The 57,671-nt window shown below is 43.3% G+C and carries 55 protein-coding genes (2 of these 55 cut by a window edge); 22 read left to right on the top strand and 33 right to left on the bottom strand.

Features of this window, described 5'->3' with window-relative positions:
* From D2V05_RS01770 to D2V05_RS01750, 5 genes are all read left to right on the top strand, one after another.
* Positions 1 to 557, top strand: the 3' portion of a protein-coding gene (locus D2V05_RS01770) for an alpha/beta hydrolase (RefSeq protein WP_119645874.1). It extends 358 nt beyond the left edge of the window; the window shows 557 of its 915 coding nt (coding positions 359-915); the start codon falls outside the window, past its left edge; its stop codon occupies positions 555 to 557.
* Between the two features lie 76 nt (positions 558 to 633).
* On the top strand, positions 634 to 3,519 hold the full coding sequence (locus tag D2V05_RS01765) for a TonB-dependent receptor (protein WP_119645873.1): 2,886 nt from the start codon (positions 634 to 636) through the stop codon (positions 3,517 to 3,519).
* Between the two features lie 37 nt (positions 3,520 to 3,556).
* Positions 3,557 to 4,750 (top strand): pectin acetylesterase-family hydrolase, encoded by a 1,194-nt coding sequence (locus tag D2V05_RS01760; RefSeq protein ID WP_119645872.1) that lies wholly within the window; start codon positions 3,557 to 3,559, stop codon positions 4,748 to 4,750.
* A complete protein-coding gene (locus D2V05_RS01755) occupies positions 4,750 to 5,922 on the top strand; it encodes an alpha/beta hydrolase fold domain-containing protein (RefSeq protein ID WP_119645871.1) in 1,173 nt (390 codons plus the stop codon). The genes D2V05_RS01760 and D2V05_RS01755 overlap by 1 nt, the downstream gene beginning before the upstream one ends.
* A 157-nt stretch (positions 5,923 to 6,079) precedes the next feature.
* Entirely contained in the window at positions 6,080 to 6,985 is a 906-nt protein-coding gene (locus D2V05_RS01750; RefSeq protein WP_119645870.1) for a helix-turn-helix domain-containing protein, read from the top strand.
* 515 nt (positions 6,986 to 7,500) lie between these two features.
* Here the strand turns inward: D2V05_RS01750 and D2V05_RS19760 are convergent.
* The gene (locus D2V05_RS19760) at positions 7,501 to 7,860 is read right to left on the bottom strand and encodes a M20/M25/M40 family metallo-hydrolase (RefSeq protein ID WP_220473528.1); all 360 of its coding nucleotides are present in this window, start codon (positions 7,858 to 7,860) and stop codon (positions 7,501 to 7,503) included.
* On the bottom strand, positions 7,857 to 8,615 hold the full coding sequence (locus tag D2V05_RS01745; protein ID WP_220473527.1) for an amidohydrolase: 759 nt from the start codon (positions 8,613 to 8,615) through the stop codon (positions 7,857 to 7,859). Before D2V05_RS01745 ends, D2V05_RS19760 begins: the two co-directional genes overlap by 4 nt.
* Before the next feature lie 188 nt (positions 8,616 to 8,803).
* On the opposite strand from D2V05_RS01745, the gene D2V05_RS01740 reads away from it, so the two are divergent.
* A complete protein-coding gene (locus tag D2V05_RS01740; protein WP_119645869.1) occupies positions 8,804 to 9,508 on the top strand; it encodes an urease accessory protein UreH domain-containing protein in 705 nt (234 codons plus the stop codon).
* On the opposite strand, the gene hypE is transcribed toward D2V05_RS01740, so the two are convergent.
* Genes hypE through D2V05_RS01705 form a run of 7 tightly spaced genes read right to left on the bottom strand, consistent with a single transcriptional unit; the run spans position 9,505 to position 18,086 of the window.
* A complete protein-coding gene (gene hypE, locus D2V05_RS01735) occupies positions 9,505 to 10,530 on the bottom strand; it encodes a hydrogenase expression/formation protein HypE (protein ID WP_119645868.1) in 1,026 nt (341 codons plus the stop codon). The genes D2V05_RS01740 and hypE overlap by 4 nt on opposite strands.
* A 7-nt stretch (positions 10,531 to 10,537) precedes the next feature.
* A complete protein-coding gene (hypD, locus tag D2V05_RS01730; RefSeq protein ID WP_119645867.1) occupies positions 10,538 to 11,626 on the bottom strand; it encodes a hydrogenase formation protein HypD in 1,089 nt (362 codons plus the stop codon).
* A gap of 3 nt (positions 11,627 to 11,629) precedes the next feature.
* Positions 11,630 to 13,885, bottom strand: a complete 2,256-nt coding sequence (hypF, locus tag D2V05_RS01725; RefSeq protein WP_119645866.1) for a carbamoyltransferase HypF — start codon at positions 13,883 to 13,885, stop codon at positions 11,630 to 11,632.
* A gap of 1 nt (position 13,886) precedes the next feature.
* Positions 13,887 to 14,441 (bottom strand): hydrogenase maturation protease, encoded by a 555-nt coding sequence (locus D2V05_RS01720; protein WP_119645888.1) that lies wholly within the window; start codon positions 14,439 to 14,441, stop codon positions 13,887 to 13,889.
* Positions 14,442 to 14,451: 10 nt separating this feature from the next.
* Entirely contained in the window at positions 14,452 to 15,204 is a 753-nt protein-coding gene (gene cybH, locus D2V05_RS01715; protein WP_119645865.1) for a Ni/Fe-hydrogenase, b-type cytochrome subunit, read from the bottom strand.
* A gap of 13 nt (positions 15,205 to 15,217) precedes the next feature.
* The gene (locus tag D2V05_RS01710) at positions 15,218 to 16,951 is read right to left on the bottom strand and encodes a nickel-dependent hydrogenase large subunit (protein ID WP_119645864.1); all 1,734 of its coding nucleotides are present in this window, start codon (positions 16,949 to 16,951) and stop codon (positions 15,218 to 15,220) included.
* A gap of 10 nt (positions 16,952 to 16,961) precedes the next feature.
* Complete coding sequence (locus D2V05_RS01705) at positions 16,962 to 18,086, bottom strand: hydrogenase small subunit (RefSeq protein ID WP_119645863.1); 1,125 nt, start codon at positions 18,084 to 18,086, stop codon at positions 16,962 to 16,964.
* A 160-nt stretch (positions 18,087 to 18,246) separates the two neighbouring features.
* Between D2V05_RS01705 and hypA the strand changes: the two genes are divergently transcribed.
* Genes hypA through D2V05_RS01680 form a run of 5 tightly spaced genes read left to right on the top strand, consistent with a single transcriptional unit; the run spans position 18,247 to position 22,188 of the window.
* On the top strand, positions 18,247 to 18,588 hold the full coding sequence (gene hypA / locus D2V05_RS01700; protein WP_119645862.1) for a hydrogenase maturation nickel metallochaperone HypA: 342 nt from the start codon (positions 18,247 to 18,249) through the stop codon (positions 18,586 to 18,588).
* 18 nt (positions 18,589 to 18,606) lie between these two features.
* A complete protein-coding gene (gene hypB, locus D2V05_RS01695; RefSeq protein WP_119645861.1) occupies positions 18,607 to 19,452 on the top strand; it encodes a hydrogenase nickel incorporation protein HypB in 846 nt (281 codons plus the stop codon).
* Positions 19,453 to 19,462: 10 nt separating this feature from the next.
* On the top strand, positions 19,463 to 19,729 hold the full coding sequence (locus D2V05_RS01690) for a HypC/HybG/HupF family hydrogenase formation chaperone (RefSeq protein ID WP_119641914.1): 267 nt from the start codon (positions 19,463 to 19,465) through the stop codon (positions 19,727 to 19,729).
* A gap of 10 nt (positions 19,730 to 19,739) precedes the next feature.
* Positions 19,740 to 20,423, top strand: a complete 684-nt coding sequence (locus tag D2V05_RS01685; RefSeq protein ID WP_220473526.1) for a leucyl/phenylalanyl-tRNA--protein transferase — start codon at positions 19,740 to 19,742, stop codon at positions 20,421 to 20,423.
* A 22-nt stretch (positions 20,424 to 20,445) separates the two neighbouring features.
* Positions 20,446 to 22,188 carry a tetratricopeptide repeat protein gene (locus tag D2V05_RS01680; RefSeq protein WP_183114766.1) on the top strand — a complete coding sequence of 581 codons (1,743 nt, stop codon included), beginning with the start codon at positions 20,446 to 20,448 and terminating at the stop codon, positions 22,186 to 22,188.
* A 121-nt stretch (positions 22,189 to 22,309) separates the two neighbouring features.
* On the opposite strand, the gene D2V05_RS01675 is transcribed toward D2V05_RS01680, so the two are convergent.
* The 3 genes from D2V05_RS01675 to sqr are packed head-to-tail and all read right to left on the bottom strand — an operon-like array spanning position 22,310 to position 24,399.
* Positions 22,310 to 22,786 (bottom strand): DsrE/DsrF/DrsH-like family protein, encoded by a 477-nt coding sequence (locus D2V05_RS01675; RefSeq protein WP_119641917.1) that lies wholly within the window; start codon positions 22,784 to 22,786, stop codon positions 22,310 to 22,312.
* A gap of 32 nt (positions 22,787 to 22,818) precedes the next feature.
* Positions 22,819 to 23,127 carry a TusE/DsrC/DsvC family sulfur relay protein gene (locus tag D2V05_RS01670; RefSeq protein ID WP_119641918.1) on the bottom strand — a complete coding sequence of 103 codons (309 nt, stop codon included), beginning with the start codon at positions 23,125 to 23,127 and terminating at the stop codon, positions 22,819 to 22,821.
* 24 nt (positions 23,128 to 23,151) lie between these two features.
* Positions 23,152 to 24,399, bottom strand: a complete 1,248-nt coding sequence (sqr, locus tag D2V05_RS01665) for a type III sulfide quinone reductase, selenoprotein subtype (protein ID WP_119641919.1) — start codon at positions 24,397 to 24,399, stop codon at positions 23,152 to 23,154.
* A gap of 292 nt (positions 24,400 to 24,691) precedes the next feature.
* On the opposite strand from sqr, the gene D2V05_RS01660 reads away from it, so the two are divergent.
* The 5 genes from D2V05_RS01660 to D2V05_RS01640 are packed head-to-tail and all read left to right on the top strand — an operon-like array spanning position 24,692 to position 28,127.
* A complete protein-coding gene (locus D2V05_RS01660) occupies positions 24,692 to 25,144 on the top strand; it encodes a YHS domain-containing (seleno)protein (RefSeq protein WP_119645858.1) in 453 nt (150 codons plus the stop codon).
* Between the two features lie 7 nt (positions 25,145 to 25,151).
* On the top strand, positions 25,152 to 25,886 hold the full coding sequence (locus tag D2V05_RS01655) for a LysE family transporter (protein WP_147378203.1): 735 nt from the start codon (positions 25,152 to 25,154) through the stop codon (positions 25,884 to 25,886).
* Between the two features lie 2 nt (positions 25,887 to 25,888).
* Positions 25,889 to 26,374 carry a DinB family protein gene (locus tag D2V05_RS01650; protein WP_119645856.1) on the top strand — a complete coding sequence of 162 codons (486 nt, stop codon included), beginning with the start codon at positions 25,889 to 25,891 and terminating at the stop codon, positions 26,372 to 26,374.
* Positions 26,362 to 27,078 carry an NRDE family protein gene (locus D2V05_RS01645; RefSeq protein WP_119645855.1) on the top strand — a complete coding sequence of 239 codons (717 nt, stop codon included), beginning with the start codon at positions 26,362 to 26,364 and terminating at the stop codon, positions 27,076 to 27,078. The genes D2V05_RS01650 and D2V05_RS01645 overlap by 13 nt, the downstream gene beginning before the upstream one ends.
* A gap of 5 nt (positions 27,079 to 27,083) precedes the next feature.
* Positions 27,084 to 28,127 (top strand): ATP-grasp domain-containing protein, encoded by a 1,044-nt coding sequence (locus D2V05_RS01640; RefSeq protein ID WP_119645854.1) that lies wholly within the window; start codon positions 27,084 to 27,086, stop codon positions 28,125 to 28,127.
* A gap of 12 nt (positions 28,128 to 28,139) precedes the next feature.
* Here the strand turns inward: D2V05_RS01640 and D2V05_RS01635 are convergent, their stop codons facing one another.
* The 5 genes from D2V05_RS01635 to D2V05_RS01615 all read right to left on the bottom strand — a co-directional run bounded on the left by D2V05_RS01635 (position 28,140) and on the right by D2V05_RS01615 (position 32,554).
* Complete coding sequence (locus tag D2V05_RS01635) at positions 28,140 to 28,613, bottom strand: glutathione peroxidase (protein WP_119645887.1); 474 nt, start codon at positions 28,611 to 28,613, stop codon at positions 28,140 to 28,142.
* Positions 28,614 to 28,624: 11 nt separating this feature from the next.
* Positions 28,625 to 29,404 (bottom strand): TlpA family protein disulfide reductase, encoded by a 780-nt coding sequence (locus tag D2V05_RS01630; RefSeq protein ID WP_183114765.1) that lies wholly within the window; start codon positions 29,402 to 29,404, stop codon positions 28,625 to 28,627.
* A 182-nt stretch (positions 29,405 to 29,586) separates the two neighbouring features.
* Positions 29,587 to 30,552 carry a YpdA family putative bacillithiol disulfide reductase gene (locus D2V05_RS01625; RefSeq protein WP_119645852.1) on the bottom strand — a complete coding sequence of 322 codons (966 nt, stop codon included), beginning with the start codon at positions 30,550 to 30,552 and terminating at the stop codon, positions 29,587 to 29,589.
* Positions 30,552 to 31,211 (bottom strand): ribulose-phosphate 3-epimerase, encoded by a 660-nt coding sequence (gene rpe / locus D2V05_RS01620; protein WP_119645851.1) that lies wholly within the window; start codon positions 31,209 to 31,211, stop codon positions 30,552 to 30,554. Before rpe ends, D2V05_RS01625 begins: the two co-directional genes overlap by 1 nt.
* A 74-nt stretch (positions 31,212 to 31,285) precedes the next feature.
* Positions 31,286 to 32,554 carry a serine hydrolase domain-containing protein gene (locus D2V05_RS01615; RefSeq protein WP_119645850.1) on the bottom strand — a complete coding sequence of 423 codons (1,269 nt, stop codon included), beginning with the start codon at positions 32,552 to 32,554 and terminating at the stop codon, positions 31,286 to 31,288.
* Between the two features lie 393 nt (positions 32,555 to 32,947).
* Between D2V05_RS01615 and D2V05_RS01610 the strand changes: the two genes are divergently transcribed.
* Positions 32,948 to 33,499, top strand: a complete 552-nt coding sequence (locus tag D2V05_RS01610; protein ID WP_119645849.1) for a conjugal transfer protein TraO — start codon at positions 32,948 to 32,950, stop codon at positions 33,497 to 33,499.
* 287 nt (positions 33,500 to 33,786) lie between these two features.
* Here the strand turns inward: D2V05_RS01610 and D2V05_RS01605 are convergent, their stop codons facing one another.
* The 3 genes from D2V05_RS01605 to rpsO form a co-directional block, all read right to left on the bottom strand.
* Entirely contained in the window at positions 33,787 to 34,650 is an 864-nt protein-coding gene (locus D2V05_RS01605; protein ID WP_119641932.1) for a sigma-70 family RNA polymerase sigma factor, read from the bottom strand.
* Positions 34,651 to 34,797: 147 nt separating this feature from the next.
* Positions 34,798 to 37,035, bottom strand: a complete 2,238-nt coding sequence (locus D2V05_RS01600; protein ID WP_119645848.1) for a polyribonucleotide nucleotidyltransferase — start codon at positions 37,033 to 37,035, stop codon at positions 34,798 to 34,800.
* Positions 37,036 to 37,248: 213 nt separating this feature from the next.
* Entirely contained in the window at positions 37,249 to 37,518 is a 270-nt protein-coding gene (rpsO, locus tag D2V05_RS01590) for a 30S ribosomal protein S15 (protein WP_119641935.1), read from the bottom strand.
* 151 nt (positions 37,519 to 37,669) lie between these two features.
* Between rpsO and D2V05_RS01585 the strand changes: the two genes are divergently transcribed.
* Positions 37,670 to 38,548, top strand: a complete 879-nt coding sequence (locus tag D2V05_RS01585; protein WP_119645846.1) for a hypothetical protein — start codon at positions 37,670 to 37,672, stop codon at positions 38,546 to 38,548.
* A gap of 36 nt (positions 38,549 to 38,584) precedes the next feature.
* Here the strand turns inward: D2V05_RS01585 and accD are convergent, their stop codons facing one another.
* From accD to tamL, 3 genes are read right to left on the bottom strand one after another with little or no spacing between them, the layout of a single operon-like run.
* On the bottom strand, positions 38,585 to 39,445 hold the full coding sequence (gene accD, locus D2V05_RS01580; RefSeq protein WP_119641937.1) for an acetyl-CoA carboxylase, carboxyltransferase subunit beta: 861 nt from the start codon (positions 39,443 to 39,445) through the stop codon (positions 38,585 to 38,587).
* 28 nt (positions 39,446 to 39,473) lie between these two features.
* On the bottom strand, positions 39,474 to 40,541 hold the full coding sequence (gene fbaA, locus D2V05_RS01575) for a class II fructose-bisphosphate aldolase (RefSeq protein WP_119645845.1): 1,068 nt from the start codon (positions 40,539 to 40,541) through the stop codon (positions 39,474 to 39,476).
* 54 nt (positions 40,542 to 40,595) lie between these two features.
* Positions 40,596 to 43,184 (bottom strand): translocation and assembly module lipoprotein TamL, encoded by a 2,589-nt coding sequence (gene tamL / locus D2V05_RS01570; protein WP_119645844.1) that lies wholly within the window; start codon positions 43,182 to 43,184, stop codon positions 40,596 to 40,598.
* 24 nt (positions 43,185 to 43,208) lie between these two features.
* On the opposite strand from tamL, the gene D2V05_RS01565 reads away from it, so the two are divergent.
* Positions 43,209 to 43,925 carry a TrmH family RNA methyltransferase gene (locus tag D2V05_RS01565; protein ID WP_119645843.1) on the top strand — a complete coding sequence of 239 codons (717 nt, stop codon included), beginning with the start codon at positions 43,209 to 43,211 and terminating at the stop codon, positions 43,923 to 43,925.
* Positions 43,926 to 44,001: 76 nt separating this feature from the next.
* On the opposite strand, the gene porT is transcribed toward D2V05_RS01565, so the two are convergent.
* Positions 44,002 to 44,700, bottom strand: a complete 699-nt coding sequence (gene porT, locus D2V05_RS01560) for a type IX secretion/gliding motility protein PorT/SprT (RefSeq protein WP_119645886.1) — start codon at positions 44,698 to 44,700, stop codon at positions 44,002 to 44,004.
* Between the two features lie 4 nt (positions 44,701 to 44,704).
* Positions 44,705 to 45,433 carry a bifunctional demethylmenaquinone methyltransferase/2-methoxy-6-polyprenyl-1,4-benzoquinol methylase UbiE gene (gene ubiE, locus D2V05_RS01555; RefSeq protein WP_119645885.1) on the bottom strand — a complete coding sequence of 243 codons (729 nt, stop codon included), beginning with the start codon at positions 45,431 to 45,433 and terminating at the stop codon, positions 44,705 to 44,707.
* Between the two features lie 196 nt (positions 45,434 to 45,629).
* Here ubiE and trkA point away from each other — a divergent pair, with 196 nt between their 5' ends.
* Both trkA and D2V05_RS01545 read left to right on the top strand, forming a co-directional pair.
* Positions 45,630 to 46,979 (top strand): Trk system potassium transporter TrkA, encoded by a 1,350-nt coding sequence (trkA, locus tag D2V05_RS01550; RefSeq protein WP_119641941.1) that lies wholly within the window; start codon positions 45,630 to 45,632, stop codon positions 46,977 to 46,979.
* Entirely contained in the window at positions 46,979 to 48,469 is a 1,491-nt protein-coding gene (locus D2V05_RS01545; RefSeq protein ID WP_119645842.1) for a TrkH family potassium uptake protein, read from the top strand. Before trkA ends, D2V05_RS01545 begins: the two co-directional genes overlap by 1 nt.
* A gap of 60 nt (positions 48,470 to 48,529) precedes the next feature.
* Here D2V05_RS01545 and D2V05_RS01540 read toward each other — a convergent pair whose 3' ends face one another.
* Both D2V05_RS01540 and D2V05_RS01535 read right to left on the bottom strand, forming a co-directional pair.
* On the bottom strand, positions 48,530 to 49,714 hold the full coding sequence (locus tag D2V05_RS01540) for a pyridoxal phosphate-dependent aminotransferase (protein WP_119645841.1): 1,185 nt from the start codon (positions 49,712 to 49,714) through the stop codon (positions 48,530 to 48,532).
* A gap of 13 nt (positions 49,715 to 49,727) precedes the next feature.
* Complete coding sequence (locus D2V05_RS01535; protein ID WP_119641944.1) at positions 49,728 to 50,831, bottom strand: fatty acid desaturase family protein; 1,104 nt, start codon at positions 50,829 to 50,831, stop codon at positions 49,728 to 49,730.
* Between the two features lie 117 nt (positions 50,832 to 50,948).
* On the opposite strand from D2V05_RS01535, the gene rsmG reads away from it, so the two are divergent.
* Positions 50,949 to 51,590 (top strand): 16S rRNA (guanine(527)-N(7))-methyltransferase RsmG, encoded by a 642-nt coding sequence (gene rsmG, locus D2V05_RS01530; protein WP_119645840.1) that lies wholly within the window; start codon positions 50,949 to 50,951, stop codon positions 51,588 to 51,590.
* A gap of 320 nt (positions 51,591 to 51,910) precedes the next feature.
* Here the strand turns inward: rsmG and D2V05_RS01525 are convergent, their stop codons facing one another.
* From D2V05_RS01525 to D2V05_RS01500, 6 genes are all read right to left on the bottom strand, one after another.
* Positions 51,911 to 52,948 carry a DJ-1/PfpI family protein gene (locus D2V05_RS01525; protein WP_220473525.1) on the bottom strand — a complete coding sequence of 346 codons (1,038 nt, stop codon included), beginning with the start codon at positions 52,946 to 52,948 and terminating at the stop codon, positions 51,911 to 51,913.
* A 74-nt stretch (positions 52,949 to 53,022) separates the two neighbouring features.
* Complete coding sequence (locus D2V05_RS01520; RefSeq protein ID WP_119645838.1) at positions 53,023 to 53,991, bottom strand: GlxA family transcriptional regulator; 969 nt, start codon at positions 53,989 to 53,991, stop codon at positions 53,023 to 53,025.
* Positions 53,992 to 53,993: 2 nt separating this feature from the next.
* Positions 53,994 to 54,758, bottom strand: coding sequence for a creatininase family protein (locus tag D2V05_RS01515; protein ID WP_119645837.1), 765 nt, complete (start codon positions 54,756 to 54,758; stop codon positions 53,994 to 53,996).
* A gap of 70 nt (positions 54,759 to 54,828) precedes the next feature.
* On the bottom strand, positions 54,829 to 56,457 hold the full coding sequence (pruA, locus tag D2V05_RS01510) for an L-glutamate gamma-semialdehyde dehydrogenase (protein ID WP_119645836.1): 1,629 nt from the start codon (positions 56,455 to 56,457) through the stop codon (positions 54,829 to 54,831).
* A 71-nt stretch (positions 56,458 to 56,528) separates the two neighbouring features.
* Complete coding sequence (apaG, locus tag D2V05_RS01505; RefSeq protein WP_119645835.1) at positions 56,529 to 56,915, bottom strand: Co2+/Mg2+ efflux protein ApaG; 387 nt, start codon at positions 56,913 to 56,915, stop codon at positions 56,529 to 56,531.
* A 3-nt stretch (positions 56,916 to 56,918) separates the two neighbouring features.
* Positions 56,919 to 57,671, bottom strand: the 3' portion of a protein-coding gene (locus tag D2V05_RS01500) for a DUF3667 domain-containing protein (protein WP_119645834.1). 498 nt of this gene lie beyond the right edge of the window; the window shows 753 of its 1,251 coding nt (coding positions 499-1,251); its start codon lies beyond the right edge, outside the window; its stop codon occupies positions 56,919 to 56,921.

Genomic DNA, 57,671 nt, shown 5'->3' with positions numbered 1-57,671 from the left:
ATACCCATTATAAGCAAATGTTGCAAGATGTTGACCATGCCTTGGCCTATTGCAGCGAACACGCCGAAGAATGGGGCACACGGGATGAAGGATTTACCATGGTCGGTGCCAGTTCCGGGGCGCACCTCGCCATGTTATCTTCCTATACCACATCAAAGTCCATAAAAGCGATTGTCGATTTTTCGGGCCCCACGTATTTTGATGATACTGATTTATTGGACTATGCAGTAGAGGCTGGATTGATAGAAATGGTTCAGATGATGACGGGCAAATCATATGACAAAGAAAAACCACTGGATTCAGCATTCACCGATTCAAGTCCATTGGCACATGTCAAGGATATTCCTGTATTGATCATACATGGTACCTATGATGAAGTAGTACCCTTTTCCCAATCACAGATATTGGACAAAAAGCTCACATCGATGGGCTTTGAACATAAATTCCTAAAGATACCGAACGCCGGACACGATCTTGACCTTGATGATTCCGAAACCAAAAAGCTTGTCTATGGTGCAATGGTAGATTGGGTCCTAAAACATGGATATGGCAAATAGAGCCCATGGACGGACATAGAAGCCTTATGAACCGATATGAATGTAAAAATAAACTGAAACTCTAAACTAAACAAACATGAAAAATCTATTAAAAAAAGGTTGGTTGCCGTTGATTGTTTTTCAATTATCGATCTTAGCAATGTTTTCACAAACCAGAAAAATTATCGGTACCGTAGAAGGAACGGATGGTGGTGTCCTGCCCCTTGCCACGATCATAATAAAAAACACCAACAACTATGCGGTGGCAGACGAGAATGGGACATTCATCCTTGAAGACGCACCAGAAGGAAACGTGGTCTTGGTGGCATCATTTATCGGTTATGTCCAAAAAGAAGTTGAGGTCGGCGGACTGACAAACACTATTACTATTGTGCTTTCCGAGGCCAATACGCTAAACGAGGTGGTCGTTACAGGTGTTTTCGATAAACGAAAAAGGATGGATGCATCGGTGGCCATTACCACACTGGGCGCAGAGATACTTGAGAACCAGGTGCCTAAAAGTGCTTCGGATCTTTTGAAGAATGTTCCCGGCGTATACGTGAACTCATCTGTGGGCGAAATCAGGAACAGTGTTTCCTCACGGGGCATTACGGTAGGATCGACCGATGGCAGCTTTGGATACGAATACGTATCCATGCAAGAAGACGGTCTTCCGATTACAAATACCACCTATTTTAGTTACGGTCCTGACTTTTTTCTCCGTTCAGACGTAACACTGGCCAGAGTAGATGCCGTCCGCGGGGGGCCTGCTTCGGTTACAGCGGCAAACGCCCCTGGGGGGGTATTCAATTATATTTCCAAAACTGGAGGAAGCAAATTTGAAGGGGAAGTAAGAATGAAGTATGGCCTTTTGGGCAATGGCAAGAACAGCCAGGAAAGGGTCGACATTGGTTTTGGGGGACCTTTGGGAAATCGCTGGTTCTATAGTATTGGTGGATTTTATAGATACGACGAAGGGGCGCGATACCCTGGTTATCCCATGAACAATGGGGGGCAGATTAAAGGCAATTTGATGAAGTCCTATGACAAGGGTAATGTAAAAATTTTCTTGAAATACCTTGATGACAAGAATGGTTTTGCCCAGCCCATGCTCACCGTTGGCTATAGTGATCCAGAATTAGCATCTAGTTTCGATAGTGGCAGTGCCACTAATTTTCCCGAAGGATTCCAATATTCAGGTGAAGACTTAGTAAACGGGGGTACCTATGACTTTAATTCAGAAAACCAAGTCAAAAATAGATACCAATCCATTGCGTTGGGCTGGGACCATGATTTAGGAAATAATTGGAGTTTGAGCAATGCCACAAAATTCTCGCACAACACGGTACTTTACAATACTTTGGGGTCGATGATACCTTCATCGATAACTGATTTGGTTCCATATTTCTTTCTGGGTGGTTTTGGTGCCGGCTATCCTGGGGCCTTCACTTTCCGCGATGCCAACACAGGTGAAAACTTGGCCCAAGTCGATGTCACTGGTGGAGTGCCCACGGTCACCTCCAGTTCATTACCGGGTCAGGATGTACTCTCCAACTCCATCCTATTGCTTCCCTTGAGCTATTATGACAATACGGTCACCGAATTCATGGAACGTTTTTCGGTTAATAAAAAAATGGACAATATGAACTTTAACTTCGGTGGTTTCTATGGTTATACCAATGCAGAGCGCTTTTCAGGAGGGGACATAGCCTTGGGAACCATAGAAAACCATCCCAAGCTTTTGACTCTGAACTTTTCTGGCACTCCTCTTTATGGGGTCGATGATACTGGAACTCCCATAACCGGACCCTCTGGCGAATATCAATTTACAAACTCTACCGGAGTGGGACAGGGAACCGGAAACTTGGGAGCCTATATCTCTTTTAAAGCAAAGCAAAAACAGGGAGCCTTGTTTTTTGGCCATGCTTGGAACATCAACGAAAAAATGACTTTTGATTGGGGCCTGCGTTATGAAAACGTCAATATTGATGGGGAGAATATTAGGCCCTATCTTATAGGATCCCCCTTTTCTACAGGGGGTACTGATGGTAACCCTTTTACCACCTACAACAATAATGAGTTGGACTCATTGGCCACATTTAAGTTCAATTACAAGATCAACACGTTCTCGTATTCTGCCGCACTAAATTACAAGTTCAACGAAAAACTTGCTGTTTATGGACGATATTCACAAGGTAAAAAAGCACCGGATCTTGACTTCTATTTTACCCTAAACACCCCAGAAAACCTCGCATTGTACCGACCAAAAGTGCGAAGTACAGAACAGATTGAGTTTGGTCTAAAGGCAGGGTTCGGTAAATCAAACTTATTTGTTACGCCATTTTTCAGTGTTTTGAGTGGGGTGCCAGTTGGCCAAATTTTTCAAGATTCTGATGGTACTTATTACTTTCCACCAAGAACCTATGCAAAATACAATACCCCGGGTATAGAGATTGAGACCAATATTTTTATAAACGACAATTTGAGTTTGAGGGGAGTGGCCACGTTTCAAAAATCAAAATTGGATGAATACAATATTTGGGTGGCCAATGCAAATGGCTCCGATGATGATACACAAATATCGTATTCAGGCAATGAGGCGGAGAACAGTCCACGGGTAATGGCGAACATTGCTCCTACCTATTCCAAAGGTAATTTCTTTGGTTCTGTCGTGTGGTCCTATATGGGCAGCAGACAGGCCAATGCCGCAAATGTTTTCAAGTTACCGGCTTTTTCAGAGTTCAATCTTAATATGGGCTATAATTTTTCCAAGCGTTTCCAGTTAAGTTTGAACGTGAACAATCTATTTGACACCTATGGTGTAATGACCTTTCAACGCCCTGGAAGCCTAGGGCAAGTGTTGGGTGGTAATGCCAGTTTTTCAAAAGCCGAATACGATGCGGCCGTTACCGCAAATACCCCGTATTCTACCGTAGCCATACAGCCTAGGGCTTATTACTTGACCGCAACTTACAAATTTTGAAGATATTTCCAATCAGATATTAAAACAGATACATCCAATGAAAAGATTGAAAAAAATATTGAAATGGACGTCCCTGACCCTATTGATGGTTCTAGTAATCGGATTTTTATACTCTTACTTTATATGGTTGGCCCGACCGGGTAGTGTTTCCTATTTTTCCGACATTGAAGACAGTCATTGGCACACCGTTGACATGGGCAACGAATCCATGTGCAGCGATGGGTCGGAGTATTTCATCTTTGTTCGGAAAGGTAAATCCGATAATGTCATTGTCCATTTTTCAGGGGGAGGTGCCTGCTGGGACGATAATACGTGTACCAGGCCCATCACCCTATACAAGGCCTTGACCGAAGGAGACTCCAAAGATCTTAAGGCCTTTTATTTTCCCATCGAACTCGACTTTCAGTATAAATTTTTGAGCGGCATCTTTAACAACAAGGAACAGGAGAACCCGTTCAAGGATTGGAACATCGTCTATATCCCCTACTGTACGGGCGATTTCCATATCGGGAACACCACCACTGTTTATGAAGCGGATGGTAGTGAAATGGAAGTGCACCATAATGGTAGGAACAATGTTTTGACCGCTTTGGATTGGGTGTATACCAACTTTAAGGCCCCAAAGAAAATATTGGTGTCAGGTGAAAGCGCCGGTGGCTTTGCCTCGGCCTATTGGGCACCCGCGGTGGCAGAACATTACAAAGACCTTCAGAGCATCTATCAATTGTCGGATGGATCGCAGCTCACATCCGACCGATGGCTCACTATCTTGAACTCGGTCTGGAAAAGCGACAGTCGGTCGTTGCTTAAATTTGACATCGGCAATGATGCCTATGCAGATGCGCTGCTCAACCGTTATGATTCGATCAATGAAAGGATCAAGCACTTGAATAGCCATACCTTGTACGATGTTATCTTACCAAGGTTCTATGCATCCCTGAACCATCGCCAGACCAATGATACGGGGTATATTTATGAATGGTCGGAACACATGAAGGCATCAATCCAGCGACTCGATAGTTCGGATATCGATTATCAGTATTTTTTGACCAATTGTAGGTACGATTCGGAAAAAGTGGCTACCCCACATACTTTGCTGGGGTCCGATTCCAGCTTATATCACTGTAGGTCGAACGATTTGAGATACATTGATTGGCTGCGAAAAAATATATTGGATGATGAGCACATATCGGCGGGTAGCGATTTATTGTATGCCAAAAATAAATATTGATGAAGAAATTCTTATATATACCCTATGCTATTTTAATGGTGCCTGCTGTTTTGGTATTTGCACTGATGTTATTCGGCACATTTGCCAATTGGCCCATGTATCTTGGTGGTTATACCGGTCTGTTGCAATCGCATTATTCTGCGCAGATTCTAGTTGTGATTTTCGTTTTTTTGGGTCTGGCATTCCTAGTTTTCAGGAAAAAATCCGCTAAATTGACAAAATATTTGTTCTATGGAACAGGTGTCTTGTTCGTGGCACAGGTTTTTGTCATTGCCACACTCTACCGCACCGCTTTTAAACACCAACTTCCCTTATCGTTCACCCAGGCATTGTCAACCAACTTTGGGGTGCAGGGACCGCATGAGACCTTTTCTTATCTGGAATTGGATGGGAAAAAATATTTATTGGATGTTTATAGGCCTTTCGAAGGTGCAAAAAGGTCCATTCCCGTCATACAGGTACATGGTGGGGGCTATGTGGCTGGATCTCGTACTGATGACCGGCACCATGAATGGTTCACCAAAAAAGGTTTTACAGTTTTTGATGTTGACTATCCATTGGCAACCGATGATATGCACACCTGGGAAACCGCTGCAAATGCCATAGCTACAGCTGTAAGCTACGTGGTCGAGAACGCCCAAAAATTCAATGTGGACACGTCGAAACTTATTCTCTACGGAGGATCTGCAGGTGGCGGTCTAGTCATTCAGGCAGGTTACGGCCTAGTCAATGGTAATATTACACCCTATTCTCAAATAGAGCCTGTGTCGCCAAAAGCCATCATTGCGATTTTCCCCCCTGTCGATTTCACGGTGATGTGGAAGATGGCAGGTCAGGGGGTGTTGGACATGCGCTCCAATGCCATACAGTTTGTCGGGGGTTCCCCTGATGAATTTCCCGAGCGTTATAAAAGGTTGGATATCGTCAATTCCTTGCACAAGGGTCTACCAGAAACACTTATCATCACAGGTTCCCGTGATCATGTTGTACCAATTGAAGGAGCCCGAAAACTGCTCCGAAAGGCAGAACGGCTTCAAGTTCCCATCTCATATCAGGAGGTGCCATTCGGTGAGCATAGTTTTGAAGCAAACGCAAACAGTCTGAGCGGGCAGATAAAATGGCAGGCGATGGAAAAATTCCTAACAAAAAACAAGCTCATGGATTCCCATTGACTCAACCCGACCATGAACGCCTATTAAAAAACCTTTTCTGCTTTCAGACATCTTCCAGTTATCAATACTTGTTATTTAATATAATTTAATAATACAGATGAATATCTACCTTATTTTTAGTATATTAAGTTTTTTTACCAAATAGACAACAAATGTCATGGATTTGATATTGCCTTACATTAATCCCGTAAAGTTTAGAAATGCCCTGATTGCCAATTATGGGTTCTCCAATCAAGAGGCATGGAATTCAAATCTTTTGTCCATGCCGAAGGAGCTGGGGAAAGGCTCCCTACATCTATTCATAAGAAATGATATCCACTTCTTTAGGGGAAAATGGAGTTTTAAGGAAGAAACCCTCTTCTATTCTGATGATCCAGTCGGCAAAAAAGGATTTGTCGATTTTAGGATAGGGGCCAATGGTGAGATACAATCATGTGCCATCGAAAATAGGGAAAAGTTCGAATTCGAGACAACCAAAGTAGATGGTATGAGGATTTTTATCCCAGAAAAATTTTTACCCGCCGCCAAAAACAAGGTCCATTCCCAATTTGAAAAATACTGTCTCGACAGCAACATCATAAAACTACTTGAAAACGTATTCTCCATCGACCATGAAGATACCCGTAACATCATGCTCCTCGAAAGCAAAATACTTGAATTTGTCCATTTTTGGAGTGAGTTCCTATGCAGAAAGGAAATCGACCAGCACTTCGAAGGAGTCAACGACCATCAATTGAATTGTGTAAAAATAGCACTTCATATACTCAATGAAGATTTATCAAAAACAATGACTATTAAGGAATTGAGTCGTAAATCCGGCATCAATGAATGTGATCTTAAGAAATGTTTCCGCACGGTCACAGGCTTACCTGTCAGGAAATTCATTATCAAGAGACGAATGGAAAAGGCCAAACAGATGATTGATAGTACCGACTTGCCCATATATGAAATCTGTCAGGAAATCGGATACTCCAATCGCCACTACTTCGCCTCGCTCTATAAAAAATTCCATGGCATGAACCCTAGCGAAGACAGAGTATGTAAAGGCCTATTTGGTTCCTAGAGGAGCTGTATGATAGTTAGATTTTTATATTTAATGTTCTTGGGCCAAAATGGAAACGCTGGACATAATATACCACCTCCACAGGTTAAAATTGAGCATGACAAAAGAATTATTAAACAACTGAATAACGATATTTAAATTAAACAAAAGATTAGTTTTAAGTGGACCTTTGTATCTATGTTATAATGTAATTTGTTGAATTGTTGCTAAGATGTATAAAATTTTACAGGGTCATTAACAAAGCGAAGGTATTTAACCCGTTTCAGATAATGCGACCATGGGGAATCAAGGTGTTTATGCTATTAAAATCAAGCACTTCTAATATGAATTGATTCGTTGATAATAATTTCAATATCCTCCTTCAAAAAGTTTGAATTCTGTCCTGTCGAGTTCACATAAAAATTAAAAGCTTCACGTCAAATCAAGGTTACTTGAATTTGTAAGTGGGGCTTTTTGATTTTCTGGTATTTTAAAGACTTACAGCAATCCGAAAATGACAGACGGAATAGATAAGTCTATTTCAAGATATTCTGGATAATAGATGTGAACATTCGGATTCCGGTGTCTATGATCTTATCAGGGAAATCATAATCGGCATGGTGCAAGGCAGGGGAATCAATTCCAGAGCCTAGCCCGAACATGGCTGTTTTGTATTTTTTGGAGTACCACCCAAAGTCTTCACCAAATCTAAACGGATGGTCTTTATCAATGATTTCCAAGCTGTTTTCAAAGGCAGCTTCATGGATTCGATCATTACATTCAACATCATTGATGCTTGCTGGGAAATATTCAAGCCATTCCAGGTTAAAGTCCAGTTTGTGCATTCGGCAGATTTGTTCCACCAAGGTTTCAATTTTGGTGGTGAGATTGGTCATTTGCGCACTGTCCCAAGTGCGAATGGTATAATGTAATCGGCACTTGAAGGGGAAATGCCATAAGCTTTTTCGCCCATCAACAGGTGAACAGGGGTCAACACCGCAAAGTCATCAAGATGAGGGTCTACATGATTTAGGAGAGCCATTTCCCCAATGATTTTTGATATCGCCAAGGCTGGATTGATACCGTTTTCTGGTTCGGCCGCGTGGGCTTCTTTTCCCTTGGTTTTTATGATAACACTTTGTACTTCGGCAGAAAACCCTCTTGGGGTAATAATGATGCTGTTGATAGGTTCCTTTGGGATGTTATGGAGCGCGAAAACGTAATCGATGCCCAGGGCTTCAAATTTTTTATCATGCACCAACATTTGTGCTCCTTTGCCTGTCTCTTCGGCAGGTTGAAAGAGCAGGATGATCTTCCCTTTTTGGATGGGTTGTGCTTCCAGCCAGAAAATCAACCCGGAAACCATGGCCATATGGCCGTCATGACCACATTTATGGGAAACCCCAGTATTGACCGATTTATGCTGAAATTCGTTTTCTTCTACAATGGGCAAGGCATCCAATTCACATCGGATGGCAATGGTTTCCCCTTTTTTTGAAAACTCATAAATGATAGCTATGGCAGTTTTCCCAAAAGTTTCAATTCGAGCTGTATGGGCATGCTTTTCCGCAAACTGCCGTATCCTTTTTGCGGTTTCATATTCTTGACCGGACAATTCAGGATAGGTGTGCAGTTCCTTTCTCAGTTTCATAATTTCTGGATGGACCAAAGGAATGTTTGGTTGCATATCGATGTGGAATTGACCAATTTTTGACTCAATAAAGATAGCCAAAATGATATTCTGAAAATGACGTTGGAGAAGGTCGTGTGGAGTAGTTTTTTGATATTTAACCATATAAAATTTCGTAAATTTATAGGTATAAATTCCATTAAAATTACATGGATACAACCTTTCCGTTGACCGCTGGTTTAATAGCCTCCATGCTACATGTCATTGCTGGTCCCGATCATTTGGCGGCGGTCGCTCCCTTTGCCATCGAATCCAAACGAAAGGCTTGGAAAATAGGGCTGTTCTGGGGTATTGGGCACTTGGTGGGCATGATTGCCATTGGGTTATTGTTTGCCATTTTCAAGGAAATCATTCCTGTGGATACGATTTCCCAATACAGTGAGCAATTGGTGGGTGTGGTGTTGGTAGGCATAGGTTGTTGGTCTTTATATCGGATTTTCAAAAAGAGAAGGCACCATAAACATTTACATGTGCATACGGAGAATGCCCCGGTCATCCACTCACATGAGCACAAACACGAACATAATCCTACACACCATCACCAACATTCAGAAGCATTAAAGCAAAACAATTTTGCTTCATTTTCCATTGGAATTTTGCACGGATTGGCCGGGATTTCCCATTTTTTGCTGTTCCTGCCTGTTTTGGGCTTTGAAACACAGTCCGATTCCATTGCCTATATCATCGGCTTTGCCATTGGAATATTGGTGGCCATGATCACTTTTGCCTTTGTCATCGGGAAAGTATCTTCAGTGGTAAAGAATGGTCACAACGAGATTTTTTTCAATGGAATCCGTTTTGCGGGCGGACTTTTTGCCCTGGTCATTGGTATTTACTGGATTTTCAGTACCTAACAAATCCTTGGCAATTGCTCCCCGATCATTGGGGTTACCATACGCTTGCCCCCAATGACACTGTGCATGACCACTTTATTTGGATGTTCTTCGGTAATTTCTCCAATACAAATGGCTCTTTGTCCCTTGTCATCCTTTTGCATCAATTCAATCATTTCAGATGCTATTTCCGGGTCGACAATGGACACAAAAATACCTTCGTTGGCCACAAATAGGGGGTCAAGTCCTAGCATCTCGCAGGCAGCGGCCACTTGATCATCTATGGGTAATGCACTCTCGGTGATGTTCACTCCCATATGGATGTCACTGGCAATTTCAGAAAGGACACTGGCCAAACCTCCTCTGGTGGGATCTCGGAACAAGTGGATTTTGTCGCCGAAGGAATCCAAAAGTTTACTTACCAAGAAGTTCAGGTTGGTGGTGTCACTCTCTATGCTCGATTCAAATTCCAAACCATCCCTTTGCGACATGATGGCCATGCCGTGTTGCGCAATGGGACCACTGATGATGATCTTGTCACCCGGTTTAATTTTTTTGGCTGAGATGTCCGCCTTGGGATGCACCTTGCCAAATCCCGTGGTGTTGATGAAAATCTTATCGCCCTTGCCACGTTCCACCACTTTGGTGTCCCCAGTAATGATCTTGACCCCACTCCGGTCGGCGTTTTTTTTAATGGTCTCCACAATCTTGATGAAATCGTCAATGGCCAATCCTTCCTCTACAATGAAGGCCAACGATAAAAATTCAGGGATGGCCCCACACATGGCCACGTCGTTCACCGTACCATTGACCGCCAAGTCCCCGATATTACCTCCTTTAAAAAAGATGGGGGAAACCACAAAACTGTCGGTGGAGATGGCCATTTTTCCATCCATTTTAATAATGGAACCATCGTGTTTTTGGTCGAGGTAAGGATTACTGAACGTTTCAAAAATAATCTTATCCAAAAGGTCACGGGTCATTAAACCCCCACTACCATGGCCGAGGTTAATGGAGTCGTATCCTAAATCTATCTTGTTCATGGCGTTGTTAGTTTAAGTGGTTCGAAAAATGATAATAGGCGGCACAGGCACCTTCTGATGAAACCATGGGTGCACCCAACGGGTTGGAAGGATTGCAGGCCTTACCAAATTGTGGACATTCATGGGGTTTTTTGATACCTTTTAGAATCTGTCCGGCAATACATTCGGAGTTTTCTGGTGTGGTAATGGAGCTTACCCCAAACTTGGATTCCGCGTCATAGTCCCGGAATTGAGGTTTCAGTACATAACCGCTGTCGGGGATGGTTCCAATGCCGCGCCATTCACGGTCACCTACCTCAAAAACCGATGCAATGATTTTGAGGGCCTCCAAGTTTCCCTCTTCCCGTACAACCCGTGCATACTGATTTTCCAACTTGTGTTCTCCTTTCTCCAATTGGACCAAAGCCATATAAATACCTTGAACCAGATCTAAAGGTTCAAATCCGGTCACCACAATGGGGATTTTGTATTTTTCTACAAGAGGATAATATTCTTTCATTCCCATGATGGCACACACATGCCCCGCCCCCAAAAAGGCATCGATGGTACAGAACTCATCGCCCAAAATACCTTCCATGGCAGGAGGCACCAATACGTGGGACACCAATATGGAATAGTTTTTCACCTGCTCTTTTTTGGCGTGCAAAACAGAAAGGGCGTTGGCAGGTGCCGTGGTTTCAAATCCCACAGCGAAAAACACGACCTCTTTATCTGGATTTTGCTTGGCAATATTGACGGCTTCCATTGGCGAATAGAGGATGCGAAGGTCACCACCGTTGGCCTTGGCCTCCAAAAGGCTCTTTTTGCTACCAGGTACCCGGACCATATCCCCAAAAGAGCAAACTATGACCCCGTTTTCCAGAAGTTCCACCGCTTTGTCAATTAGGTTGAGGGGCGTTACACAAACAGGGCAACCAGGGCCATGGATCATCCGGACGTTTTCCGGAAGTAGGTTGATGATACCGTTCTTCACCAATCCATGGGTCTGCCCTCCGCAGATTTCCATGATGTTCCAAGTTTTGATGGCCGTTTTTTCAATGAGTTCCAAATAGCGTTTGGTAGCCTCCAGATTTCTATACTCGCTCAAATACTTCATCTTTCAATGCTTTATATATTGATGGTATGCCACTTGTCCAAAAGAGATATTTTCATCATTTGGACTTAAGTTACGATTAAAATAGAGTTTGTATTCACTTCCCGCCAGTTCCTTGATCATATCAACCAAAACCGTATTTTGAAAGACGCCGCCGCTCATGGCAATTTCCTTGATGTTCTGTTGTTCTGCCATTTTAATGACCATGGTGGTCAAGGTGAAGAGAAAGTCAACTATGATTTCTTGTTTGTCCCTTCCACTTCTGTAGTCATGATGGATTTTTGCAAAAAGGAGATGGGTGGGCACGATTCCGTCGTTTATTTCACTGATATAGGAAGTGCAATTTTCCAATAGGTATTGATGGACTTGGTTTTCGAGCAGGATGGCAGCTTCCCCCTCATAGGTATTCAAGTCGCAAATATTCAAAAGGGATGCCACGGCATCAAAGAGTCGCCCCACGGAAGAGGTTTTGAGTAATTCTTTTTTCTTTAAATGACGATAAATGGAAATTTCTTCTTTGGAAAATTTTTGTTGGATTTCTTCATTCATTGCTGCATCTGCCAAAGAGAAAAAGGATATCCGAGGTTCCTTGGCCATTTTGTCGCTGGCCAGCCAATCAAAATATTCAAAATGCCCGACACGTTCCATGGCTTGGTGATGATATGTGAAAAATTCCCCTCCCCAAATCTGGCTATCATCCCCATAGCCTGTGCCATCCCAAACCACACCTAAAATGGGAGTGTTTCGATCAAAGAGCCCATGTTCTCCCAAAACCGAAGCAAAATGGGCCTTGTGATGTTGAACTGAGGCTACTGGGATGTTCCATTTTTTTCCCAGTTCCATGCCGTGAAGGGTGCTATTGTAGGCAGGATGTTTATCGACAAGGATAGTTTCGGGAAGTACCTCAAACAATTTTGTGTATTTGGCCGCGGTATTCATGTAACGGTCATACACATCAAAATGATCCAAGTTTCCCAAGTATTGACTAATGTATAGGTAGTCGTTGGGGATAAAGGCCAATGTACTTTTCAGGTGACCGCCCATGGCCAATATTTTTTTATCGGTTTTTACCTCGGCATCAAAATTTGGACTGAGCCCCCTAGATCGTCTAAAAATGACTTTTTCATGGAGTCGATTGCTATACTTGACCACGGAGTCGTCCTGTGGATTGGTGATTTCCAAATTGTGGTTCAAAAAATAATCGGCCACTTCCGCCAATTCATGGTGGGCCATATCCGCATCACTAATAATCGGCGATGCATGAATATTGCCACTGGTGGCCACAATCGGGATTCCAAGCTCGGTGGCCAATAAGTGCAAAATGCCAGAGTAGGGGAGCATAATGCCCAGTTGGTTCAAATGGGGCGCCAGCTCCTCCACGGCCAAGTTTCCGTCCAAATCGGTTTTTGGAATGATTACGATGGGACTTTCCGGAGAGGTCAAGATTTCTTCCTGTATTTTGGAGACCTTCAAATGCTGTTTCAATAACGAAAGGGAAGGATATAGAATCGCAAAAGGTTTGGTAGGTCTTCGTTTTCGTTCACGTAGCTTTTGGATGGCAAGAGGATTCGTCGCATCACAACACAAAAGGTATCCACTGGTATTTTTGATGGCCACAATGTTTCCATCCTTGATGAAGCTTGCGGTTTTTTGGATAGCATCTTCCCCTGAAATAGTATCTCCTTTGGCATCGGTCAATTTTAGTTCAATACCACAATGTGAACAGGAATTGGTCTGGGAATGGAACCTACGGTTCGAAGAATCTTGGTACTCCGTCACACACGAATCACACATTTCAAAAACAGCCATATTGGTATGGTCCCTTTCAAACGGGAACTTGTTGGTAATGGCCCAGCGGGGTCCGCAGTTCACGCAGGTGGCAAAGGGGTAGTGGTAGCGTCTGTTGTTCGGGTCGGTTATCTCTTCCTTGCAGGTATCACAAATGGCAAAATCCGGGGTGAGCTGTAAATTCAATTTTCCTTCCGTTTGGGACGGAACTATTGAAAATCCATCAAATGTTCTGTGTGTGATTTCAGATAGATAATGGTCCCTTATTTTGGCCAATTTTGGAGGTTGCTGTATGAGCGTTTTATAAAATTGCTGGATTTTCTCGAATTCACCAGAAAGATAAATGATTACACCTTCTTCATTATTGGATACGGAACCCTTCAAACCAAATTTTTGGGCCAAGTTGAACACATGGGGTCTAAAACCAACTCCTTGCACGCGACCGGTCATTATGATCTTGAAAGATTTGGACACCTTATGAAATTTGATGGTGCAGGGTATCCACCAAGTCCATAATTTGTTCGATTGCCTCGGGAATAACCTTTTCAACTTTTGGCGCCAATTCCGTGGTCATGGGTTCCACTTTTTCTATGGATATGGTGAATAGATACAAATCTGGTTGGGTTTCCATGAGGTATACCGCTTCAATCATATCCTTGAGCCCCACGTCATGAACACTCAATGCAGAAGGAAAGTCGCTGGCGAACTTGGGCCGGATGAGGGAAATGGTCCCTTCTGGTTGACCATCCATGGTGGCATCCACAAAGATGATCTTGTTGTAACTCTCAAAACAGTTCAACAATAGAAATCCACCCGTTCCACCATCCAAAATGTCCAAATAGTTCGGTAGTTCCATCATATCCATGTGTTGTATCAAATGGACGCCGACCCCTTCATCGCCCATCAAGTAATTGCCAACACCCAATACCAAAATGGACCTGGACTTATCTTTTTCAAAATAAAAGGCATCACTGCTTATGGCAATAGGCTTTTTTGCCAAATCCGATTTGGTATTTGTTGATTGCTCCATGTTGTGGGTATTACTCAATAATTTCCATGGCTTCCTCATCTACGGGAGCCTCTATTTCTTCATCTTCAGCCAATTGTTTGAGTCGTTCGTCGCAGACAAATTTATAGCCTCCGAACATGGATGAAACTTCGCCTCTTCCTTCAAGCCAGTCATGGTAGAACACCAAATACACATGGATCAAAGTGAACAATATGAAGAGCCACGTGGTGGTGTGGTGAATGGTCCTGACAATAAAATCACCTCCCAAGAAAGGAACTACCCAAGCAAACATTTTGGGCAGCCACCAACTTGCGGTGGAAGAATACAGGCCGAAACCGGTAAATACCTGTACCAATGCCAAAAGGAACAAAATCACATAGGATATGGCCGCCACACTGTTATGCCCAATGCTAATATCCTTAATATCCGGTTTTTTCTCATTGGCCAAAAAGACATCAACCTTAATGACATGTAGAAAGTTATGCCACATCTTTTTGTTGAAAGGCCAAAAGGCACGCCAGCTGGAAAATCTATTACCCACGAACGACCAGTAAATTCTCATGACCATATTGAAAAAGAATACATAGGCCGTAGCAAAGTGGATGAAACGGACTGTACCGAACCAATAAATATCACTTGCTTCCCTATTGGACAATATGGCCGGTGGATTGGCAATGATGAATCCTGTTATGGCCAATATGATGATGGAGAGCGCGTTGATCCAATGGAAAAACCGAACCGGAAGCTCCCAAACATATACCCGTCTAAATTTTCGTGTTTGCATGATCCATGATTTACTAGATTTCGCAGCTCGAAACGTTTTGTACTTGTGAAATATGCTTTCCGTGCTCATCATATAGATGCACTGCACAGGCTATACAGGGGTCGAATGAATGGATGGTCCTGATGATTTCCAATGGTAATTCAGGGTCTGCCACTGGGGTGTCCAACAGTGTGGATTCATAGGCCGAACGCTGTCCTTTGGGATCTCTGGGTGAGGCATTCCAAGTAGAAGGAACCACCAATTGATAATTTTCGGTCTTACCTTCTTTGATTTTGATCCAGTGGGCCAAGGCACCCCTTGGTGCTTCTGAAAAACCTACTCCTTTGCATTCTGTTGGCCATGACTCGGGTTCCCATTTAGCCATATTGGCCATTCGGGTATCCCCGTTCTTGATGTTCAGTAGCAAGGTATCATAAAACTCCATGGTCCAATTGGCCACCAATTGGGTTTCTATACCCCTGGCCGCTGTTCTTCCCAAAGTGGAGAAAAGGGCATCGACAGGCAAGTCCAAATGGCTCAAAGCACCATTCACCGCTTCCTGAATTTCCTTGTTGCCTCTTGCATACCCTACCAAGAGTCTGGCCAATGGTCCTACCTCCATAGGTTTGCCCTGCCAACGAGGTGTTTTGATAAAGCTGTATTTCTGGCTGACATCCAATTCTTCATAGGGTGGTTTTGGACCTGAATAGTTGATGTTGGTCTCACCATCCCATGGGTGCCTGCCTTGGTCTTTACCTTCAGCATAGTCATCATACCAAGAATTGTTTATGAATTCAGCGATATCATTATTTCTGTGGTTTACGTCATATACCTTGGAGAGGTCCCTATCCAAAATAACACCTTGCTGAAATTTAAAACTGGAAATATCACTATAGCCATTGGTTGGGAAGTCACCATAAGCCATGTAATTGCCAAATCCTTTGCCAATAGCTCCCCAATCTTTGTAGAAGGAGGCAATGGCCAATAAATCTGGGATATAGACCTGCTCAATGAACTGCTTTCCTTCTTTGAGCAATCTTCCCACATAGGCCAATCGCTCAGCGTTGATACCTCCAGGGCTTTCCGTATTGATGGCACAGGCCATACCACCTACCAGATAGTTGGGGTGGGGGTTTTTACCACCAAAAATGGTGTGGACCTTTACGATTTCTTTCTGCCACTCCAAGGCTTCCAGATAGTGGGCAACTGCCAAAAGGTTGACTTCAGGGGGCAATTTCATTTGGGGATGGCCCCAGTAACCGTTTGCAAATATGCCCAGTTGCCCACTTTCCACAAATCTGGTAATCCTTTTTTTGATATCGGAAAAATAACCAGGAGAACTCTTGGGCCAACTGGAGATGCTCTGTGCCAGTTTGGAAGTTTCAGCGGGATCTGCCTTTAGTGCGTTTACCACATCTACCCAATCCAGGGCATGAAGATGGTAAAAGTGTACGGTATGGTCGTGCATGTACAGGGCACCTTCCATAATGTTCCGTACCATTTCTGCATTTGGTGGAATCTCTATGCCCAAGGCATCTTCAACCGACCTTACGGAAGCCAAGGCGTGTACCGTGGTGCATACGCCACATGCGCGTTGCACAAATGCCCAAACATCCCTGGGATCTCTTCCTTTTACAATATTTTCCAGACCCCGAACCATGGGACTTGAACTATAGGCGTCGGTTATTTTACCATCCTTCACCTCTACTTCTATTCGCAAGTGCCCTTCAATCCTGGTAATAGGGTCAACAACAATTCTATTTGCCATGATGATCTTATTAAGACTCTAGTTTCTTTTCATTCTGAATGCCACGGGAAGTCCTGCTTTTCAGTTCTTTCCTTTTGGAAATATTGGCGGCAACGGCATGCACCGCTAAACCACCTGCTACCACTCCGGCGGCTACTTTACCAATAGTGTCGGCAGAACTTTCAATACCAAATCCGGCCAAACCGGTCAATCTTTCGTAGAAAGGTCCGTTGTCCCAAAAATTCTCTTCACTACAGCCAATACATCCGTGTCCTGATTGGATTGGATAGCTAACGCCATTGTTCCATTTGATAGTACCGCAAGAGTTATAGGTCATTGGACCACGGCATCCCACTTTGTACAAACAATAGCCGTCTTTGGCATTTTGATCGTCAAAGGTTTCGGCAAAAAGACCGGCGTCATAGTAGGGTCTTCTGTAGCAGGAGTCGTGTACCCTTTTAGAGTAGAATGCTTTTGGTCTACCTAGGCCATCCAACTCTGGCAATCGGCCAAAAGTGATCATGTGAACAATGATTCCTGCCATGACCTCACCAATGGGAGGACAGCCGGGAACCCGGATAATGGGTTTGTTCTTGATGATTTTGTGTATCGGGGTGGCCTGTGTTGGGTTGGGGTAAGCGGCTTGCACACATCCGTTGGAAGCACAACTACCCCAAGCTATGATTGCTTTCGCCCCTTCGGCGGCCTCGATCAGAAGTTCTTTTGCGGACCTACCCGCAATGCAGCAATAGTTGCCATCATCGCCCAGAGGCACGGAACCTTCTACGCAGAGGATGTATTCCCCTTTGTATTTTTCCATGGTGGCCTGTTTGGCGGCTTCAGCCTGATGTCCAGATGCGGCCATCAAGGTCAATGTATAGTCCAGTGAAATTTTATCCAGAATGATATCCGAAACAATCGGGTGGTCGGACCGGATGAACGATTCACTACAACAAGTACATTCTTGGTAATGTTCCCAAATCACGGGGATTCGGAACGTGTTTTCCAGGGATTTGGCTACCTGACCGATCATGGAAGTCTCCAAACCCATATATGCTGCGATATAGGTGGCGAACTTCATGAAATCACGTCTGCTGTAACCCTGCTTGATGATGCTTTCGTAATAGGTTTCCTTTACTGATTTTTCTAGTGCCATGACCCAAAATTTTAAACCTAAATATTGATTTTTCAGGGATTTAGCACTAAATGTAGATATTACAATCAGGGATTCATATGACAAAAGTCATGTTGCTGGAATTATATTTTGGATAATATTGTGTCTTATGTTCCTCTTATTCAGGACTTAAATAAATGTCATGCATGAACTGTCGGTAGCCATGGGTATTGTAAAGATTGCCGAGGATGAGACCAAAAAGGCCAAGGCCAAAAAGGTCACCTTAATTGAGTTGGAAATCGGCAAATTAGCAGGTGTGGAGTTTGAATCCTTGGATTTTGTATGGCCGGCGGCAGTGAAGAATACGGTACTCGAAAGCGCAGAAAGAAAAATCGACGTGAAAGAGGGACTGGGCCAATGTGCGGATTGCGATACGGTTTTTGAAATTGAACATTTTTACGATTCCTGCCCAAATTGTGGCAGTAGTTTTAAAGGTATAATACAAGGCAAAGAGTTGAGAGTTAAAGCCCTGGAGGTAGTATAAATCAAAAAAACTTGAAATATGTGCGGTACTTGCGGATGCGGAAGCGAAGAGAATGGAGCCAAAATTTTGGCACCGGCCATTGGTAAGGAAACCCATGGCCATGACCATGGTCATCACCATCACGACCATGAGCACTCCCATGACCATCATCATGGACATCATCACCATCACCACGATCATGATCATGACCATCATCATAAAACGGTATTGGAGGTGGAGCGTGACATTCTACAGCAGAATGAGATTATGGCGGCCAGAAACCGGGGCTATTTTGATGCCAAAGGCATCTTTGCCCTTAATCTGGTAAGTTCGCCAGGCTCTGGTAAAACGTCGCTATTGGAGCGTACCTTAAAGGATATGAAGGATAAAATTTCTTTCTATGTGATAGAGGGCGATCAACAAACCTTAAACGATGCCAACCGAATTGCAGCTTTGGATGTTCCCGTATTGCAGATCAATACAGGGAAAGGGTGCCATTTGGAAAGTGATATGGTCCATGACGCGGTCAAACAATTGAATATTGCCAATGACTCCGTATTGATGATCGAAAATGTGGGCAACTTGGTGTGTCCCTCCATGTTCAATTTAGGCGAACACAAAAGGGTGGTCATCGTGAGCACCACTGAGGGTGATGACAAACCCATCAAATATCCGGACATGTTCCATACTTCGGATATTTGCATCATCAATAAAATTGATCTTGCACCTTATTTGGATACCAATATTGAAGAGCTTAAGAAAAACGCACGTCAAGTGAACCCTAGTTTGGTCTTCTTTGAAGTATCGGCCACCAAAGGCACTGGTATGGAGCAATGGTATGAATGGTTGGAGACCAATGCGAAGTTGGTTCCCGAAGACCACTAAAACAACGGTTATGTGTTTAGCGATACCTGGAAAATTATTGGAAATCACTTCGGAACTTGATGAAACCTTCCGTATGGGGAAAGTCTCCTTCGGGGGAATCAAAAAAGAAGTGAGCCTAGCTTTGGTCCCTGAGGCCAAGGTCGATGACTATGTCATGGTCCATGTGGGGGCGGCCATCAGTATTGTGGATGAGGAAGAGGCGAAAAAAACCTTTGAGGTACTTTCACAATTGGGAGAATTGGACGATTTGGACCATCCACCAGAAAGCAATCCATAATTTTGATACCGTGCCCTATTTTGAGCTCAAAAATGATGAAATTTCTTTTCCACCAGCATACTTTGCGGATATTGATGGGCTGTTGGCCGTTGGGGGCACCATGTCCATAGAGCGATTGTTGTTGGCCTATAACAGTGGTATTTATTATTGGCATTATCCTTTAAAACATATCAAATGGTGGTCACCAGACCCAAGGATTGTATTGAGACCCAATGCTTTTGAAATACCCCAATCCCGACTGGATTCCCTTTTGAAAGATTTTGATATACGGGTCGACTCCCATTTTGAAGAAGTACTTCGCAGTTGTCAAAGTGTCTACAATATAGATGGTCAAATGGACAATCGATGGTTAGCAGAACGGATGGTCCGTATGTTCATGGAATTGCACCAAAAAGGATACGCTCATTCCATCGAGGCGTGGAAGGATGGAAAATTGGTAGGTGGGTTGTTCGGCGTCGCCATTGGAAAACTGTTCTTTGTTGAATATGTGTTCTCCACCATGGAACATGCCGATGAAGCCGTCCTGCTATACTTGATCAAAAAACTGAAAGATCAAAATTTTGAATTGATGGATATGCAAAAGGCAACTTTTTTTCTTTCAGGTATCGAATACGATGAAATGCCCAGGCTGGAATATGTGGGCCTATGCAAGGAAAACGCGAATACCTTTCGCGATGTTCCCACTGAGTTTTAGGAAATACAAAAAAAGTAAGAAGATGAGCCTCTCATTTGAAGAACAGATACAACACGCCAACGTGCTTTTACAGGAAAATGAATGGGAAAAATCCATTGACAACTACCAAGAAGCATTGAAACTGGCCACCAATGACCAACAAAAAATCCACCTGAACAGCGTGCTGGGCAGATTATACCAAAAAATGAAAAAACCTCAGGATGCCTTGACCGCATTTGAAGAGGCCCTAGCATTGTACGATAATGGACCCGAAGCAGAAAATCAAGTAGAAAGGGCGTCTTTGTTGAACAATTTGGCAGCCATTTATACCCAATTGGATATGGCAAAGGCCATCGAAAATTATAAAGCCGCCTTGGATATATTTACCGTTCTAATGGATAATGGACAAACAACCGTTGCGCCACATCTGGCCAATACCCAGTTTGCATTGGCTGAGGTGTATAACAAGAAGAGCGATTTCTACTTTGCCAAAAAATACTACAAGGAAGCCATCAAACTTTATGAGCGATTGCCCGAGGACATGTACCATTCGTTGAGGGCCAGTGCCCATTATCAGTTGGGCAATATTTATACGGAAGAATTCTATGAGTTCGATGCCAAGATGCAATATCTGAAAGCTTTATCGCTGTTTGAAGGATTGATCAGTGAAGGGGGGGAGTCTTTTCAACCGTATTTGGCTGCGGTGCTCAATAATTTGGGGGTTACTTTCAATGCGATGGGCGAGCCTGAAAAGGCATTGGAACATTATGACAGGGCTCTGCAGGTGTACCAAGAGCTGTCCGGTAAAGCTTACGATATTTTCCAACCCTATGTGGCGGCTACCTTGAGCAGTATGGGCATTGTACATGCCGAGATGAAGGATTTTGAAAAGGCGATCGCCTATATCAGGCAAGCTGTTGCACTCTACAACGGCCTTGCTGATTCCAGACCACAGGAATACACCCATTATCTGGCCACAGGACTCCATAATCTGGGGCTTTTCCACTTTGAGATAAAGCAATTTCAACCAGCAATGGATTATTTTGGTCAGGCACTGGAAATACGTAGGCGATTAGCATCTGAACAACCCATAAATTTTGATCCGGATTTTTGTGCCACAGCATTGAATTTGGTGGAACTGTATCAGGCTGAATTGGAAACCAAAGTGGATTTTGATTATAAAACAAAGGCATTGGAATTGTTGAACGATGTTGAAATGCGTTTACGGTCATACAACGACGATCGTCCCGTCATTAAAAACATGAAAAACGATTGTAATCACTATACGGAATATTTCAACACTGTTGATGAAGAAGCGTTGACCATGCATTTGGTTTTTGGAAAAATCAAGGAACTGAATGAAGAAATAGACAGCACCATTGTTCCCGGGGAAAAATTGGTTTTTCAACAACAGATCATGGAACTCCTGACTGAAAAATTCAAATTATACCCTGGTAACATCCGATTAAGGAACGAACTTGCACTGGCCCATGCCAATCTGGGTTGGCTCTTGTTAAGATCAAAACGGTTCGATGAATCGGCACTAACCATTAAAAATGTACCAAATCTTCAAAACCCTCCAAAATCCCTGCAATGTAATTTGGCCCACAGCTATCTTTTGCAAAACCAATTGGATTTGGCCTTGCCACTTTATGAGGGATTAAAGGATCAAACCAATGATGAAGGTAAGACGTACCAAGAAATCATCCTGAAGGATTTTGACATTCTGGAGAGGGACGGAATCCATCATGAAGACTTTGAAAAAGTGAGGCAATTATTGTCGTAAGGCTTCGAAAATCCAAAACATAAAAAACTGACCAAAAAGTGTATTCTGATTTTTATTTCAGAAGGGTCACTTTTTGGCCAGTTCCCGTTAAATATGAAAAAGGTATCTTTTTTCTGTTTGATCAGATGAACAACAAGTGAGTTCCTTCTTGATCGGCCCTACTATAGAAATCGCCAATAGTAAGGATACCATCCAATTCATCAATAAGATCTTCTTTTTCCAAATGGAACATTTCCACCGCCAATTTACAGGCCCAAAGCTTGCATCCCGAATCCGATAGGATTTCCAAAAACTCGCCTACAGGTGGCATATCCAATTTTTCCATTTCTTTTTTCATCATGTTGGAAGCGAATGCTTCAACACCTGGCAATCCGCCCAACATGGTGGGCATGTGCATGGCAGGGTTGCCTACCGTGGCCACATGGAGATGTTCCAGTTTTTTCTTTTGAATGGCTTCCAATCCAAAGAAAGTAAAGAATATCTCAGATTCAATGCCTTCCATTCGAGCCCCGTTGGCCATCACAAATGCCGCGTAGACATTTTCGAGGGTGGCCTTGGAGAGGATAAAGAGCATTTTTTTGACTTTTGTTTCACTCATGACCTTGCGTTTAAATTTTTATTTTTAAAGCCTTATATACAGCTCTTTGGTTTCGGAATACCGGCAATCATTGTTGCTTTTTTCAAGGGCCCGCCTGGGAACAGGGCATAGAATTCCTTGATATCTATGACACCACTTTTTTTAATGCCCCTGATGGACAATGGTTCTTCTTCTTTGAACTTCTGTTGGATATAATCGATTATCGCCCAATGCTTATCGGTCATTTCAATGCCTTGTTCTTTGGCTATCTCTGTGCCAATTTCTTTGTTCCATTGGGAAAAATCGGTTAGATATCCTTCTTGGTCCACGGAAACTGTTGCTTGTGCTATTGTCTTGTCCATTTTTTTAGTATTTAGGTTTACAATTTATGCTTCTGTTTCTTCAAAATGTTTTCCTTTTTCGCTCATGGTTGCAGATACGAAGGGGATATGGATGCCCTTTATCAACATGTTCCAATAAATCCATCTAAAGGCCAGTTTTCCCATATGGTTCATCCTACTTTCTTTCAATAGGTTCAAGGGGCCGACGCCTGGGAATGGGAACGTACCTTCAACGGGCTCATGTGTGTAGTTGAAATCGATCAACAGGGCTTTTCCATCACCTGTTTCGATAAAGCAGTTGGCATGTCCGTCAAACTCTTCTTTTAAAGGTTCCCCTTTGATATACCTTAAGATGTTCTCGGTCAATATCTCCGCTTCAAAGTGGGCCACGGAACCGGCTTTGGAAGCTGGTAGATTGGTGGCATCACCAAGGGCAAAAATATTTTCATGGGCCTCTGTCTGTAATGTCGCCTTGTTGGTAGGCACATAGTTGAGGTCATCCCCCAAACCGGAACGTTCGATCAGTGCATCGCCCATGTTGGTGGGAACGGTGACCAAAATATCGTAGGGTACTTCGGTTTCTGCATAATCAATGATTTTATTGTTCTCATAATCCACACGCTCAATGTTGAAGTCCGTAACTTCTTTGATGCCCTTATCGGTCAACAAGTGGTGAAGTGCCTGTGTTGCTTTAGGCTTGGTGAAGGCACCTCCCAAAGGGGTTACGAAAGTGATGTCCACTTTATCCCGCATGCCTTTGTTTTTGAAATAGGAATCGGCCAAGAAAGCAAATTCCAATGGGGCAACAGGACATTTGATAGGCATTTCGGTGATATGGACCACCAGTTTGCCACCTTTCCACTCTCTAAATTTATCACGTAGGGCCTTTGCACCTTCATAGGTATAAAAATCGAAGACGCTTTTGTGCCATTCAGGGCCTTTCATTCCCTCTACTTCCTCGGGAGCAATTTTGGTTCCGGTGGCAATGATGAGAATGTCATAGGGAAGTTCTTCACCTTTTTCCAGTTGGACCTTATTCTCCTCAGGAACGATCAATTCAATTTTTTCCTGAATGTAACGAGCATCCTTAGGAATGAACTTGGATCCTTTTTTCTTGACCTGATCGGTCGTATAAATATCAAAGGGGAGAAAAAGGAAACCCGGTTGATAATAGTGCGTTTTATATTGATCTACAATGGTAATTTTCCATTCATCTTTTGGAAGCTTTCCTATCAGATGGTTTGCCATCATCGTTCCGGCTGTTCCAGCGCCCAGTATGACCAAATTTTTCATGATATCTAGATTGTGTGATTTACTTTGGTAAAAGTACTCAAAGGGCAGATCGGCGAATATGACAATTGTCAGTTTCGGGCACAAACTTGTGTAACTTAAGTTACATAAGGTATTGTTAATCAATCTGATGTGGTTGTTTTTGAAGGTTTTGGCATTTATGGGAAGCTATTTTGAGAAATAGGGGAGATGGGGGAAATTTGCATGTTTTCATGAATTTTTTCAATCTTATTGAAAGGAATACTTTCCTCTTGGGACTAAATTTTCCATATCCACTCAATTTAATTACGGGACAATGGAAAAAACGAAAAAAACGATTTTAGCTCTTTTCTTGGCGATAGGAGCCCTGACCCATGCACAAAGCATCGACTACAATACCAAAAAGGGCTACGCGGCCAATGGGTATGATGTGGTTTCCTATTTTGACGGCAAGGCCTTGGAAGGCCAAAAAGAGTTTACTGCCGAGTATGATGGTGTGAAGTACAAGTTTTCCAACGCAACTAATTTGAAGAAATTCAAAGCTGCACCCAAAATGTATTTGCCCGAATATGGCGGATACTGTGCTTATGCCGTGGCCGTTTCTGGAAAGAAGGTCAATGTGAATCCCAAAACCTTCGAGATCAGGGATGGCAAGTTGTACCTGTTCTATAATTCAGGGAACACCAATACACTGAACCTTTGGCTAAAGGAATCTCCTGATGACCTGCAAGCCAAAGCAGATGTAAACTGGGAAAAAATCAAGAATTAGTAACTTTTTGGAAGATTTTACGTCAAAAAAGCATGTGACCTTCAACTCATTACTGGTCTTGAAGGGACATTTCATGGAAAATTCCGGTATGGTTCAACTCGCAAAGGTCTTTTTATCTGGGTTATTGATAAGTTTCTTGGGGGCATTGCCTTTTGGAACCTTGAACCTAACCGCCTTTGATATCTCGGCCGCACAAGGAGCAATGCCGGCTTTTTGGTTTGCACTGGCGGTGGTTCTTGTGGAACTCATTATGGTTAGGCTTACCCTTTATGGCCATGAAAGGTTGCAATTTGGGGACCAACTTGTACGTCTTTTACTGCCTTTGGGCATTCTTTTGCTGTTGTACCTTTCCATATCCAGTTTTTTGGACTCATCAAGTATTACTGGGGCAAGCTCCAAAGCTTCGATTTTACCCCAGATCAAATCCACCTTTGTTTTAGGGCTCTTGTTGAGTGCTCTGAATCCCCTGCAGCTTCCATTTTGGTTTTCTTGGAACAAAATACTGGACAATAGGGGTGTCTTACAATCCACAGGTGCCCATCATACCTTTTATTTAATGGGAATTGGTTTGGGTACTTGGTCGGCACTGGGTGTTTTTATCACCGCGGGAAAATATATTTTCAACAATTATGGACAATACAATAGGATGACGAATCTTTTAATGGGGTGCATGTACCTTGGATTTTCTTTCTATCTTTTGTTCCTATTCATCAAAAAGCGAACTAAATACAAAATCCAATAACCATGTTCAAATCTTCCTTGGATACCTTAGAGCAATTCAAAGAGGTCCTGCTGGGACTTCCAAAGGATTGTTATTCACAGTCATGTAGTGTACTTTCCAACTCTACCATTGGGCAACATACACGCCATATTATTGAACTGTACCTCTGTTTGTTGAACGGTTACGAAACGGCCGATGTCTCTTACGACCGAAGGGAGCGTGACCTGAAAATTGAACAGGACCTTTCCTTTGCCATTGAGCAATTGGAATACATACAGGCACAATTGGACCGTCCCAATAAAACCATCAAGATCAGCTATGACCTGGCGGGTTCCGAAACCTGTTTGGATTCCAATTATTTTAGGGAAGTGATGTATAACTTGGAGCATACCATTCATCATCATGCTCTTATCAAAGTGGGCATTGAACATTTTACCAGTCTACAACTTCCAGATTCTTTTGGAGTGGCCCCGTCCACCATGCAATACAGGGAAACATGTGCACAGTAAGCTTCATACCAAAGGGTGATACTTATTTGATCACCTCCAATAGGGATGAACATATATCCCGCCCGAGGTCCCTTGAACCCAAGGAAGAGACCATCGGTTCTATGAAGGTCTTGTTCCCGAAAGATCTCAAGGCAGGGGGTACGTGGTTTGCGGTGAACGAAGTAGGGGTAGTGGCCGTTTTGCTGAACGGTGCTTTTGTTGGGCACTTGCCGAATGGAAACTATGCCAAAAGCCGTGGACTCATTGTTTTGGATGTCATCAGTTCCAAAAACCCGGAAAGGGTGCTGGAGCAGATGGATCTCTGTCAGATAGAGCCTTTTACTTTGGTGTTGTTCAACTCTAGATTGTTGGAGTTCAGGTGGGATGGCAACCAAAAATATTTCAGACCATTGGACAAGTCCCAAAACCATATTTGGTCCTCTGCCACCCTTTATCAGGATGCTGTAATCGAACATCGGGCTGGGTTATTTCATGGATTTACGAAGGAGAATACCTTGATCAAACCACAGGATGTATTGAATTTTCATTCCAACAACCATGATGATTTTGAGAACGGTTTCATCATTGATCGGGAAACTGGCCTGAAAACATTCAGTGTTACCCAAGTGGTTCTGGATGAGGAAGAAACCTTGATGCGCCATGTGGATCTGTTGAACGATAAGATCTATGAGGTTCCTTTTTCTTCCCGTCAACTAATACTGTAGACCCCATGGATTCCCTAAAATTGATATGGCATAGGATTACGAATTGGGAATATTGGCCCTTCTGGATGGTGTATTACCCATTATTTCCTGTTTGGTTATATTATTCCTTCAAGGCCCGTTCCCTTTTCTTTTTCAATGCGGCCAATCCGGCCATGAAGAATGGCGGCATGGCCATGGAATCCAAAATGGAAATCTATAAGATGATTCCTCCACAATTTATTCCCAAAACCGTTTTTATTCCCAAGGACCAATCTCCGGAAAAGGCTTTGGAAAGGGTATTGGCATCGGATATTGGGTTTCCTTTTATCGCAAAACCCGATATCGGCATGAAAGCTTTCGGTGTGGAAAAAATCCACAACAAGGATGAGTTCCGAAACTATGTTTCATGGAGCCCCTCCAACTTTTTGGTGCAGGAACTCATTCCCTACAGGAAAGAAGTAGGTGTTTTCTATGTGCGCAAACCGGATGAAGAGCAGGGGAAGATTACAGGAGTGGTCTCCAAGGAGTTTCTATCGGTTGTTGGAGATGGGTCAAGCACACTGTTGGAACTCATCAAAAGCAATCCGAGAAGCCATTTGCAATTAAAGACCCTAAAAAGAAAGTTTGGGGTTGGGTTGAACAAGGTAATCGCCAATGGCGAGGAGTTTATTTTGGTTCCCTACGGAAGTCACACCCGTGGTGCTAAATTTGTGGATATCAGCCATCTCATCAATGAAGGTTTGGTCAAGACCATCAACGGCATTTGTGGCCCGATGAAAGATTTTCATTATGGTCGGTTGGATGTGCTTTACAATACCTTTGAAGAATTGTGTGAGGGAAAAAATTTCAGTGTGATCGAAATCAATGGGGCAGGGGGGGAAGCTACCCACATTTATGACCCTGAGCATTCGCTTTTTTGGGCTTGGCGAGAAGTTACGCGACACTGGGGTATGATGAACGAAGTGAGCATCCTCAACCACCAAAAAGGACATTCGTACCTCAGTTTTAAGGATGGTAGGGCAATGCTGAAAGCAAATGGAATGCTTCAGGCACAGTTAAGGGTAACCTGATGAAAATATCTGTTACAAAATCTCCTTAATATAATCTTCCATGGATTCTGGGGTGCTGATAGGGGCAAAGCGTTTTACGGGAGTACCCTTTTTATCCACCACGAATTTGGTAAAGTTCCATTGGATATTACTGCCCAAAAGCCCGCTCAACTCTGATTTAAGGTATTTGAAAATAGGATGTGTATTCTTCCCATTCACTTCTATTTTGGCAAACATGGGAAAGCTCACACCATAATTCAACTGGCAAAATTCCTGTATTTCATCTGTGGTGCCGGGTTCCTGGCCTCCAAATTGGTTACACGGAAACCCCAAGATCACCAATCCTTGGTCTTTATAGGTTTCATACAGTTTTTCCAATCCCTCATATTGTGGGGTCAATCCACATTTGCTGGCGGTGTTCACCACAATTACGGTCTTACCCTTGTAGATGGCCATGGATTCCATGTTGCCGTCCAATCGTTCTGCTTCAAAGTCGTAAAAGGTCATGGTTTTCATTTTTATCTAGTCATTGATATTTTGTTTCCTTCCAAGTACGAAATCATTTCTGATGCCTTGTTGGTAATTTTCTCTATTTCTCCATTTTTATTGATGATGAAATGAGTAGGGTATGAGTTGGATTTCAATTCATTTAAAATAAACGATTTCTGATCAGGGATGACCTTATATTTAAATTCTTTACGTGCCAAGAACTTTTGAAGCTCTTCTTTTGAGTCTGTAGCAAGGCTTAGAAAAATGAAATCTTGGCTGTTTTCGTTCTTTTCCACAAATGCATTCAGTTCTGGGAACTCTGCCACACAGGCAACACAATTAATGAACCAGGTTTTGATGATTAATGTTTTGCCCGCGGTATTTCCGTTCGTAAAATGGGTTCCCTTTATATCTATGAAATCGAATTCAGGGAATAAGGTTTTTACTAAACGTTGTTTTTTAAGTAAATCTTGAGCTTCATTTTTGATGGTTTTACCAATATCTTGATTTGCATTCATCGAAAGTTCTCGCAATTGATACCAGTCCGTTCCATCTACAGATTTTATTTTTAAGGGGATGAACTTACCTGTTGCCAGTTTATCCAGAAATTGGTTTGAATCAATTTCTGTTGAGTCTTGGTCAATTCCAATAAAATTGGTGTTAAGAGAAATGTTGTCGGCATGGTAGTTCCACCATTTCATAAAACTGGATTCAAGTTCACCTAAATCAATTTGGGAGGAAAGAATTACGTTTGGTTCCGTTGATGGTTGGGATATTAAAGAAGGATTTTCCGATTCTACTGCATCCATTTCTTCCTTTTGTCCATTTTTACAAGAAAGAATGTTCAGGGAAATAAGAACAAGAAAAGTCCCTAGGAACCTGTTACTGGTAATTGACCTAAGATGGCATCTCATTATAAATCCTGCTTTAATTCTTTTAAAGATAAGGATTTAAGAAATGAAATGTAAGTGCCTTAACTTATCGATTCTGATTAATTTTTGTTCAGAATTGCCTGCATGATTATTGGTGCATGTATCCGGGAGTTTTCAATGAACCATTTATGGGTTTCCATCCCGCCGCAGATCACGCCAGCCAAGAAAAGCCCCTGAATATTGGTCTCCATGGTTTCAGGATCATAGGAGGGAAGACGTTTCTCATCTTTTGAGAGTTCAATGCCCAGTTTTTCCAAAAATTCAAAATTGGGCATATAGCCGGTAAGGGCCAGAACAAAGTCGTTTTCCAAGGTCACTTCACCCTCTGGGGTGTTGATGATGATTTCGGATGGCGTGATTTCCTTGACTGTTGCATGGTAATAGGCTTTGATACTGCCTTCCTCAATCCGGTTGATGATATCGGGCCGTACCCAATATTTTACACGTTGGCCCACTTCTGGACCGCGGATGATCAAAGTGACCTCGGCACCTTTGCGCCAACATTCCAAAGCGGCATCAATGGCAGAATTGCTCGCACCGATAACGGCCAACTTTTGACTGGCATAAAAATGGGGGTCATTATAATAATGTGATACCTTGGGCAAATCTTCACCCGGTACGTTCATTTTATTGGGTAGATCATAGAATCCGGTGGCCACCACCACATTTTTGGCGCGGTATTGGTCTTTGTTGGAGTCCACGAAAAAGAAATCCCCTTGCTTCTCCACGTTCAACACTGTTTCAAACAGATGGATATTCAATTGGTTGGAGGTTACAATCCTACGGTAATACTCCAAGGCCTCGTTGCGTTTGGGCTTGGCTTCCTTGCTGATGAAAGGGATTTCATCGATTTCCAATTTTTCGGAAGAGGAGAAAAATTGCATGTTCACCGGATAGTTGAAAAGGGAATTCACAATAGGCCCCTTCTCGATGATGATGTAGCTCAATCCCTGTTTTTTTGCCTCCAATCCACAGGCAATACCAATGGGCCCGCCCCCGATGATGGCAACATCAAATTCCTGCATTATGCTATTACTTCTTTTAGTTGTTTGATGGTTTCGGTTGGATGTTCGCTTTTGAACACAAAACTACCGGCAACCAAGGCGTCCGCCCCATAGTCGATCAACTTTTTTGCATTGGTCGCATTTACCCCACCATCAATTTCGATCAGGGCACTGGAATTTTTCCTTTCGATCAAGTTTTTAAGATCGCGTACCTTTAGATAGGTGTTCTCAATAAAGGATTGACCACCAAAACCCGGATTTACACTCATCACGATCACAATGTCTATATCTTGGATCGTATCTTCCAAAAGATTGATGGAAGTATGTGGATTAAGGGCCACACCGGCCTTCATGCCTTCTGCCTTAATAGCTTGTAAAGTGCGATGTAGATGTGGGCATGCCTCATAATGTACCGTTAAGTGGTTTACCCCTAAATCCGCAAAGGTTTTGATATAACGGTCGGGATCCACGATCATCAAATGGGTGTCCAAAGGTTTCTTGGCATACTTGGCAATGGCTTCCACTATAGGCATTCCAAAGGAAATATTGGGAACGAACAGCCCGTCCATAATATCCAAATGAAACCAATCGGCCTCACTTTGGTTCACCATTTCTATTTCATGTTGGAGATTGGCAAAGTCAGATGCCAAAAGGGAAGGTGCTATTATTTTTTTGCTCATGAGTGGACCAAAATTGTTCCATACAAAGGTAGTGAAATGTTAAATCAATATCCTGTTTTGAAGTGGAGCTTACCTTAATTTCCCGTGCTTCCGATGGAAACCGGCCCATAAACAGCGTCCCTGAACTTTTTGTGCAAAGTTCCATTGAAGGGAAATATCTGAACAAAGAAAACAGCAGTAAGCTTGTTTACCGGGTCTACCCAAAAGAGGGTACTTGCGGCCCCATCCCAGAAAAACTCGCCGACAACCCCATTGTTCTCCTTTGTTGAGGCAGGTGGTCTCAACCTGACGGCAAAGTCTATCCCAAATCCCATCTGTCCTTTACTGGGCAACCAAGATCGATCTTTGATGTTTTCATCCAGATGGTTTGTGGCCATCAACTCTACGGTCTCAGGTTCAAGAATTTTTACACCGTTCAATGATCCTTTGTTTACCAGCATCTGGGCAAATGTCATGTAATCGTCCAAGGTTGAGGTCAGGCCCCATCCGCCTGGTGTAAGTTTCCATTTTCCATAATTGTATGCGTGGGATTCCTGGTCATCCTGTTGGTCCAAAAAACCCAGATTATCATGGGAATAGGTTGCCGACATTCTTTTTTGATCAGATTTAGGTACAAAATATCGGGTTTCCTTCATGTTCAAGGGGCCCAGTACATGCTCTTGCAGGTATTCCGCATAGGGTTGGCCAGAAATGCGTTCCACCAGAAAAGCCTGTATATCAACGGATGGGCCATACTCCCATTTTTCTTCTGGTTGAAACCATAGGGGAACCCTTCCCAACCTTGCGGCCATTTGGTCCAGATTGTTTTCCCAGTTAAAAGGGTCTGCAAGGCGAAGGGCTGTACTCAATCTTGGGATATCATTTCTAGTCGTGAAACCACCTGTATGCCTTGTAATATCCCTGATGGTAACGGGTCGTTTGATAGGCTCCAGAATCATTTTTCCGGTAGAATCGACACCTTTGTACACCTGCATGTTGGCAAACTCTGGTGCATATTTTTCCAATGGGTCGTCCAACTTGAACTTTCCCTTCTCGTACAAACTCATCAACGCAGTTCCTGTTATTGGCTTGGTCATGGAGTAGATCTGCACCAAGGTATTGCGCTCCATAGGTTTTCGTTTCTTTAGGTCGGCATATCCAAAGGCATTGTAATAAACTTCTTCCCCTTTTTCATAGATGAGTGCGGATACTCCGGCTACGTCCCTGTTGTCCACAAAGCTTTTAAGGGTCGAATCCAATCTTTTTATGGCCACTTCAGTTATAATGGATTGGGTGTTTTCTTGAGCTATGCCCATTTCTATGGCCAAGAAGGCAATGAAAAAAAGTTGTGGTATTTGTTTCATGATATAAATTCGATTGAATACCAGAAAGTTAGCAAATAAAACGGATTAGAAGACTTTATTGAAAAATATAGGTGAAGTTCGGATTGGGGTAAAATGAAAAAACTCCGGCAATCTGCTCGGAATGATCCACTGCGGTATGTCAATTAAATTGGTCTTGTCCTTTGAAAAAACATCCTATCAAATATGTAAATTACTGATACTTGTTTCAGAATATTTGTGTAAGCAATTCCATTTGTCCTATTTTTTGTTTAATTTGGTTCATGACTTGAACATGTTCGGTTTCAGTTCATATGTTTAAGGATTTACTTCAACCTCAAGAGCACCTGACCCAAGCTCTCCATTTCGATTTAATGTTTTGTTCCATTTATCTGGTGACCCAATCTTCAAATAAGAATGAAGAAGAAATATTTATACCACTTGGCTCTGTTGGTACTTTTGATTTCTCCGATTCAAGAAGTGCAATCGCAAAGAGGTGATTTTTCCTTTGGATTGGCCCCAAGCTATAAGGCAAATGGTTATGGCATAAGCTTTAGTGTCAATAATTATCGTAGCGTTACAGATTACGTGCATCTGTCAATCACTGCTGTGTTTTCAACTGAACAACCAGATGCAACAGTTGAGTTTCCCTATGAGGATTACCTTTTGAACCTTGGATATTTTACTACTGTACTGTCTCGCCCAAATAGAGGCCTATTTATGTATTTCGGTGGTGGGGCATCCACGGGTTATGAGTACATCAACAAAGGTGAAATGGATGTTGTCTATGGGTACCAAATCCCCAAAAGTGGGATGATCTATGGTGGATTTGCTTCTTTTGAAATGGATTTTTACTTAACGGATTCTTTTTCGTTGTTTGTTCCTATTAGCGGGTTCTATTACCTTAATAGTAATCTGAATAATGCTGTTCTATTAGTCGGTGCTGGAATTCGATATTATTTAAAATAATATTTTTTATACATGTTGTTTACCCCTTGAATAGATTTTTCTGGTAATGGATTGGTGAAAATGTGCACAATTACAAGTGTTTAATCTGATCAGAAAGGAAAAAGGAACATATTGTTGCAGACCTAGGTATATAAATGAAAAAACTCCGGTAATCAGCCGGAGTTTATTCATCAATCAAAAAACGAACAGTCATGATAAACTGTTATATTTACTAAATTACAACTTTCCTGCCAAAAATCAAATTTAAGGATAGTTTAACTGTAATTAATTTGGGTTAAAGTTACAAATTAACCCAAATATGTCTTTAAAATCTTACTTCTGGAGGTATGCTTCAAGCGTCTGATTGCTTTTTCCTTGATTTGGCGAACTCTTTCCCTGGTCAGGTCAAAGGTTTCCCCAATCTCTTCCAAGGTCATGGAATGCTGACCGGCCAAACCGAAATAAAGCCTGATAACATCTGCCTCACGTGGAGTCAAGGTCTCCAAGGCACGCTCAATTTCCGTACGAAGTGATTCGTGCAAAAGCTCCCTGTCCGGATTAGGGGATTCCCCACTACGCAATACGTCGTAAAGGTTGGAATCCTCGCCATCGATCAAAGGCGCATCCATAGATACGTGGCGGCCAGAGTTTTTCAAGGACTGCTTCACATCTTCCACGGTCATGTCCAATTCTTTGGCAATTTCCTCGGCAGATGGGGTGCGCTCATGTGCTTGCTCCAAAAAAGCAAACGTCTTGTTGATCTTGTTGATGGAACCAATCTTGTTCAAAGGCAAACGCACGATACGGGATTGTTCGGCCAATGCCTGAAGAATGGATTGACGGATCCACCAAACAGCATAAGAAATAAATTTAAAACCACGGGTTTCGTCAAAACGCTGGGCAGCTTTGATCAATCCCAAGTTCCCTTCATTGATCAAATCGGGAAGGGTCAAACCCTGGTTTTGATACTGCTTTGCCACGGAAACGACGAACCTTAGGTTAGCTTTTGTCAATTTTTCCAGTGCTACCTGATCGCCCGCTTTAATACGTTGTGCCAACTCCACTTCTTCATCGGCAGTGATCAAATCCACTTTACCGATTTCCTGCAAATACTTGTCCAACGATGCGGTTTCCCTATTGGTAACCTGTTTTGTAATCTTTAACTGTCTCATCTAAAATACTCCCTTCAAATTAAGTTTGTGAGCCGAAGCTCATTAGGTTATACGTAGAAAAAAACAAAAAGTTACATTTTGATAAACTTTTTTTAAAAACAAAGCCCCGAGGATTTCCCGGGGCTTTTCTAATCTATAAAGATCGTGTTAATCACGTCTTGGTTTTCTGTCGCGATCACCACCTCTGCGATCATTACCTCTTCGGTCACCACCTCTTCGGTCGCCGCCTCTGTCATCTCTAGGAGGTCTTTCCTTATAACCTTCCGGTTTGGGCAACAAGGCCTTTCTGGAAACTTTTTCCTTTTTGGTCTTGGGGTCGATACCTAAATATTTCACATCAATCACGTCACCTAGGTTTACCACATCGGTTACGTTCTCTGTTCGCTCCCATGCCAATTCGGATACGTGTAGCAATACCTCGTTTCCTGGGGCATCGGTGTATTCCACAACGGCACCAAAATCCAAAACCTTGATGACCTTTACTTCATATACACTGCCAACCTCTGGTTTGAACAACAAGGAATCGATTTTTTTCAATACCATGTCAATACCATCTTGGTCGGTACCCAAAATTTCAACAATCCCTTCTTCTGTGTCTGGATCCTCATTGATAACGATGGTAGTCTTGGATTTTTTCTGAAGGTCTTGGATAACCTCACCACCCTTACCGATAAGGGCGCCGATAAACTCACCAGGAATGATTCTGGTAATGATTTTAGGAGCGTAGGATTTCACCTCTGGCCTTGGCTCGGCAATAGTTTCTACCAATTTGCCCAAGATGTGCATTCTTCCGTCCCTGGCCTGCATCAAGGCTTTTACCAAGATTTCATAGGACAATCCTTTTACTTTGATATCCATTTGGCAAGCGGTGATACCATCGGCGGTACCGGTTACTTTAAAGTCCATATCTCCCAAGTGATCTTCATCTCCCAAGATATCGGAAAGCACTGCATACTTGCCGGTTTCGGTATCGGTGATCAATCCCATCGCAATACCGGAAACAGGTTTTTTCAACTGTACCCCGGCATCCATCAAGGCCATAGTACCGGCACAAACGGTTGCCATGGAAGAGGAACCGTTGGATTCCAATACTTCGGAAACCACACGAACGGTATATGGACAGTCCTCAGGAACCATCCCTTTAAGGGCACGTTGTGCCAAGTTTCCGTGTCCTACTTCCCTACGGGATGTACCACGGATAGGCCTTGCTTCACCAGTGGAGAAAGGAGGGAAGTTGTAGTGCAAATAGAAAGTCTCTTCACCTTCGTAAGATGGCATATCTATTTGATTGGCCTCTCTTGAAGTACCTAAAGTTACCGTTGCCAACGCCTGTGTTTCCCCACGGGTAAAGATGGAAGAACCGTGAACGGATGGCAAATAATCAATTTCACACCAGATAGGGCGAATATCGGTAGTCTTACGACCATCCAGACGAAGCCCTTCTTCCAAAGTAAGGTTACGAACGGCTTCTTTTTCGGCTTTGTGGTAATATTTGGAAACCAATCCGCCGATTTCTTCCAATTCCTCTTCAGAAAAAGTGGCCTTGATTTCTTCTTTGATGGCGGCAAACGCTTCACTACGCTCTTTTTTGGAAGAACCGGCCTTGGCCACGGCATATACCTTATCATAGGCCATGTCGTGGATTTTTTTCTGAAGCTCTTCATCTTCAGTCTCAGGTTCGTATTCCCTGGTCTCTTTTTTACCGAAGGCCTCGGCCAATTTTACCTGAGCGGCACATTGTACTTTAATGGCCTCATGGGCAAATTTGATGGCTTCCACCATTTCCTCTTCGGAAATTTCACCCATTTCACCTTCCACCATCATCACAGAATCTTCGGAAGCTCCGATGACCATATCGATGTCGGAATTTTTAAGTTGTTCCATGGTTGGATTGATGATCAATTCACCATCAACTCTACCCACTCTAACTTCAGAGATGGGGCATTCAAAAGGTAAATCTGATAATTGAATGGCAGCAGAAGCGGCCAATCCCGCCATAGCGTCGGGCATAACGTTTTCGTCATGGGACATCAATTGGATCATTACCTGGGTCTCGGAGTGATAATCTTTTGGGAACAAAGGTCTCAATACCCTGTCCACCAAACGCATGGTCAATACCTCGCCATCGCTAGGTCTGGCCTCACGTTTGAAGAATCCGCCTGGGTAACGCCCAGCAGCGGCAAATTTTTCGCGATAATCAACGGTAAGTGGCAAAAAGTCCACATCCGAAGCTTGATAATTGGAGACAACTGTACATAGCAACATACATTTGCCTGATTGGACTACTACAGAACCATGGGCCTGCTTAGCCAATTTTCCGGTTTCGATGGAAATCTCCCTACCGTCACCAAGGTCAATGACCTCTTTAAAAGTTTTTGGAATCATAAAAATTGTCTTACCCGTAAAAGGTACGGGTCGTTAAACATTTGGTCTACCGCCATCCGGGCGGTCGGGTTGTGTTGTTGTTGTGTTTGCCTCTCGGCACTGACCAATGAAAAACTATATGAAGCTTTTTGTGTTTGCCCGATTATGATCGGGACTTGTTGTTGGAGCCCGTCCAACTAAAACAAAGGGGAAGCCAAAGCCTCCCCGTTGTCATTATTTTCTGATGCCCAATTCTTTGATCAAAGAACGGTACTTCTCAATATCCTTATTTTTTAGGTAATCCAAAAGACTACGTCTTTTACCTACCAAACGAACCAAGGAACGTTCGGTGTTGTAATCCTTGTGGTTCCTTTTAAGGTGTTCTGTCAAGTGGTTGATACGGTGTGTGAACAATGCAATCTGTCCTTCCGTAGAACCTGTGTTGCCTTCTGAGCCGCCGTGTTTCTTGAAAATCTCGGCCTTTACTTCTTTTGTTAAATACATTCCAATATTATTTAAATGATTTTTATGTATTGATTGTCTTTCAATCAGCGTGCAAAGATAAGCCTTTTTTTGAATCTACGAATTTTAACAAGAAATTAAACCTTTTCAAAAGAGGGAAGTCAAAGAGCCAAACCTTTAAAATTCAATCGTTATGAAAAAGAAAACTAAAGCAATGATTTTGAACCCGTTTGCCCTATTTGTAATGGGCGGTCTTTTTTTGACCTTCACTTCCTGTAGTGATGAGTCGGCCAATACCGAAGACCTGTCTTCCACCGAGGTGATTTCCGCTACGGAATTAAAGTACAGTGATGAAACGGAAATGATTTCCGAAGAAGTTTCCACCATTGCCGAGGACCTGTACGCCGCCGATGAAATTGCCAGCATGTCCAAAGGGAATTACCATTCCGATTATTTGCCTGAATGTGCCACTGTTACCGCGGTTATCACTGATACCACCAAAGATGTTACCTTGGATTTTGGTGAAGGTTGCGAACTTCACAATGGCAATACCCTAAGTGGTATCATCCATATAAGCTATGCTTTGGATTTGGAAGCAGCATCCAACACCATTGAACTGACTTTGGAAAACTTTACCTTCAATGATGTGGCAGTGGAAGGCGCATCTAGTATTGTTAGGGTACGAAGCAATGAAAATGGAAATCCACAGGGAACCGCCAATGCATCTTTTACGGCCACTTGGCCCAATGGAGATGTGGCTTCGTTCACCGGAACCCGAACCAGGGAATGGATCGAAGGATTCGGCACTGGTTTTTGGGGTGATAACGTTTTCTTGATCACAGGAAAAAGAACCTATGTGAGTAGGGCGGGCAATGAATTTATCAAGGAAATCACTACCCCATTGAGAAGGGAAATGTCTTGCCGATTCATTGTAAGTGGGGTTTTGGATATTACCCGATTGGGGAATACCGTAAGTCTTGATTTTGGTGATGGTTCTTGTGATGCCATTGGAACCTTGACCTATCCTGATGGAACCCAGGAAGAAATATTCCTTCGAAGATTTAAGAACTAGCTATGAAAAAGAAAAGCCCCGAGATCGGGGCTTTTTTTATGCTCTTATGGGCTGGTTGGTAATCAAGTCGATATAAAGGTTGACTTTCTTTTTCAACTCGCTACGGTGTGCGATGAAATCCAAAAACCCATGTTCTTTCAAGAATTCTGCGGTTTGGAAACCTTCCGGAAGGTCTTTTCCTGTGGTATCCTTTACTACTCTTGGTCCTGCAAATCCGATCAAAGCCCCGGGTTCTGCAATGTTGATATCTCCCAACATGGCATAAGAAGCGGTTGTTCCACCCGTGGTGGGGTCGGTACACAAGGATATGTAGGGAACCTGTGCTTCGGCCAACTGGGCCAGTTTGGCAGAGGTTTTGGCCAACTGCATCAAGGACAGCGCGGCTTCCATCATACGGGCACCACCTGATTTGGAAATCATCAGGAAGGGAACCTTTTTCTTTTTGGCCACATCAATGGCACGAGAAATCTTTTCACCTACCACACTACCCATGGATCCTCCGATAAAGGCAAAATCCATACAAGCGACCACAAGATCTTGCCCCATAGACTTACCAACGGCGCACCTTACGGCATCTTTTAATCCGGTCTTTTGCTCAGCGGCCTTTAAACGATCTGAATATTTTTTGGTATCCACAAATTTCAAAGGGTCCTTGGAGGTCATGTTGGCATCCAGTTCACGGAACTTATTGTCATCAAAAAGAATCTCAAAATATTCCTTGCTGCCAATGCGAACGTGGTAATCGTCCTCCGGACTTACGTAAAAATTTTTGGCAAGATCTTCGGACTCTACAATTTTACCTGTTGGGGATTTGTACCATAACCCCTTGGGGGTGTCCTTTTTTTCCTCTGTTGCGGTCTGTATTCCTTTTTCCTTTCTTTTAAACCAAGACGACATGCAATCAAATTTAAGTTAAACGAAGGGTTTACAAGGTATTTACATTGTTCAGGTCTTCAAAAGCCTTTTTCAAACGGGCGATGAAGGTCTTTTCACCTTCACGAAGCCAAACTCTTGGGTCGTAGAATTTTTTGTTGGGTTGGTCGTCTCCTTCGGGATTTCCAATTTGGGCCTGAAGGTAGGCGGATTTCCCTTGGATATAGTCCCTAACGCCTTCCAAAAATGCATACTGAAGATCGGTATCGATGTTCATTTTGATTACCCCATATCCGATAGCTTCCCTTATCTCTTCCAAAGTAGAACCAGATCCACCGTGGAAAACAAAATCGATATGGTTGTGCTCCACGCCATATTTTTCTGAAATGAACTCCTGTGAGTTTCTCAAGATCTTAGGTGTCAATTTTACGTTACCAGGTTTGTATACCCCGTGCACGTTTCCGAAAGCGGCGGCAATGGTAAATCTTGGGCTCACTTTTGAAAGTTCCTCATAAGCGTAGGCAACCTCTTCGGGTTGGGTGTACAATTTGGAATCGTCCACATCGGAGTTGTCCACACCATCTTCTTCACCACCTGTGATGCCCAATTCTATTTCCAAGGTCATACCCATTTTGCTCATACGCTCCAAATAGCCCTTGCAGATTTCAATGTTCTCTTCGATAGGTTCTTCGGAAAGGTCGATCATATGCGAGCTGAACAATGGTTTGCCCGTGGCTTTGAAGTGTTCTTCGCTGGCATCTAAAAGGCCATCGATCCAAGGTAACAGTTTTTTGGCACAGTGGTCGGTATGTAAAATTACAGTAGCACCATAGGCCTCGGCTAATTGGTGTATATGTTTTGCACCGGCAATACCACCAAGGATAGCGGCTTTTTGACCTTCGTTGGAAAGTCCTTTACCGGCATTGAACTGTGCACCTCCGTTAGAAAATTGGATGATTACGGGAGAGTTCAAAGTGGCAGCAGTTTCCATTACGGCATTGATGGTGTCCGAACCGATCACATTTACTGCGGGAAGGGCGTATCCGATTTCTTTTGCGTGCTTAAAAATTGCTTGTACTTCATCGCCGGTGGCAACGCCCGGCTTGATATTGTGGGACATAGTTATAGATGGTTTCGAATTAAAATAGGGAACAAAAGTAATAAAATATTTGCTCTAGAAAGGATAATTGATCCCGATATTGAAGACAGCGTTTCCGAGGTTATAGCCATTGAACCAGCGATCTGATCCCACTTTTGCGGGATTATAGGTCTTAAAGCCCACATCCACCCTGAAGACGAAATAGGTAAAATCGTAACGGAGGCCAAGTCCGGTGCCCAAGCCAAGATCGGCCAAGGAGGAAAAGCCCGAGAAGATGGCATCGGGATTGTTTTCATTATCAAAAACGTTCCAAATATTCCCAGCATCTGCAAAAAGGGCGCCCTTTACATCCCCAGCAATGGGAAACCTATATTCCAAGTTGAAGGCCAGTTTCAGGTTGGCTTCATTAAAATCATTGATGTTGTCCGTTTTGCCTGGACCCAATTCGTAAGCGTTCCAAGCCCTGTTGTCGTTGGATCCTCCTGCAAAATAACTCCTAACGAACGGAATACTATTCGAGTTTCCATAAGGGACGGCCATCCCGAAGAAACTCCTAAAGGCCAATACCTGTGATCCACCAATGTCCCAATGTCGGATATAGTCTAATTCCGATTTCACATATTGGGAAAAGGGTACCCCGAAAACCAACAATTGTCCATTGTCGTTTTTGTTATACGGAACTGCATTGGCAATCAGGGATAACATACCACCCGCACTTTCAACTTTGATCCGGTATTGGTAAAAGTCGTTATCGTTGATGTCCGATTTGCTGTTCTTGGTATGGGTAAAGTTGCTCGCGAAGATAAGGTTGTTCTCCGTTAACCGCCTTCTGCGTTCCTCAATACTGTTCACTTCGTCAAATTCTTCTGTACTAACCTGTATAGAGTCATTTAAAATATCCCTTACAAAATTATTGGCACCTTCGGGTATATCTAAACGGAGTGGGTCTGTCGAATCATCAACGTTTTTAAAATAATCGGCATATGCTGGATCATCCTGAAATTGATCTGCAATATCATCCAAATTCGAAAACGTATTTCGGTATACATTATAAAAGTTGTCCGGGTTCACATTTCGAACAAATTCAACGTTCAAAAGCTCAAAATTGTTCTTCAGTCGGTCAGATGGCGTCCAGTTGTACGACAATATAGAGTTGAGCGATTGTTTATCCAAACCAATGTTCTTCTGAAAATTGGTGCCGGCCAGCAACCTACTTTGGGGCAACATGTAATATGGAATTATTTTTTCCGTGCTAAAGGGCAACCAAATCCTCGGGAAAGTAATGTTGACATCCCCACCAAGCTCCGAGGTGAAGGTTTCATTGGAAAGGGAGGCATCACTCAAAAGACCAATGGATCCCCTGGCCGATACGTTCAAAGTCTCGGCACCGCCAAATACATTTCGGGTGATAACAGAGGTACTAAAAGCGGTTCCTACCTGTTGAATGTTGGAATGCGTCACATCAAAATTCATGTTCAGCGAAAACTTCTTCTTGGCGGCCAAATACACATTGGTAGTCAATTTGGTTTGGGTGGAATCGGGGATAAATTCGATATTGGGATATTTAAAGGTATTCAGGTTGGTGATCTGTCTGTAGGTTCGGATGCGATCCAAATCCCGATATACACTGTCCTTTTCAAAAAATATGGCATCGGCGAGCGCTTTGGGGCTATACCTCAGTTTGTTGGCGTAATGGATGATAAAATTGTCGTACTCCAAAGTTTTTAAAGAATCTGTATCACCATTAATATCATAATCTGCATAAATATTGACCTGTTTATGCCGGGCCACCCGATACGTACTATTGGTATCGGTACTATCGGTGGCGCTCCTGAACTTTTTTACGTTGAGCTGTACCTCCATCAATTGGTCATCGGCCAAGCGGGTAGTATCCCTCAAAATGTCATAGTTAATAGAGCTTTCTTGAAAGTTGTAGACCCCGGAGTTTCGGAACAAAGTGGTCAATCGTTCGCGCTCCAAGGTGAAATTTTGAAGATCGAACTGCTCGCCTTTTTTTACGAAACTGCGTTTGGAAGCCACATCGTAAATGGAATCCAGTTCAGGGGAAGTGATGTTCTTTTGGACCGTGTCAATAATATAGGGTTTGTTCAGGGTGATATTGTACTCCACTTTGGCCCTTTTTTTTCGTTTACTTTCCACGATTTCATAATCGCCTGTATTGTTGAAGTACCCCTTGCTGTTGTAATAGGCCTCCATCCGGTTTAGGGACTTGTTGGTCAAAGCAGTATCAATGACCACTGGGGGTTCACCGACCCGTTCTAAAAATTCACTGGCACCTTTTACGATGAAGGATTCCTGTAACCTGCTGACTTGTTTTTTGGATAGGAGATTGTTAAGGCGTTTTTCGCGCTTTTGCTTTCTATGTAGCCAATCCTGAAAGGAAGAATCTGGATTTTCCTTGGCCATGTTATAGAGGTTCAAACGCAGGGGATATCCAAGAACACTGCTGTTGGGTTTTTGGTCGATGAGGCCTTTGATCTCACCATCGGTCACCTTTTCATCATCTACATAAATGGTGTTCTTGGTGAGCAGCAATTCATCGTCCCCCACCTTTTTAAGTGTATTGCAACCCGAAATGCTTACCATAAGCAACAATAATCCTATTTTTGCCCAGTTGCACATTAGACTTAAAGAACCCCTCATAGACGCCAAAAATACACGATTTAGATGGTTACAAAAAACCAAATTAAACTAGTTGTAAGCCTAAAGCAAAAAAAGTACCGATCTCAACACGGACTCTTTGTGGTAGAAGGTGAAAAGTTGGTGAAAGAGTTGCTGCGAGAGGGGGTGCGGCCTCTTAAAATTTTTATTGAAGCCGGACATTCATCCAATGGATTTGGGGAAGTGGAACAAATTTCCGCAGCAGATTTAAAGCAAATGAGCAGCTTGAAACAACCCAACGGGGTCTTGGGAGTTTTTTATATGCCTGAAGTGCACCAAAACGAAACTTCTGATTGGGTAGTGGTTTTGGATGCCGTTCGTGATCCGGGTAATTTGGGAACGATCATACGATTGTGCGACTGGTTCGGGATCAAACAATTGGCGTGTTCCGAAGATACCGTGGATTGCTACAATCCAAAAGTGCTGCAAGCAACCATGGGATCCATTGCCAGGGTAAATATTATTTACACGGATTTGACTACTTACATCAAAAAATCGGGGTTGCCCGTTTTTGGAGCGTTTATGGACGGTACTTCCATCTATGCCCAAAAAATGCCCGAAAAAGGTGTGCTGGTCATGGGCAATGAGGCCAATGGTATTTCCAAAGAAATCACTGATTTGGTCATGGAGCGCATTTCCATACCCCAATTTGGTGAACCAACTGCTGAAAGTCTCAATGTGGCCACTGCAACGGCGATTCTTCTAAATGAAATCAGGAGATAATCTGATTGTTAGATAATAAGATTCTTGGATTTTCGGACGTCTAAATATCTAACAATCAGTAATCCAATAATCTAATTTATTCAAAGGTAAAATTGATGAAAATACCACGGGTGCGCATGGCATTGATGTTACCCGTCCAAGGACTATTGGGGTCGTTATCGGGAACGAGTTCATTGGTCAGCGCAAATACTCCCCGAATGGATGGGGTGAATTTGAAATACTCCGTATAAAAATCGATTCCAAAACCCAGTTCGTAACCATACACGTTTTTCTTCATCCTGAACTCGCCACTGCTGTTATCGTCCAGACTATCTTCCTTGCTGCCCAAGTTGATGGCCGCATAGACCCCACCCTCAATAAAAGGTTTCCAGTTGCCGATCCTACGGGTACTGGCTTTCAACAATAACGGAAAACGAATATAGGTGGAGCGCACTTCTCGGATGGCATCGGCCTCTGTGGTAAATCCAGGGAAGCCCAAGGTGCGGGCTGTATAGAGTAATCCAGGTTCAAAACGGGTATCCAGAAATTCATTGATATTAAGCTCCCCGATCAACCCCACATTAAAACCAATACTTTTGTCGACCAAGATATCCCTGCCAATATCATTTTTGTATTCAAATTGAAAATCATATTGGTTTAAACCGAGGTAATAGCCCCAGTTCAAAAGTCGTTTGTCCTCATTCTGAAGATTGAGTATGGGATCTTTGCCAAATTGCGCAATGGACTTTGGACCTGTCAATATCAAGAGCCCAAATAGGATGAGGATGTTTTTCATTAATCTACTTTGTGGCGACATAGATGGTGGCTACACCCAATGTCTGGGGTTTGTTCTCTATTCCTATAAACCCAATTTTGTCCAAAATATTGTTGAAGGCCTTGCCATGTGGGAAAACTGATGCCGATTCGCTTAAATATTGATAGGCCGATCGGTCCTTGGAAAAGATTTTACCTATGGCGGGCATGATGTATTTGGTGTAGATGCGATACCCTTGCTTGACCGGTGTTTTGGTCGGTACGGAGGTTTCCAGGATGAGCAGATGGCCACCAGGCTTCAATACCCTTCGGATTTCCTCTAGACCTTTTTCCAGATTTTCAAAATTACGGACGCCGAAGGCCACAGTCACCGCATCAAAGGTGTTGTCGTCAAAAGGAAGGTTTTCACTATCACCAACGACCATTTCAATGGTATCCTGAAGATTTTTTTTGGAGACTTTTTCCTTTCCTACTTCCAGCATCCCAGGGGACAGGTCCAATCCTACAATCTTTTCCGCTCCCGTTTGTGACAAGGCAATGGCCAGATCGCCGGTTCCGGTTGCAATATCCAAGATGTTTTGTGGATGTTGTTCTTTTAAAAAGGCCACAATGCGTTTTCTCCATTTTACATCGGTTCCAAACGAAATTACCCTATTAAGACCATCGTAGCTGCCCGAAATGTTATCGAACATTTGTTTTACCTGTTCCTTCTTTCCAAGTTCCGATTCCTTGTAGGGCAATACTTTTTTAGACATCTTTACAATTTGGTGGCAAATATACAACTTACCCATATGGGAGGCAGACAAAAATATTTGTGTAATTTTGCCCAGCAACTGGGGAATCCATTCCGTATTTAGTTAAGAGTATGTCACTTAGACTGCGTTTACCATTCTATTATTCATTTGTGTCGTGCCAATTGGACTTAATTAGGAACTCATCTTATTTTATTCAATGAAGATCATTATTGCTGGAGCTGGTGAAGTAGGGTTTCATTTGGCAAAACTATTGTCGTATGAATCCCAGGATATAACGTTGATCGATACGGACAAGGAAAAATTGTCCTATGCCGATAACCATTTGGACATTCGGGTACTCCGAGGAGATGCTACTTCCATACAGGTATTGAACGATGCCCAGGTGGATGGATCCGATCTAGTGATAGGGGTAACGGCATCGGAGACCACCAACTTGACCCTCTGTTTATTGGCCAAGCAATTGGGCTGTAAAAGGACCATGGCTCGGATTTCGAATACCGAATTTATGGACAACCGTGAAACCATCAAGTTCGAGGAGCTGGGAATAGATGAACTAATCTCGCCGGAACGATTGGCGGCCATGGAGATCCAACTTATGTTGAATCAGTCCGCTTTTAACGACACCTATGAGTTTGAAGGAGGTCTGTTGACCATGTTCGGGGTAATTCTTCCCAGAACAGCTCCTTTTGTGGGCAAAATGGTAAAAGAGGCTGCCCGTATTTTCCCTGAACTTCATTTTATGCCCATCGCCTTGCAGCGAATGGGAACCCAATATACCTTGATTCCCCGTGGGGATACCGTTTTTAAGGAAGGCGATCAGGTCTATTTCATCACTTCCGATAAAGGGGTGGAGGAGCTTTACAAGCTCACGGGCATGCAAAAGCAAGAGATCAAGAACGTGATGATCTTAGGGGGCAGCAAGGTCGGGTTTAAAACGGCCCGCGACCTGTGCGGTAAAAAATTCAATGTAAAATTGATTGAAAAGAGCAAGGAAAAGGCTTTCGATATTGCAGACGAACTACCCCATGCGCTTGTCATCAATGGGGACGGTAGAAATGTGGAGCTGTTGGATGAGGAAAGTTTGGATTCGATGGATGCTTTTATTGCCGTGACCGGAAATTCAGAAACCAATATCATGTCCTGTTTGGTGGCCAAGAACAAGAAAGTAAAAAAGACCATCGCCTTGGTGGAGAACATGGACTATTTTCAATTGTCACATTCCATTGGGGTAGATACCCTCATCAATAAAAAACTACTTGCCGCGAACAGCATCTTTAGGTATATCCGAAAAGGGGAGGTTTTGGCACTGACCCGTTTGAACAACCTCAATGCCGAAATTCTGGAATTTGAGGTGAAGGCTACATCCTTGGTGAACGGTGAGATCATTCGGGAGCTAAATTTCCCTAGGGAAGCGAGCATTGGCGGTGTTATCCGAAACGGTGAAGGTATTATCGCATTGGGAGATTTCAGGATCACAGAGGGAGACAAGGTTGTGGTATGTTGTCTGCCCAAAGCTATTCCGAAGATTGAAAAGCTGTTCCTGTAATGAGGTTGAATATACGAATCATCATCCACATCATGGGGCTGTTGTTGTTGTGCAACGGTTCTTTCATGCTTTTAGCGGCCTTTGCCAGTGCCATGTACAAAGATGGTGCAACCTTGGATATTTCGTTGGCGGCCATTGTGACTATGCTTTTCGGGATTATGGCCATGTTCTATACCCGAGGCCATAAAAAGGAGGTAAAACGCAAGGAAGGTTACATCGTGGTGACGTTTGGATGGATTATCATGTCCATTTCAGGTATGTTACCCTATTTGTTCTCCGGGTCCATTCCAAACATCACCGACGCATTTTTTGAAACCATATCTGGCTATACTACTACGGGGGCGTCCATTTTGGACGATATTGAGGCTTTGCCCAAGGGAGTTTTGCTCTGGCGTAGCTTGACCCACTGGATAGGGGGAATGGGAATTATCGTTCTGGCCATTGCCATATTGCCGCTTTTGGGGATAGGGGGCATGCAGCTGTTTGCCGCGGAGGCACCTGGTCCTGGAGGGGATAAACTTCACCCAAGGATTACCGATACTGCAAAGCGCCTTTGGTTCATCTATTTTGGGTATACGGTGTTGGAGACCATTTTATTGAACGTTGCCGGTATGTCCTTTTTTGATGCTATCAACCATTCCTTGGCCACTATGTCCACAGGCGGATTTTCCACAAAAAATGCAAGTCTGGCCTATTGGAACAACGAACCGATCATCCAATATATCGTGATTGTATTTATGTTTTTGGCAGGGAGTAACTTCGTACTCAGTTATTTTGCCTTGACTGGAAAGGTACAACGGATATTGAAGGATGAAGAGTTTAAATATTACTTCGGTTTTGTGGTCGTTTTTTCCATTTTGGCCGCATTGGGTGTTTACTTTAAGGCCGATGTGCCTGTTTCTGATTTCCATCCCATGGTCTGGGGGAAGGCGGAAAGTGCCTTTAGACACACTTTGTTCCAGGTGTTGACAGTGATTACCACCACGGGATTCGTTACTGCGGATTTTACGGGGTGGACCCATTTTTTAACGGTTTTCTTCTTCGGGCTGATGTTCCTTGGAGGTTCTGCAGGCTCAACGGCCGGGGGTATCAAAGTGATGAGACATATTTTGATCATCAAGAACGGAATTTTGGAGTTCAAAAGAACCCTTCATCCCAATGCGATTATTCCTGTTCGCTATAACCAAAAAACGGTTACGGAACATATTGTCTATAATGTGATTGCTTTCTTTGTGCTCTATATGCTTTTGTTCATCATCGGCGCATTGGTGCTCGGGTTTTTAGGGTTAGATTTTGTTTCTGCGGTGGGAGGTTCGGCCTCGTCATTGGGTAACGTGGGTCCAGCTTTTGGTAGTTTGAACCCCGTCAGCAATTACAACAGTTTGCCCGATGCAGGGAAATGGTGGTGCGGTTTCTTGATGCTTTTAGGTCGATTGGAGTTGTTCACTGTTTTGATTGTTCTGACCCCGTACTTCTGGAAAAAGACGTAAAAGAAAAAACCTCCTGAAGTTTCCACAACAAGAGGTTTTCTAAGATTATTTAGTTTGAGGTTATACCACTGCCTTGATACGGGCTATAGCCTCCCTCAATTCTTTTTCAGATGCAGCGTAGGAAATACGGATGCAATTCGGGTTACCAAAGGCTTCACCGGTCACGGTAGCCACATTGGCATGTTCCAACAAATACAAAGCAAAATCTTCCGCACTGTTGATGGTGGTTCCTTTCAACGTTTTTCCAAAGAAGGATGAAATATCAGGGAACACATAGAATGCTCCTTCAGGTACGTTCAGTTTAAACCCATCGATTTCTCCAAGCAAGTCCAAAACCAAATCCCTTCTTTTGTGGAACTCATCGATCATAAACTGGATTTTGCTCAAAGGAGCGTCCAGAGCAGCGATAACGGCACGTTGGGCAATGGAGTTGGCGCCACTGGTCACCTGTCCTTGAAGTTTGGTACATCCCTTGGCGATCCATTCCGGGGCACCGATGTACCCGATACGCCATCCGGTCATAGCAAAAGCTTTCGAAACACCATTAACGGTAACAGTACGATCGTACATCCCCTCAATTCCGGCAATGCTCACATGGCCACCTGCAAAGTTGATATGCTCATAGATTTCATCGGAAACCACATAAATATCCGGATGTTTTTTCAAAACTTCGGCAAGACCTTCCAACTCTTCTTTACTGTAAACGGAACCGCTAGGGTTACAGGGAGAGCTGAACCACATCATACGCGTATTAGGTGTGATGGCCGCTTCCAATTGCTGCGGGGTCATTTTAAAATCCGTATCGATTCCGGTGGGAACTTCCACGGGAACACCTTCTGCCAATTTTACAATATCGCTGTAACTTACCCAATATGGGGCTGGTAGGATTACTTCATCACCTGGATTCAGGACCACCATGGCCACATTGAACAACGATTGTTTTGCTCCTGTGGACACCACGATCTGGTTCAACCCATAATCCAGACCATTATCTCGTTTGAACTTGCCAGAAATGGATTTTTTCAATTCGGCATACCCATCAACTGGAGTGTAGCTGCTGTAATTTTCATCAATGGCCTGTTTGGCGGCCTCTTTAATAAAATCGGGAATGTTGAAGTCGGGTTCCCCCAAGCTCAAGCCGATAATATCTTTTCCCTCACTTCGTAGTTCACGAGCTTTGGCAGCCATGGCCAAAGTTGCTGACGTGGACATGTTCTTGATCCTGTCAGATAAATGGTTGCTCATCGATTATGCTATTTTACTGGTATTGAAGTGCTGGGTTTTTGCCCAGTTCCTTCAAATGTTTGAAGTGCGAAATTATAGCTTTTCTGGTAGTTTTATACTCGTTGTAGGGCAAATTGAACTCCTTGGCAGTCTGTTTCACAATTTTGGAAATTTTTGTGTAATGTATGTGACTGATATTGGGGAAGATATGGTGCTCTACCTGATGATTCAAACCTCCGGTGAACCAGTTTACAATCTTGTTTTTCGTGCCAAAGTTCACGGTGGTGAACAATTGGTGGATGGCCCATGTATTTTTCATGTTTCCTTCGGCATCCGGTAGAGGTTGGTCCGCATCGTCCACTATGTGGGCCAATTGGAAAACCACGCTCAAGATTACCCCGGCCACGTAGTGCATGATGAAGAAACCAAGCAATACCTGCCACCAAGCGATGTTGGCAAAAATCAAGGGCAATATGATCCAAACGGTCAAATAAATGACTTTGGTAATGACCAAAGTACTCCAGTTCATGACAGGGTTTGGCAATTTTCCGTAGCTGAGGTTACGCTTCATGTAGCGGTACATCTGTTGGAAATCTGTAGTAAGCGCCCAATTGAAAGTGAGCAACCCGTATAGGAAAATGGAATAATAGTGTTGGAATCTATGATGCTTGCGCCATTCTGCATGTTTGGAGAACCTTAGGATCCTTCCGGCTTCCATATCCTCATCGTGCTCATGGATATTGGTATAAGTGTGGTGCAATACGTTGTGCTGCACCTGCCAGTTATAGACATTTCCAGCTAAAATATAAATGCTGCTCCCCATGATCTTGTTCACCCACTTTTTGTTGGAATAGGCCCCGTGGTTCCCATCGTGCATCACGTTCATGCCCACACCGGCCATGCCCACACCCATGGTGATGGAAAGCAACAAATAGGCCCAAAAGGGAAGGTGAAGGGTTAAAATTAAAAAATAAGGGGTCAGAAAAATGGCAAACATCACTATCGTTTTCAAGTGAAGTTTCCAGTTCCCGGTTTTTTTGAGATTGTTCTCGTTGAAGTATTCATTGACACGCTTGTTCAAAGTCCTAAAAAATTGTGCTGAATCCTTTCTTGAAAACCGGATGGTACTCGTATTCATAAAATAATTGTTTTTTACAAAAATAGCTTTTTTAATCCTATGAGATCAAAAGCCTTGTGTTAGAACGGTGTTAAGGTCTTTAAAAGTATTAATTTTGCTAAAAATAAGTTTGCGGGAATGACTGCCGATCTCATCCAAAAATATTTTACGACGCTCACCGAGGACCAAGTGGCCCATTTTAAGGCTTTGGAGGGGCTTTATCAAGATTGGAACCAAAAGATCAACGTGGTTTCCAGAAAGGATATCGACGAACTTTATCTACGGCATGTGCTTCATTCCCTCGGAATTGCAAAAATCCAGACCTTTAACGAAGGAGCTGATATTCTTGATGTGGGAACAGGAGGCGGGTTTCCCGGTATTCCGTTGGCCATCTTGTTTCCAAACGTCAATTTTACCTTGGTGGATGCCATCGGCAAAAAAATTAAGGTAGTACAAGAAGTGATCGATGGGCTTCAACTGGATAATGTAAAAGCCATTCATTCCCGAGTAGAGGAGATTCCTGGACAATTTGATTTTATTGTGAGCAGGGCCGTAGCCGCCATGCCCACGTTTGTACATTGGACCAAGGGCAAAGTAAAAAAGGACTCTGCACACGAACGTAAAAACGGGATACTTTATTTAAAAGGTGGTGATTTGGAAGAAGAGTTGAAAGATTATGCCACTGTCCAAATTTTTGACTTAAAGGAGTATTTTGAGGAGTATTTTTTCGATACCAAAAAAGTGGTGTACCTGCCTCAGAAGTTTAAGGAACGTAGTTAAATACTGTACATTCTTTTATAAACCAATCGGCATTTACGGGCATAATCCTTGCCGAACTGCCAAAGACGGTTATATTTTTCAACCATTTTTTTCCACCAAACATGTATACCTGCGCTCATAACGAATTGTTTTTACAATGTAAAACTAAATAGATTACATTCAAGTAACAATTAATTAACGTTAAATTTACATAAAAAGTATGGAACGCTTCAGGATGTATCTCTTTAAAATCCCATTTTAACCTTCTCCCAAAGTAAGTTTAGTAGTTTTTAGAACAGTATTAATGTGGGTTTTATTGTAGTCTGCTTCCGAGTGAAGAATCATAATTTCTTGTACAAGGTCCCTTCTTTGGTAAGGGAGTACCCGATAACATCACCCGAATTATTCCTGTGGAAGAACACGGGTTCATTTCCTGCATCGGAAAACACATCGTCCACAATATGGAGTACAGGTGATTGCAATCCCTTGTTTTCGACCACCAAGTTTCCTTCTTTCCTATTATAAATCAATTGGACTTGGGAACTCCTTGGATGTTCATAAGTGCCCTCAAATGCGGTGTAAAAAGATGCTGGTTCCGTTTGATTATATGGATTATCATCTGAAAGTATCAGCCCATTACCCAAATTCCAGTTATCGTACTCCATGTAATAGGCCGTACGTTTGGCTGCGTTCAACCCTTGGAGTTTGGCCACCAGATGCAATGCACCATCGATTCCTGCTGAAATTCCGGCCGTGGTGATCACGTTGCCATTATCTACAAATCGGACGTTTTTACGCACGTCCACTTTCAGATAATTGGCCTCCAGATCGGCAAGGGCATTATGGAAGGTGGTGGCCGTTTTGCCATCCAACACCCCGGCTTCCGCCAAAACAAAAGCCCCCGTACATACGGAAAAATGATATTGTACATCCTTTTGGCCCTGTACCCATTTGATCACTTTTTCGTTTTGGGAAGCTGCACCGGAATTACCCCCAAAAAAGGCCAATATATCAGCTTTCGGGGCATTTTCAATGCTGTAGTCGGGCACTACCTGCAATACCCCCTGCGATTTGATAGGTTCCTGTGTCGCTGAAACGGTGAATACTTTGTATCCGGCATAGGTGAAGACTTCCATCGGGCCAGCAAAATCCAATACTTCGACCCCATTTTGTAGATAAAAGGCGATGGTCTTGGAGTCATCCTTTTTCACAAGGGGCATGTTGCAGTGCGAGCAAACGCCAGGAGCATGATGCATGGCATCGTCACACGAGCTACCGCAAGGAGGGCAGATGTATACCGTGTTTTGGGTTTCAGTGTTTTGGGCCATAGTCAGTAATGATGTCAAACAAAGGGCGAGTAAATAGGATAGCTTGTTCATTTTTTGATGATTTGTTCAAAAGTACAATAGGGGAAGACATGGCGAAAGGACAACCATCCGCAGTATTGGGCCAATTATGCTTTCCAATCGGATGGGAGGGAAGTGGTGTGTTTTTTAAGTAGGGAGCGCAGTTGATTGCTGCTTTGGAGGCCACATGCCGTGGCTACCGCGCTTACTTTGGAACCTGCCGTGAGCAATTGAATGGCCCTTTCCACCCGCAATCTGTCCAAATACTCACCAATGGTGATTCCAGTGGTCTTTTTGAAGAGTCGGGTAAGGTTACGGGGACTCATGTGAACTGAATTGGCCAAGTTCTCAATATTGTTTTTCTGCTCAAGATTTTGGGCCAGTAAATCTTGCACCTGATGTATCCTTGTGTCAATATGGTTCCTGTACTGAAGAAAAACACTGAGTTGAGGGTCGTTTTCTGTCCTACGAAGATAAATGACAACTTCCTTGGCAATCTTTGATGCAAACACTGCTCCGAACAATTCTTCCAAAAGATAAAGTGCCAAATCAATCCCTGAAGAAACCCCTGCACTGGAATATAGGTTGCCATCATGTGTGATCAAACGATCCGAAAGTAAATGGGTCTTTGGGAACCTGGTTTTAAAATCTTCCAGATACTTCCAGTGCGTGGTACATTCTTTACCGTTCAAAAGCCCTGTCAATGCCACGAGATATGCCCCAGTGCATACCGAACATATTTTGGCCTTGTTCTTATATTGATGTCTTAACCAATCAAAGAAATCGACATATTTCTTTGTGATGTTGGTATCGTAAAACAAATGTGACTCAAGTCCGGGAATAAAAAGAAGATCGTCGGGACCGAGGGTATGATCGGAAAAAAGTTCAAGGTTCCCCAAGGAAAGTCCGGCGCTTGAAAATTGCATCAGATGGCTTTCCATACTTAGAAAATGGGTTTCCAATGAGGCTCCATATTCCTTGGCCTCATAAAACAAATGTGCAGGACCGGCAATGTCCAGTAGCTGTACTTCTGGGGGAATCAGGAAAAAAGCACGGTGCTTTGTGGAGCATTTCATTCCTATTCGTAAAGTTCGTTAGGATTCGCTTGGGCAATATCCATGAACAGTCTGGCCATTTTTGCACAAACCGTATCAAAAAACAGCTTTCCTTTCTCCGCAGTTGCTTTGGATGGATCGCCTACCCCGGTATCGGCACTGATCTTGGACCATGGCCGCTCCGTCCAGGCCCACCCTTCGGAAAAGGCTTTGATCTTGTTTTTGAATTCTTTTCCATCGCCCCAATCTTCTCTCGGAAGTACCAGTTCGGGAGCCAAATGCAGGATAAGGCTGGTCTCCATTTCATCGGCATGATCGCCTGGAATTTCAAAAATCTCCTTTTTCTCTACCATTTTGAACCAATTGGTCACGCAAAGGAACATGTTCGGAAAGAGCAGTCCCAATTCCCGTACCAGTGCTTCCCAATTGTTGCCTCCGTGGCTGTTCAATATCATGAACTTATGCACGCCCTGTCTTTCCAAAACGGTCAACACGTCCTTTAAAATGGTAAATTGGGTGCTGGGGTTCAGGTTCATATCCAAATAAATGTCCGATTGCCCTGTATTTACACCAAATGGAATGGTAGGTAGTACCACCACCTTGCCACCTTGTTCCCAAGCCAAACGTGCCGATTCTTCTGCGATTTTGGTCGCTTCAATCACATCCGTTGCATAAGGCAAATGATAATTATGGGCTTCCGTGGCACCCCAAGGGAGCACTGCCAAATCAAAGGATTCGTCTTTAAGGTGCTTCCAATTGGTTTCGGCTAAAATATAGGGTCTGGGCATGGTTTTTTGTGTTTAGATCAAATAAAAAAGGCTACCATTATTGGCAGCCTTTAAATTAGGTATTTCGAAATTATCCCAAAAATGGATAACGATAATCTTCTGGGGTAACAAAAGTCTCCTTGATCAATCGGGGAGAAACCCAACGTAACAAGTTTTGTGCGGAGCCCGCTTTGTCATTGGTCCCTGATGCCCTGGCGCCTCCAAAAGGCTGCTGGCCTACAACGGCACCGGTGGGTTTATCGTTGATGTAGAAGTTCCCTGCACAATCCTGAAGGGCCTTGGTGGCCTCCTCTATGGCATAACGGTCGGTGGACAAAACTGCCCCGGTCAAGGCGTACTCGGAAGTGCTATCGACCAATTTTAGAGTTTCACTCCAATCCTTATCCTCATAAATGTAGACGGTGACCACAGGCCCGAACAGTTCAGTGTACATGGTCTCATACTTTGGATTGGTGGTCAGAATAACGGTAGGTTCCACAAAATATCCCACGGACTTGTCGTAACCTCCCCCGGCAATGATCTCGGTATCCTTATCGGCCTTGGCCTGATCGATATACTTGGCCAGTTTGTCAAAAGAACCTTCATGGATCACGGCGGTGATGAAGTTGCTCATATCCTCTGGAGAACCTGGCTTGTTGAAGGATGCCAAATCCGCCTTTACCAGATCCAGTATTTCAGTTGCGGTGGATTTTGGAAGATAGACACGGGAAGCGGCACTACATTTTTGCCCTTGCAGCTCAAATGCACCGCGAACAATTGCAGTGGCCACCTGTTTCGGTTTTGCCGATGGGTGTGCGATGATAAAATCCTTCCCGCCTGTTTCTCCCACAATCCTTGGGTAGGTTTTATAGGAATGGATATTGTTCCCGATCTGTTTCCACAATTCTTTGAATACATGGGTGGAACCTGTAAAGTGCAGACCAGCAAAATCTGGGCTGGCCAAAAGGGTTTCCGAGATCATGACAGGATCCCCCATCACCATGTTGATGACCCCATCGGGAAGACCAGCCTCCTTGAACACATCCATAATGACTTTTGCCGAAAATATCTGGCTATCACTTGGCTTCCATACGACCACGTTGCCCATCATTGCGGCACTGGCAGGTAGGTTCCCTGCTATCGCCGTAAAGTTGAACGGGGTGATCGCGTAGATGAAACCTTCCAACGGACGGTATTCCACACGGTTCCATATGCCTTCGGAAGATTCTGGTTGTTCCCCGTAAATCTGGGACATGAACTCCACGTTGAATCTCAAGAAATCGATCAACTCGCAAGCAGCATCGATCTCAGCTTGGTGTATGGTCTTGGACTGTGCCATCATGGTGGATGCATTGATCTTGGCGCGGTAAGGACCTGCAATGAGTTCTGCCGCTTTCAAGAAAACGGCGGCACGCTGTTCCCAAGGGAGATTGGCCCAAGCTTTTCTGGATTCCAGACAATTGGAAATGGCCTGCTCCACATGTTTTTTATCGGCTGTGTGGTAATGTCCCACCACATGTTTGTGCTCGTGGGGAGGAGACATGGGCTTGGTGTTGCCCGTCTTGATTTCATCAATGCCAATATACAAAGGCACTTCTACATTTCCCTTGTAATAGGCCTTATATTGTTTTAATACCTCGTCGCGTTCCGGGGTTCCCGGGGCGTAGCTTTTTACAGGTTCGTTATATGCAGTCGGAACTTGAAAAAATCCTTTTCCCATGGTGTTGATTTTTAAATTTTAAAATTCCACCAAAGGTAAGCAATCGGATATCGAATAGAAAATGATGCGCTTTAGTTTATGGCAAAAGGAGCAGCAAATTTGAAGGTGGGTATCTCCACTTCAAATTCTTCGGAGGTGGTAAAGTTCACCATCTCGTAATACCCTTTCATGGCGCCAATGGGAGATGCCAAAAGACATCCCGAACTGTAGGTATGGGACTTGCCAGGTTTGATCACGGGCTTTCTGCCGATGACCCCTTCGCCGTCAATGGTCTCCATGTCCTTCAGGGCATCAAAAATATCCCAATGCCTTGCCACCAGTTGGACGGCATCCTTGCTCAGGTTTTCAATGGTTATGGTGTAGCCAAAGGCATAGTGCATTTTGTAATTTTTGAAGAAAGTACCTTCAAAAGTGGTCTGGACGGAAACCTTAATGCCTTTTGTTACTTGAGTGAACATACGCTAGTTATAGATAAAGACACTTCCTGTAAACAGTACGAGTACGGCAAAAAATGCCAAGATCGTAAATATAGTGTTCAGAAAAATGTATTTCACAATTGTTTTAAATACTCCTTGTCCATAAAACTTTTTCATGGCCATGAACAGATAAATGCTGAAAATGGTCACAAAAAGCCATGCGGTGCTGATCTTGAAAATCGTGTCCAAGATCAAGCTAAGGATGAGCAAGATAAACAAGAGGGACTGATTGTGGAAACTAAAAATAAGATGATCGGTGTAGGTATATTTTTTTCTGATGTACACCAGCCAAATGAAGATGGTGAACAATGGCATAAAGAAGAATATCACAAAGGGCAGCTTGGAAATTGTCGACTTTATGAATGCACTTGGTCGTTGTATAATGGTCAAAAAATTGTTGGATGCATTGAAGGCCATTTTGTTGGACATGGTTCCCTCGATGTTGTATTTTTCACTGGCCTGCTCAAAGGAGAAAAGGGTGTCTTTCTTGATCATTTGGACAAAAAAATCAACTTTGTCGGAGAACCCGTCTATCCCCGACTTTTTGCTGATGCTATCAAAGTAGATCTTTGGGTTGGCCGCCATCAAGGAATCCTTGTTCACCTTGGGTTTTTGATCTTTTAAATGGGTCAGGGAGTCCAACATGCTGAGCGAATGTGCCACCTCAGGGTCGGCATTTCGAATAGAATCGAATTTTTTGAGGCCAAGGGCCAATCCAGGGTTCTTCTTATCGATGGA

It is taken from the genome of Flagellimonas pelagia (assembly GCF_003584135.1).
Taxonomy (GTDB): Bacteria; Bacteroidota; Bacteroidia; order Flavobacteriales; family Flavobacteriaceae; genus Flagellimonas; species Flagellimonas pelagia.
The sequence above is the reverse complement of the archived record's forward strand: the minus strand, read 5'-3'. Positions and strand labels throughout refer to the sequence as shown.

Coding starts and splice junctions, on each gene's coding strand:
- D2V05_RS01605 (WP_119641932.1), bottom strand. CDS start 34,650: ATGAGACAGTTAAAGATTACAAAACAGGTTACCAATAGGGAAACCGCA.
- D2V05_RS01565 (WP_119645843.1), top strand. CDS start 43,209: ATGGTTACAAAAAACCAAATTAAACTAGTTGTAAGCCTAAAGCAAAAA.
- D2V05_RS01760 (WP_119645872.1), top strand. CDS start 3,557: ATGAAAAGATTGAAAAAAATATTGAAATGGACGTCCCTGACCCTATTG.
- D2V05_RS01545 (WP_119645842.1), top strand. CDS start 46,979: ATGAGGTTGAATATACGAATCATCATCCACATCATGGGGCTGTTGTTG.
- D2V05_RS01755 (WP_119645871.1), top strand. CDS start 4,750: ATGAAGAAATTCTTATATATACCCTATGCTATTTTAATGGTGCCTGCT.
- D2V05_RS01640 (WP_119645854.1), top strand. CDS start 27,084: ATGGATTCCCTAAAATTGATATGGCATAGGATTACGAATTGGGAATAT.
- D2V05_RS01690 (WP_119641914.1), top strand. CDS start 19,463: ATGTGTTTAGCGATACCTGGAAAATTATTGGAAATCACTTCGGAACTT.
- D2V05_RS01680 (WP_183114766.1), top strand. CDS start 20,446: ATGAGCCTCTCATTTGAAGAACAGATACAACACGCCAACGTGCTTTTA.
- D2V05_RS01625 (WP_119645852.1), bottom strand. CDS start 30,552: ATGCAGGAATTTGATGTTGCCATCATCGGGGGCGGGCCCATTGGTATT.
- D2V05_RS01525 (WP_220473525.1), bottom strand. CDS start 52,948: ATGAACAAGCTATCCTATTTACTCGCCCTTTGTTTGACATCATTACTG.
- porT (WP_119645886.1), bottom strand. CDS start 44,700: ATGAAAAACATCCTCATCCTATTTGGGCTCTTGATATTGACAGGTCCA.
- D2V05_RS01675 (WP_119641917.1), bottom strand. CDS start 22,786: ATGAGTGAAACAAAAGTCAAAAAAATGCTCTTTATCCTCTCCAAGGCC.
- D2V05_RS01765 (WP_119645873.1), top strand. CDS start 634: ATGAAAAATCTATTAAAAAAAGGTTGGTTGCCGTTGATTGTTTTTCAA.
- apaG (WP_119645835.1), bottom strand. CDS start 56,915: ATGTTCACTCAAGTAACAAAAGGCATTAAGGTTTCCGTCCAGACCACT.
- hypB (WP_119645861.1), top strand. CDS start 18,607: ATGTGCGGTACTTGCGGATGCGGAAGCGAAGAGAATGGAGCCAAAATT.
- D2V05_RS01515 (WP_119645837.1), bottom strand. CDS start 54,758: ATGCCCAGACCCTATATTTTAGCCGAAACCAATTGGAAGCACCTTAAA.
- D2V05_RS01670 (WP_119641918.1), bottom strand. CDS start 23,127: ATGGACAAGACAATAGCACAAGCAACAGTTTCCGTGGACCAAGAAGGA.
- D2V05_RS01610 (WP_119645849.1), top strand. CDS start 32,948: ATGAAGAAGAAATATTTATACCACTTGGCTCTGTTGGTACTTTTGATT.
- D2V05_RS01585 (WP_119645846.1), top strand. CDS start 37,670: ATGAAAAAGAAAACTAAAGCAATGATTTTGAACCCGTTTGCCCTATTT.
- accD (WP_119641937.1), bottom strand. CDS start 39,445: ATGTCGTCTTGGTTTAAAAGAAAGGAAAAAGGAATACAGACCGCAACA.
- D2V05_RS01740 (WP_119645869.1), top strand. CDS start 8,804: ATGGATACAACCTTTCCGTTGACCGCTGGTTTAATAGCCTCCATGCTA.
- D2V05_RS01540 (WP_119645841.1), bottom strand. CDS start 49,714: ATGAGCAACCATTTATCTGACAGGATCAAGAACATGTCCACGTCAGCA.
- tamL (WP_119645844.1), bottom strand. CDS start 43,184: ATGAGGGGTTCTTTAAGTCTAATGTGCAACTGGGCAAAAATAGGATTA.
- D2V05_RS01750 (WP_119645870.1), top strand. CDS start 6,080: ATGGATTTGATATTGCCTTACATTAATCCCGTAAAGTTTAGAAATGCC.
- trkA (WP_119641941.1), top strand. CDS start 45,630: ATGAAGATCATTATTGCTGGAGCTGGTGAAGTAGGGTTTCATTTGGCA.
- D2V05_RS01660 (WP_119645858.1), top strand. CDS start 24,692: ATGGAAAAAACGAAAAAAACGATTTTAGCTCTTTTCTTGGCGATAGGA.
- D2V05_RS01615 (WP_119645850.1), bottom strand. CDS start 32,554: ATGAAACAAATACCACAACTTTTTTTCATTGCCTTCTTGGCCATAGAA.
- D2V05_RS19760 (WP_220473528.1), bottom strand. CDS start 7,860: ATGACCAATCTCACCACCAAAATTGAAACCTTGGTGGAACAAATCTGC.
- hypD (WP_119645867.1), bottom strand. CDS start 11,626: ATGAAGTATTTGAGCGAGTATAGAAATCTGGAGGCTACCAAACGCTAT.
- hypA (WP_119645862.1), top strand. CDS start 18,247: ATGCATGAACTGTCGGTAGCCATGGGTATTGTAAAGATTGCCGAGGAT.
- hypE (WP_119645868.1), bottom strand. CDS start 10,530: ATGAACAAGATAGATTTAGGATACGACTCCATTAACCTCGGCCATGGT.
- D2V05_RS01635 (WP_119645887.1), bottom strand. CDS start 28,613: ATGACCTTTTACGACTTTGAAGCAGAACGATTGGACGGCAACATGGAA.
- D2V05_RS01520 (WP_119645838.1), bottom strand. CDS start 53,991: ATGAAATGCTCCACAAAGCACCGTGCTTTTTTCCTGATTCCCCCAGAA.
- rsmG (WP_119645840.1), top strand. CDS start 50,949: ATGACTGCCGATCTCATCCAAAAATATTTTACGACGCTCACCGAGGAC.
- cybH (WP_119645865.1), bottom strand. CDS start 15,204: ATGCAAACACGAAAATTTAGACGGGTATATGTTTGGGAGCTTCCGGTT.
- D2V05_RS01630 (WP_183114765.1), bottom strand. CDS start 29,404: ATGGATGCAGTAGAATCGGAAAATCCTTCTTTAATATCCCAACCATCA.
- D2V05_RS01650 (WP_119645856.1), top strand. CDS start 25,889: ATGTTCAAATCTTCCTTGGATACCTTAGAGCAATTCAAAGAGGTCCTG.
- D2V05_RS01745 (WP_220473527.1), bottom strand. CDS start 8,615: ATGAAACTGAGAAAGGAACTGCACACCTATCCTGAATTGTCCGGTCAA.
- D2V05_RS01705 (WP_119645863.1), bottom strand. CDS start 18,086: ATGGCACTAGAAAAATCAGTAAAGGAAACCTATTACGAAAGCATCATC.
- sqr (WP_119641919.1), bottom strand. CDS start 24,399: ATGAAAAATTTGGTCATACTGGGCGCTGGAACAGCCGGAACGATGATG.
- D2V05_RS01710 (WP_119645864.1), bottom strand. CDS start 16,951: ATGGCAAATAGAATTGTTGTTGACCCTATTACCAGGATTGAAGGGCAC.
- rpe (WP_119645851.1), bottom strand. CDS start 31,211: ATGAGCAAAAAAATAATAGCACCTTCCCTTTTGGCATCTGACTTTGCC.
- pruA (WP_119645836.1), bottom strand. CDS start 56,457: ATGGGAAAAGGATTTTTTCAAGTTCCGACTGCATATAACGAACCTGTA.
- D2V05_RS01535 (WP_119641944.1), bottom strand. CDS start 50,831: ATGAATACGAGTACCATCCGGTTTTCAAGAAAGGATTCAGCACAATTT.
- fbaA (WP_119645845.1), bottom strand. CDS start 40,541: ATGTCCCACAATATCAAGCCGGGCGTTGCCACCGGCGATGAAGTACAA.
- D2V05_RS01600 (WP_119645848.1), bottom strand. CDS start 37,035: ATGATTCCAAAAACTTTTAAAGAGGTCATTGACCTTGGTGACGGTAGG.
- D2V05_RS01645 (WP_119645855.1), top strand. CDS start 26,362: ATGTGCACAGTAAGCTTCATACCAAAGGGTGATACTTATTTGATCACC.
- ubiE (WP_119645885.1), bottom strand. CDS start 45,433: ATGTCTAAAAAAGTATTGCCCTACAAGGAATCGGAACTTGGAAAGAAG.
- D2V05_RS01720 (WP_119645888.1), bottom strand. CDS start 14,441: ATGGAGCAATCAACAAATACCAAATCGGATTTGGCAAAAAAGCCTATT.
- rpsO (WP_119641935.1), bottom strand. CDS start 37,518: ATGTATTTAACAAAAGAAGTAAAGGCCGAGATTTTCAAGAAACACGGC.